Origin of the sequence: Leptospira saintgironsiae (genome assembly GCF_002811765.1) — a bacterium.
Classification (GTDB): domain Bacteria; phylum Spirochaetota; class Leptospiria; order Leptospirales; family Leptospiraceae; genus Leptospira_B; species Leptospira_B saintgironsiae.
On the sequence record NZ_NPDR01000008.1, the window covers coordinates 57672 to 114469 of the forward strand.

The window sequence follows — 56798 nt, forward strand, 5'->3', positions numbered from 1 at the left end:
TTTTGATCTGTATGTTCGTAAACTTACTGACCTTCTATTCGAAGTATATAAAGTAGATCGTTCTAAGTTCAAACTAGTGTTGGATATCCAAACTCCAAAGATCCCAAGCGAGATGGGAATGAACTGTGCATTGATCATTAACGAACTTTTAACCAACTCATTCAAACATGGATTCAAAGGTAGAGAAAGTGGTTCTATATTGATCCGTTTTAGTTTGAATGACGAACGATATTTCTTAGAAGTCAAAGATGATGGAGTCGGTCTGTCTGAGGATATATTGGCCCAAACACGCAATTCAGGCTCTTTAGGACTTTCTTTGGTAGATTCTTTCGTAAAACTTCTAAGGGGAAAGCTAAGTTTAGAGAACGAAAACGGCTGTAAGGTCACCTTAAGCTTCCCGGTAAAACACGAGACCTAAAAAACGTTTTACTCGTCGGCTGAATCGGATAACTCTGATCCCGATGAAGACAAACTTTGAATTCTTTGAAATCGTCGAGAGAGAAGACGGAGTAGCTATCGTCTTCTTAAACCGTCCCGACAAAAGAAACGCGATGAACTGGAGTTTCTGGAGAGACCTTCCCGATGTCGTACACGAAATTAACTCCAATCAAAAAATCAGATCCTTCGTAGTTGCAGCAAGAGGCAAATCATTCTCAACAGGTTTGGACCTGGACTCATTCTTCCAAGAATTTGGATCTGTAGTACAAGGTACATATGGAGATGATCGTAAAAAATTCTACGAGCTGATCCTAAGAATGCAGAAAGGGATCAACGCAGTTTATGATTCTCCTAAACCTTCTGTTGCCGCAGTCCAAAAACATTGTATTGGTGGTGGACTTGATCTCATCTCTGCCTGTGATATTCGTTATGCAACTTATGATGCAAGCATCTCTTTAAGAGAAGCAAAAGTAGCCATCGTAGCCGACATGGGCTCTATCAACAGGCTCCCTTCTATCATTGGCCAAGGAAACACAAGAGAACTCGCCTACACTGGAAAGGACATTGACGGAGAAGAAGCTCTCAGAATGGGACTTGTCTCTAAATTGTTCAAAGACCAGGATCAACTTTTGGAAGGTGCAATAGCAACCGCTTCCGAGATCGCAGCAAATCCAAGAATAGTGGTAGAAGGTACTAAGGAAGTAATGAACTACTCCGAAGGAAAACCTTTAGCTGTTGGTTTGAACTATGTCGCGGTTTGGAATTCCAGCTTTATGGATTCCAGAGATTTTAGAGAAGCGATGAAAGCCTTTAAAGACAGAAAAAGGCCTGAATATAATAAAAACTAATCTAGTGACTGTGGATGTGGGAACTCCTACAAACGAAATGAATACACTTGTGGAATTCCTACATCCTAATTAAACGTAAAGATCCAAAAGTCTGGATTTACCCTCAGAAGCCTGGGCTTGCACTTGAGCCTCTACGTTCAGCTTCAAAAGTTTAGAATTCATATCTGATTGAGCCTGGAATATTTCCCTAGGCAGATTGGCGATTCTTTCGATCATGAGAGATTGGCTGGTTTGGCTACCGATTTCCATTTTCTTTACCTCGTTTGAACTGGGGATTTTTTCTTTCCTTTGCCCCCGTTTCAATCATCGGTTGATCTGTGGAAAACTTGATTATTTTAGGAATTTTTTTAGCCTGTCCCAGTCGTGGGTTTTAGGGAACTGATCATAAGCGCCATCCATCGGGAAAGGCAGAGAGAATTTACTAAGGCGTTTAACCTATACAAGGAATCCCTGAATTTTACCCAAAATCCCAAAACTGTAGTGAAGGTGAAAAACCGTCAGGCCTGGTGCCAATATTATATTGGAAATACCAGAGAAACTCTGAATCTTTTTCAGGAATTACAGGATCGCTTTTCCACTCATCCGGAAAGCAGACTATATTATGCGAATTATCTCATTAAGGTTCACAATTTTAAATCTGCTAAAAAGATTCTCACCACAGCAATTGAGATATTTCCAGACCAGTTAGAATTATACCTAACTCTTGCGAGTTTATTAAAAGATACAGATAGATCCAACGAGGCAATCCAAGTATTAAAGCAGGCCTTATCCCAGGAAAAACTTTCCAGAGGAAGAGGTATCAAACGAAAAGATATTTGGTCGGAGCTTGGATATTTGTATTATCAGAGAGGAGATTATAACTCGGCCTTAGCTTCCTTAAAAACTGCCATGCGAATGGACGAAGAAGAAACATTCCTGCATTATGATATGATCGCTCAGTGTTATCTGAAAGTTTCGGATCATAAAAACGCACTTAAGTTTATAGATTTATACATCAAATATTTTGGAGAATCGGACGCGGACATACTCGTTGTAAAAGCGAGGGCCCACGCCCAGTTGCAAGAAAGCCACTTGGCCTGTGCATCTTTGCTACAGGCCTACTCCATGGAAAATGGTCTTAAACTTTCCGCAGAAGATATGGTAGATTTCGGTCCACTTCTGCAGACCGGATTTTTTGATACATTAGAGAATGTTGAAATAGACGAGGCCTAATCACTTCGCCTCTAATTTTTTCTTTGCAAGATCTTGGATCTTCAAGAAATCCTCTAACTTCATATTATTTTTTTCTCCGAGCGGAGAATTATCCATTTCACTATGATTATGAACATAAGGTATTCCAATTTTCAATAGGTCATCCTTGTCGATCACAATTGTTTTTGTTCCTTTTGTAACAGTGAGATAATCGGATGTAGGGATCATCTTAGAATGGTCTGAAGAATTTTCTAACTCTACTTTACCTTGGCAATGGCAGATAAGAGTCACATCCTCTACTACAGTTGTATAAAACTTGGTCCCTCTTACACCCGCAGTGGTTGTTGGAGTTCCTAAACTTAATCCCTCACCTTTTGCGAGTTTATTGGAGAGAAGCCAGGATCTTCCCTTCTCTTGGAAAAACTTTTTGTCTGATTTGATATCATCGAAGCGGAATCTGGAACCGGATTGGACCTCCAACAAGGAAGTATTCTCTCCAAATGCGATGGTTGCAGTGGCACCTTCGTCAGTAACCAATACATCACCATTTTGGATCTCTTTACCAATATCTGCCTTGGATTTTTCGGAACCTCTTTCCAAGGTAACATTCCCAACAACAAATGTGATTACTGCTTTATTTATATCTGCTTCCTTTTTGCCGCAAGAAAACAAAACACTTATTAAACTTAGAAGAAATAGAACTGATAATATTTTCATAGCGGTCGATCTTGGAGCTTCTTTTAAAGGAAGTAAATCGATTTTTAGTATAGAAGATAAAGTTTTAATTATTCTAAACGAAGAAGAGGACGAATAAAAGTCTTACGAGCGCCTATTTTTTCTTAGAAGTTTTCTTAGGAGCTGGGACTTTCCGTTTTATACTTTCTTTGGTTTGAATAAAGATCCAATCATTCAGGAACATTCGCAAGCTGGTTCACGTCCTCTCCAGGAACCAAAACGAACTCTCCATTGGAACCTTTTAGCCTACTTTCTAAATACGGTTTGTATTCTTCCGAATGAAAGAAAGTCTGCATTGCTTCTCTTGAAGGCCATTCAATGATCAAGAATAGTTGAGGAAGTTTTCTCTCCCCTTCTATTTTCTCCATATTTGTGGTTCTAGAAAGATATCTTCCTCCGAATTTTTCCACCATCTTGGTTACGTTACGAACATATGCTGGGATCCAACGAGCGCTGGTAATATTCAATTCTGCTACAGAATAATACTTCATGAACTTCTCCGCCTTCTTAGATTTTTCTATTCGGTTTTCTTCCGACAAATAGGAAAGGAAGCAAGCATTTTCGGGATTACTTTGAGATGTAAACTAGTGAAAATCCGTATATTCTTATGATCTTGAACGAATTTTTGAGGGCGATATTATAAGATCAGTCGAATCTTACTCGGTTTTAGTGCAAAATCCTCCTCAGACAAGAGGGATGTAATCGGTTCTTTTAATGGGATCGATAGAATATATCCACCGAGGAAAAAATGCAAAAAGAACATTTCGACGTGATCACTGTAGGCGCAGGTTTATCAGGGATCAGTGCAGGTTATCATCTTCAAAAACTTTGCCCGGGCAAAAAATACACAATCTTAGAAAGCAGAGCAGATATCGGCGGGACCTGGAGTTTGTTTCGTTATCCGGGAATTCGTTCAGATTCAGATATGTTCACCTTAGGCTATTCTTTTAGGCCATGGAAAGAAGCGAAGGCAATCGCCGACGGACCTTCTATCCTAAATTATGTGAGAGAGACAGCATCCGAATTTGGAATAGATCGTAATATCAGATTCGAGCATAGAGTAACATCAACTTCTTGGTCCAGTAAGGAAAACTTTTGGACATTGAATGTAGAAGTTGGACCCAAAAAAGAAAAGCGCACATACACTGCGGACTTTCTGTATATCTGCAGTGGTTATTATAATTATGATAAAGGATTTACTCCAAATTTTCCTGGAGCAAAGAACTTTAAGGGCCAGATCATTCATCCACAACATTGGCCAGAGAACTTAAACTACAAAGGTAAAAAAGTCGTGGTGATAGGAAGTGGTGCCACTGCGGTTACATTAGTTCCATCTATGGCGAACGATGCTTCTCACGTTACAATGTTACAAAGATCACCGACCTATATTACGAGTCTTCCGTCCAAAGATATAGTTGCAGATTTTCTGAGATTCATTCTGCCTGCGAAGCTGGCTCATCATATCACTCGGATCAAAAACATTCTGATCCAAATCTGGTTTTACCAAGTTTGTAAAAGATCTCCTAACTTTGCGAAATGGTTAATCAGATTGAGATTAAAAGTATCTCTTCCTAAAGGTTACGATATAGATACTCATTTCAAACCGAATTACCAACCTTGGGACCAAAGAGTTTGTTTAGTTCCTGACTCTGATCTTTTCAAATCAATCTCTAAAGGAAAAGCTTCGATAGTCACAGACCATATTGAAACTTTCACCTCCAACGGAATTAAATTAAAATCCGGAAAAGAATTAGAAGCAGATATCATAGTCACTGCAACAGGATTGGAATTACTCGCGATCGGCGGGATCCAATTGAAAGTAGACGGTGAAATAATAGACATTTCTAAACAATTTACTTTCAAAGGGCTAATGTTGAGTGGAGTTCCTAATTTTGCATTCTGCGTAGGTTATACAAATGCATCTTGGACATTAAGAGCTGACTTAACTTCCACATATGTTGCAAGACTTCTTAATCATATGGAAGCAAAAGGTTACAAACAATGTGTGCCCGTTTGTGATCCTTCAAAAATGGAGAAGGAGCCGATACTCGATCTAAATTCAGGATATATCCAGAGAGCGATAGAACAATTCCCTCAAAGAGGAGCAAATCGTCCCTGGAGGTTCCATCAGAATTACCTAATGGATCTATTCGATATAAATTTCGCCAACGTGAACGACTCTAATTTGTCGTTCGGATAAATAATTAAAATAGGAAGAAGAAAAACCAAATGAAAAGTTTTAAAAATAAAGTCGCTGCTATCACCGGAGCAGGCTCCGGAATGGGGAGAGAACTTGCTATCCAGCTTGCAGAACAAGAATGCAATCTTGCATTATCAGACGTAAATGAGGCTGGCCTTGCTGAAACAGTCCAATTAGTAAAGAAGAAGAATCCTAACGTATCGATTACCAGCCAAAAACTAGATGTATCAGATCGGTCTGCAGTTTTTGATTGGGCCTCTAAAGTAGCCAAAGATCATAATAAGGTAAATTTAATATTCAATAATGCAGGTATAGCTTACGGCTCCACGATAGAAGGTTTTGAATCCAAAGATTTTCAAAGAGTGATGGATATCAATTTTGGTGGAGTGGTAAACGGAACCCAAGCATTTCTACCCTATCTAAAAGAAAGCGGAGAAGGCCATATCATCAATACTTCCAGTGTATTCGGGATCATCGCAGTTCCGGGAACTTCTGCATATAACGCATCCAAATTTGCAGTTAGAGGATTTACAGAGACCTTAAGACAAGAATTGGATTTTACCAAGGCAAAAGTTTCTGCCACGAGCGTCCATCCAGGCGGGATCAAAACAGCAATTGCAAAAAGTTCCAAAACAAATGATAGCGTGAAAGCGCTCGGCTTAGATCCAAACACTGCTGGAGAAAAAATGTCTGCTCAGTTTATAACCACTGCAGAACGTGCAGCAAAAGTGATCTTAAAAGGTGTAAAGAAAAATTCTCGCAGAGTACTCATCGGACCAGATGCGGTTTTCTTAGATTTGATGCAGAGAATTTTCCCAAGTTCTTATCCTAAGATCATTACTAAGGCACTTATGGGAAGAATGGCCAAGTAGAACTTAAGAGCTGGGAAACCGGCTCTAAATCCCAACTTCATTTTGTTTATAAATAAAGTGGATTTGTATACTTTATAAAACCTAAATTCATTCGCTGTTTTTCTAATTTTTAGGTCATACTTAAAGTATGAACAATATTAGGAAAACCAAACTAGGAAACCAAGGACTTATCGTTCCAATCGAAGGACTTGGCTGTATGGGTATGACCCAAATCGCTGGTGCAAATATTTACGGCCCGAGTGATGAGTCAGAATCAATAGCGACAATTCATCGCGCGTTAGAATTAGGTGTCAATTTTTTAGATACCGCAGATCTCTACGGGCCTTTGAAAAATGAAAGGCTAGTAGCGAAAGCGATCCGAGGAAACCGAAATAAGTACATTATTGCTACCAAGTTCGGATTTGAAATTGATGATCAGGAACAACTCACTTGGAAGATCAACGGTCGCCCTGAATACGTCAGAAAGGCGATCGAACGTTCCTTAAAAAATTTAGGAACGGATTATATCGATCTTTATTACCTTCACCGTTTAGATCCAAATACACCGATCGAAGAAACAGTGGGAGCGATGTCCGATCTCGTGAAAGAAGGAAAAGTGAAATATATCGGGCTTTCGGAAGTAGGTTCGGAAACGATCCGAAAAGCAAATAAAATTCACCCACTTTCTGCAGTTCAATCCGAGTATTCCCTTTTCGAAAGAGATATAGAAAGATTAGGAATTTTGAATACTTTAGAAGAACTTGGAATCGGGTTAGTGGCATATTCTCCTTTAGGAAGAGGATTTTTGACCGGACAGATCAAGACTCCTGAAGATTTTGAAGAAAACGATTTTAGAAAGAACATACCTCGATTCCAGGGAGATCAGTTTTACAAAAACATAGAACTTGTGAAAGAGATCGAAAAACTTGCGACTCAAAAAGGAATTTCTTCTTCTCAATTGGCTTTAGCTTGGGTTGCATCTAAAAATATAATCTCTATCCCCGGGACCAAAAGGATTAAATATTTAGAAGAGAATATCAAAGCCGCAAATATCTCTCTTAGTAAGGAAGAATTGGAAAAATTAGAATCTATCGTTCCAATAGAATTATCTACCGGGAACCGATATGACGACAACGGAATGTCCATAGTAAATCAATAAGATTTTAATTGTACATTAGCTCCCGATTTTTTTAAGCAAAAGTTTAAGAATAATCGGGAGAACTCAATTTTCCAAACGGTCAAAATAAAGATGAGTTCTAAAAATTTAGTCACAATCAACTCTGTGTCGGAATTTCACGAGATATTCGGATATCCTAAACCCGCACATCCCCTAATTAGTATCACTCAACTAAAGGGCACCAATTCCAAAATGAAATCCTTTATGACAGAAAATAGATTCATGTATGATTTTTACACCATCTCTATAAAAAGAAACATAAAAGGGTCTATTAAATATGGAAGACAAAGTTTAGATTTCAGGGAAGGAATCATGGGATTTAGTTCACCCAAACAAATTTTTTCCTTCGAAGATGATATAGATATTTCAGAACTTTCGGGCTGGTATCTGATATTCCATACCGACTTAATCAGAAATTACGATATCGCAAGAAGGATCAAAAGTTACGGTTTCTTCTCTTATGAAGTGAATGAGGCATTACACCTTTCCGAAAAGGAAGAGTCCATAATCGATTCCATTATGAATAACATCCAGGACGAATATCTCACTTCGATAGACTCGTATAGCCAAGATCTCATAGTTTCGCAGATAGAGTTATTGATCCAATACGCAAATCGATTCTACAATAGACAGTTTATCACCCGCAAAAATATGAACCAAGATCTCTTATTCAGTTTGGAAAAAATATTAGAAGAATATTATATATCTTCTAAATTTTCAGAATTAGGGATCCCGACCGTAAAATACATATCATTCCAGTTGAGCGTCTCTCCGAATTACCTGAGCGATATGTTACGCAATCTTACTGGCTATAACACTCAACAACATATCCACAATTGGATTATAGAAAAAGCGAAAGAAAAACTATCTACAACTTCCCTATCTGTAAACGAAATTTCGCTACAACTCGGATTCGAATATCCTCAGTATTTCAGTAGATTATTTAAAACGAAGACGAAACTTTCTCCAATGGAGTTTCGGAATTCATTCGAATAGCAATACTACATTACTCCTCTTCAACCGAAGCACTTGGTGCATTTTTCTTAACGGACTCAATCCCATCTTTACATGCTTGTTTAGAAGTATAACCTTCTCCAGTCGCAATAATCTCTCCATTTGCAGCTTTTAATCTAAATCTGTATTCTCCTTTAGCATCCTGATAAATTACGAATTTTGCAGACATTTGAACCTCCGATTGGTGGAAGAAATATAGTGCAACGTAAAAGAGACAGTCAATTTATTTTTGGAATTTTGCCCATTAAAACGGTTGAGGCAAGTTTGATTCTTTACTTTACCAGAATCAACAATAGGGTCTAAATGCCCAGAAGACAAAATGAAACGTTTTATTCCCTGTGCTATTACGACACTTCTACTTGGAACCAATTGTTTTGCAGTTCCTACGAACGAAAGGACTGCATGCCATTATAAACTCAAAAATAATATCGGTTCATTAGGCAATGATAGTTGCATGATCTCTGTAGGTCAAATTTTGACTTACAACGATCCATCCTCAACTCCAGAACAAAGAGAGGAAGCTTTAGGTTTCTTCAATCTTTTCTTTCCAGACTGCGTAGAGTATCGAAATGAATACGAAAAATGTAATAAAGAAATTAATAACTACATTCCGACACTACATCCTCAATAAAGATTCGTTTTACTTTTTAGGCGATTCGGGATATTTCATTTGATAATCAACATCTTCATAAAAATGATCGAACCGCTTTGTAATAAAGATATTTGCATCCGAAATATTATCACTGAAATCGCCAATTTTAAGATTTGCATAACTTCCATCGGAAGTCTGACGCATAGAGCATCCGATCAAATTGGTTGAAAAACTTACCGTTTTACCTGTCCAAGCAAAATAGAGATTCTCTATATCAATAGTATGACTAACGTTTAAATGAAAATTTCTTCGTTAGTAACAACGAATTATTTCAAGGTCTTATTCAGAGACTTCGACTCTTTGACCCAACTTCGATAATTGTAACTTTGCATTTACTATAAAAATACCAAATATCACAAGGAATGCTCCGCCAAGATCATAGATATTGGGAGCTTCCCCCAAAACCCAAGAAGTTAACATTGCAATTACAGGGATCAAGTTTCCAAATATAACTGCCTTATCAGGGCCCACTGCTTGGATTCCGTAATTCCAACAAAGATATCCTAAGAATGTACTTAAACCGGCCATATACAGGATCGCGAACCAAGCTGAATTAGGTATGGTCGTAAATTCAGTATTCCAGTCTCCATTGATCAAAGTTAAAACAAACAATGTAAGAGTACCGAATAACGCGGTATATGCAGTTGTTTGAATAGTAGAAACTCCCGGAATATACTTTTTCATTCCTACAGAGTAAAAGCTCCAACAAGTAGCCGCCATCAGAATAAATAATATCCCTTCTCCATGAAACGCGTTTAGAAGAGCATCCATACTTCCATCAGAAATGACAAGTATAACACCCAGAAAAGAGATCAAAGTTCCTAGATAATGTTGAAACTTGATCTTAGTTTTTAACATAAAGTAAGAGAGAAAGATAGCAATCGCAGGACTAGCAGCAATTACGATTGCTGCGTTCATAGGAGAAGCCTTCTTCATTCCAATAAAGAAGAAAAAATTAAATCCAAAAACTCCGATGATTCCAAGCGAAACAAATACTAGTAAGGTTCTTCTATCTACCTTTAATAATTTTCTATTCGTAATGAATACGAACAAAAATAAGAAGAAGGTTGCGAATACGAAACGAAGCGCTCCAGCCAGGCTTGGTGAGAAGTAAGTGAGTGCTTCTTTTGCCACATGAAATGTAGTTCCTGTAATGAGAGCAAAGAATATTAAAGAAAGATACGGTTTGATAGATTGCATTTTGAATTCCTATTCTGTTTTTAAAAGATTTTCATATTCTTTTAATTTTGTCTTGGTAAGTCGGATCATTGATTCTAGATCCTTTTTCTTTTGTTCCAGTTTTTGAAGATGAGTCTCTAATATTCGTATCCTTTTATTTAAAGGAGGTTTGAAATTTTCTCCGCTTTCTACTTTATCTAGGATACATCCTTCTATGAAGAATTCCTTGATATCTTCCAAAGACATATTCATCTCTTTTAAAGTTCTGATTCCCTTAAGATGGCGGATCTCCTTTTCAGAATATTTCCGATCTTTTCCGTACATTCTTTCAGGTTTGCGTAAAATTCCAATCTTCTCGTAATAACGGAGTGTATAAGGACTGAAATTCGTGATCTCTGAAATTTCTGAAATACTTAGAGACTTACTCATTCTGATTCTCCGGATTCCTTGGAACCCTATAGATAAGACTCACCTAGAGTTAGCTCTAAGTCTAAATTTATCCTTAATTTTGGGAAATTTTTAGTTTTGAGAGAAAAGGATCTCGACTCGTCTACCATCCCAACGGCAGAGCTCCGCTACGCCTACCGGCCATCTAGCAAATATAATATGAATAAAAAACACATTTATCTGAATAAACAACATCGCTTCCTGCGAATAATCGCCTAAGGTAGGATTAGGCAATGATATGGCAGTATCAAATCTTTACCTTCTCTTCTAATTCCTGTACAATCCTATATATAAATTGCCTATTGCAGGAGGATTGAAATGGAACGGTTTTTTAAAAAGGATAATTATGAAATCGGCATCACAAGGACAGAATCGAAAAACATATTTGTTCTTTCGTATATATTCTTTCTTCTCTTTATCTTATCCGGATGTTGCGTGCCTACTAAATACCCAAACTCGGATCATTACAACGGGAAACATTTCTACAATCCAACCCAACTTGAAGAAAATGGAATATGGAGAACTTTAAAACTTCTTACCACAATTGATTTTGAAGATTGGCCAAAGAAGGCTCAAAATGAAAAAACAAATCTGATTAAAAATCCATTATATAAAGATCAAATCGCGATCACTTTCATTAATCATGCCACTGTATTGATCCAATCACGTGAGATAAACATCCTTACCGATCCGGTTTGGTCTGAGAGGATCAGCCCGGTGAGCTGGGCAGGAACAAAAAGAGTCAGAGAACCAGGTATTCAGATAGAGGACCTTCCTCCGATAGATCTGGTGATTATCAGTCATAACCATTATGATCATCTAGACTTGGAAACTTTAAAAACGCTCAATAGAAAATTCTCTCCTAAATTCCTTGTTCCGTTAGGAGATAAGGAACTACTACAATCTGAAGGAATTCCGAATACAGATGAGATGGACTGGTGGCAAACAATCAAAATAGAAAAGAAAGCAGAAGTAACTTTTGCTCCTACCCAACATCTTTCTGCAAGAGGCATATTCGACTGGAATCGCAGTTTATGGGGCAGCTACATGATCACAATCGGGAATAAACGAGTATATTTTGGCGGAGATGCTGCATATTCTTCTCACTACAAAGAAATTAAAAGACGTTTAGGCGAACCAGATATTTCTCTTTTGCCGATCGGAGCTTATGAGCCTAGATGGTTTATGAGGTTAGTCCACATGAATCCTTTGGATGCCATTCAAGCTCATTTGGATTTAGGTTCTAAACTTTCAATAGGGATACATTTTGGAACATTTCAACAAACAGAAGAGGCATTAAACGCACCAGTCGAAGAATTAAAGAAGGAATTACTTAAAGCCGGATTGAATCTAAGTAATTTCATAGTACAGAAAGAAGGAATAGCACGGATTTATTAAATCAATTTAAAAAGACCTCGGTGATCGCCTTCCATTCTTCATCTTATTAGCCTTGACTCTTAATTAACAAGATGAAGAATTAAATCCATTCTGGAGTGGTCGTTCCGTGATTCGTATCGATCCAAAAGCCTGACAAAAGGAAAATAAAATGGGACTAACAAATTTAGGTATATTTCACACTACGATTGGAGTTATTGCTATCATAGCAGCAATCATTTCATTCATAAAATACGGTATAATTAATCTATCACAACTAACGGGAAAAATATATTTTTATGCCACATCCATTGCTGCGTTAACGGCATTAGGAATTTCTAAACATGGAGGCTTTAACCCGGGGCACGTTCTTTCCATAATCATTATTTTTTTAATATTAAGCGCATTCTTTCTTTCAGTAAAAAAGAAAGGAAACAACAAAAGTCGCTATTTTGAGAATTTCTTTTTATCTTTCAGCTTTTTTCTGTCGTTAGTTCCTACCACAAATGAAACGCTCACTCGACTCCCCGTAGAGCACCCATTGGCAAAAGATATAACTGATCCCTTAATTGGTAAAACCTTACTTGTGTTTCTTGTATTTTTCATTCTTGGATCGATCTATCAATTTATAAAACAGCGGAGAATCAATAAGGCAGCCTGATAAACTTATTAGTCTGAATTTGAACGTTTTCTATCAGTCTTCGGTTAAGAATGAAGCGCTGGAGATTGATAGGAAAAGATCTCTACTCAAAAAGTATCCGCATTTTCTTACTGAAAATATAATGCTGCAAGAAAACCATATCATCCGGATTAGAATCAAAAAAGTTCACACCTAATTGGAATTTCCCGTTCCCGATTTCCAAAAATCGAACCACTTCTCCTCTTAAGACTAAATTCCTTTCAGAGATAGGAATGAACATCTTGATGATATTATGTTGTTTTAGATAATTAAAAGTTCTTTCATCTTCTATTTCGAATAGAAGTCCATTCATACTAATGTCAAGTATACGAGTCACTGCTTCTTCGTTTCTAAAGTTTTCCTGACGTATATAAACCTTAGTCAAAGCATAGGTAAGAATATCTCCTAATTCTTCTATATATAATGCCTGTTGTTGTACGATAGAAAATTTATCCATCGCTGTAGAGAATACTTTCACATAACCGATTGGATCGTTGAATAAACGGATTGGAGTGACTATATAAGAGATTAAGAAGTTACGGACTTCTTCCTTTTGAAGTTCTCTGAAGAATTCATCTGCTTTTGCCTGCCCTCTGGTCTGAATCAAGCTTAGATACTCATCACGGAAATTGTCTAGATATGGATCCTTCTCCTCTCCTATATAACTTTTGATTAAAGAACAATCAGGAACATAGACGGAGCGATTATACTTTTTTATAAAGTCTCCAAAAAATCCTCCATCTTTTCCAGGACCGAAAAATACGACCTCATAATCTTTTGAAATTCCCAGAATATATTCAGTAACCATTAAGTTGATTAACTTAAGGCTTGGATTATCCTTTTTAATTTCTTTCATTAGATGAAAAAATCTTTGTTCAACACTTAGATTTTTTCCAAGTTCTCTTTCGCCCCCGCTTAAGGAACGATAGAGGATCACATAATTCATAAAAAGATCGTCTACTGCCACCCTCAGGTTTTTACGGAATGCGGCTGCTTGTAATTCAGAAGGGATCTTAACTCTTACATGGTCTTCCCAAAAGTCCAGAAGTACCACTTCGAATTGATAAAGTATATTCAAGATCTCGAAACTGATTTTTGCTCTTAATATCCCTTTTGGTTGGAGATAGGGAACATAGAGAACGAGAGTATCTTCGCTAACTTCCTCAACGACGGAGTTAAGCTTCTCCCCTTCATAATCGAATGGGAATTCTCTTTGATCCGCTTTCAAACTATAGAATAAGTGTTTAACTAGATTAATATCTGAACCGATGATTGTTTCCCCAAACATCGTTTCTAAAATTGTAATCAGTTCCTGGAGTGTATCCGATCGTCCTACAGCCATAGCAGTCCGGGTAAAATTCTCCCGTATCTTTATTTTCGACTTCGGGACTTTAGGAATCCAGTGCTACCTTTCATAAATCGGAGCATTCTTCTTTTTTTCGCAAATGAGACATATACGAGTATTTTCCGGAAGGAAATTGTTCAGGGGATTTTTATGCTTCTGCCGAAAAATAAAGCATGGCAGAGAACAAGTCCGAACTGAATCCAGAACTTTTCGATATGATGCGTCGTGGACAACTTTCCGCGAATAAGATCCTTAACTTGATTTCACTTAGAGAACTTGTGGATAAATTCGCTTCCAAACCATTTTTGGAAGAAGAAAAACTCCAAGAGATCAAGGAACGCACTGGAGTGGAGCCGGACATCCTTACTTGGGGTGATTATTTCCAAACTGAGATCGCTTCCCGTTATTTTGATAAAACTGATTCTGAATTTTCAAAGATCGTGGACACTATTCGTTTCGATCTGATCTCTGCTCACCTGATCTTCTCCGCTAAACCTGATTATTTCGTGGACTCTGTTAGAGGCCAAGCTCTTGTTTCTAAGTCTATCGATAGCTCATTCTGGACTTTAGAAGATGAGGAGAATGTTCATTTAGAAATTCTTCTGGATTATTACGACCAAATGGGTATCGGTGAAAAACCTCTTTCTGTTTCGGATCGAGTTTGGTACGAAAGTTTTGAATTAAAACAGGAAGCTGTTTAATGGCATTAGTCGATTCAGAAACAGTAGAACTTTCTTCCGAATCTAGAATAGAAATTCTTTATCTGAATAACCCGGAAACTAAAAACTCCATGACCGTTGCCATGGGTCATGAGTTCCAAGCTCAAATAGAAAAACTCAAAAAAAATCCACCTAGAGCGGTTGTCATTACTGGTAAGAACGATATTTTCTCCGCTGGTGGTAATTTCGAATTATTAAAATCTTTCGCCGAGAAGTCTTTCGAACAAAACAAAAAAGAAATGTTCGAATTTTATAATCTATTCTTAAGCGTTAGAGATCTAAATGTTCCTGTGATCTGTGCGGCAAATGGTCATGCAATCGGTGCAGGACTTTCCATTACTCTTGCTTGCGACCTTAGAGTTTTTGCAGATGAAGGAAAATACCAATTTAATTTCGTAAAATTGGGAATTCATCCAGGAATGGGTTCCAGCTATCTTGCAAAAGAATTGTTCGGGATGGAAACTGCAAACCGACTTTTATTTTTAGCAGAAACTGTAAGTGGTAAAGAAGCTCATTCCCTAGGAATTTGTTATGATTCCGTTCCCAAAGGAGAAGTTTTACAAAGAGCAACTGAGATCGCCATTTCTCTAAGTGAAAGTGCTCCTATGGCGCTTAGTGAATTAAAGAAAAATATTTACGATCGTGAAAAACTAAACGCAGCTTTGCGCAAAGAAGCAGAATCTCAAGCTCTTAACTTCTTATCTCAGGATTTCAGAGAAACGATCAAATCAATAGAAGAAAAAAGAAAACCGGTTTTTAGAGGGCGTTAATCAAAACGTCCTATTCAAGGGCGAGTTGTATTAACGATTAAAGATTCTTTAATAAAGGTTTTAATTCGAGAAGTATCTGTTCTTCAGGAATTGCCAAATCTAGTTTATCTACTTTTTTAGGAATTCTTCCAGAAGAGACATCATCTCCCAATGCTTTGATCTTAGCTAAGATAGCCTGATCTGTACAGTTAGAGATCGAAATAATATTAGGGACTTCTTTTCCCCAAGAAAATTTCAGTCCTGGAGAATCTACAAAGAAGGATTCAGTGATACCATCACCTTCTTTATCTATCATAGTATAAACTGTGGAATCTCCTGTGACTACAGTGACTTTCTTCCCTTTTAAAAAACGATCTACTTTGATCCGGGTGTTTGTCATGTCCCGGTTCCAAATATAATAGTATAATTTATCTATCTGAGAATCAATCAGTCGATCCACTGCAGTTTTAAAAAGTTGTCCGTATTTTTTCCCAACTTCTTCTTCTCCTCTCATGAGGCCATCTACTTCTCTTGGAGTTGTAGAATGAAGATAAAAATCAGGAAGCCCGTTAGAATGATTCGTATAGAATATTTGCTCTTTTCTATCGCCAGGATAAGGATTCGAATCTACAGAAGTATTATGCAAAAAACCTAATAGGAATTTTTTCCTTTCTTGGGTTTTGGATTTCAATTCTTCAAATCTTCCTCTAAGAGAACTTGTTTTTGGAGAATCTTTTCCGTAGATACGCTCTGTTCTCGAGTATTCAGCATACACGGCCTTCTCCGCTGCATACGATTTCAGAAGTTCATCATCATATTTCAATAGAAGATCAAATTCTTTATTCTTCTCTTCCGGTTCTGCAGAAGCTCCCGGAGTAGTATTCGCTTTAGTAGTTTCCGCCTGGTTTGGTTCTGTTTTAGAAGAAGGTTTGGTTCTTTCCGATTCAGGTAATTTATAATATTCTTGTTCCAGATCTTTTAGTCTGGTGAATTTATAAATTTTATTTAAATAGTCCTTTTCCTTGTCCTTTACCTGGGCTGGATCATCGAATCCATCCTTTAAAAGAGTAAGTTGTCCTCTATCAATGATGAGTAACGTGGATTCTGAAGTATCTCGATTCAGATTTCTCTCAGGAAGAGCCTTACCTTCTTTATCCACCAATTGTATATAATGAAATGCTACACGATCCGTGCGGAAATCGTTGATGTTTGTTACATCTGGAGAATTTTGCAGATCCGGAGCTGCAGATAATATGACCCCGGAGATCAAAAGAATAAAAACGACTAAGGTTGTACGTTTGGACCCGGACATATCCTTAATACTATCGGCTTTGAAAAGGGCCAAAACAACCCTTTCATCCAGTTAATTTAAGGAGAAAACTCCGGAATACCGGATAAATCTTAAGGCTGTCTTGTATGGGTATAAGAGAGCAAATAGCTTAAACCTGGCAGATCTCCCACTTCTCCGCCTAACTTATATTCGATACTATTTAGATCAGGATAGTTTTCGAATAAGGTTTTTTCAGTCGCTAAGAATGCAGAAGATAATAGTCCCAATTTTTTACGCTCTATCTCTGCAGACTTTTGCTCTTCTGTCATCTGACTTGCATAAGTGTAATCGATACGGAACTTCATATCTGAAAGTAAGTTTTCCAATGTGGACTTTCTCAAATCCAAGATCAAAACATCTCCTCTTTTCCAGATAGAGATCACTGAATCTTGCAAGTTCGGAAGTTTTTTCAGATTTCTATATTGAGCAGAAGCATTTGGAACAGTAGGATCGAAATAACTGGATTCTCCAGCTTCTCCCACCAATGTCAAAACATCATGTCTGAAATCCTCACCAGTTAAGAGGACTTTTCTTTTTACTGGGAATACCTGACCTTCTCCATCTGAACCGTATATTACGATTTCTTTTCTAGGATCGAAGTTTGGCAGATCATATAATGTGAATGGAACGAGTAGTTTTAATGGATTTTTTCCTGCGAGGATAAACCCGGTTAGGAATAATAATACGATTATCCAAGAATAAGTTAAGAATAATATCCTTTTGGATTCTTTAGAATCGGCGGCTCTGGTTGCCAATTCGAAAACCCATGTATAGAAGGTATCCAAATGAGTGAGGAAGCGATTCCAAATTTCCTTAATCTTTTGCAAGTTCATACGCTCTCACACCTTCTAATATACTTTTGGCCAATTTCACTTGATGAGTTTTATCAGCCAATACCTCTGATTCTTTATTATGGGTGAGGTAACCCATTTCGACCAGAATGGCAGGCATCAAACTTCCCCTTAGCACAGAAAAGTCCGCCTTCTTCACTCCTCTAGACAATATCTTTGGACCAAGGTTTTTTTTCATCTCAGATTCAACACTTCTGGCGAGAAGACGGCTTCTTCTTTGGATCATAGAGGACATCATTCCGGCCTGGATCTTCCCGTAGGAGGTCCCACCTTTTTTGCCTGAAATCCCATTTTCGAATAATGAGACTTCTCTTGCGGTTTCTGTGCTGGGGGTCTGGGATAAATAATACACTTCAAAACCATTTACATCCGAAGAAATGGAAGCATTACAATGTAAACTTACAAATAAAACGGATCCGCCCTTTTGGATTTCTTTATTTGCGATCTCTGACCTTCTTTCTAATTCTATAAATGAATCATTGGATCTGGTTAGGATCACTCTAACTTCAGGATATACCTTATTCAGGAATTTTTTTACGAAGCGGGCCACCTGGAGAGAGACTAATTTTTCCTGGGTTCCTTTATCAGAAGAAGTCCCTGGATCTTTTCCTCCATGTCCCGCATCCACAATGATCGCAGAAAGTTTTAACCTTTCCGCTTTAGGTAATAGATCGAATATAAGTTCGTCTTCTTTAAATTCGTAACTTACATCTCCTGGTAATAAACGTACAAAGATGGCTTCTACCAAATCAGGAGGAAGTAAGAAATCCTTATCTTTATAGACTACTGGTAAATTCGTTTTTTCTAAACTACCATTGATTGCATAAAAGGAAGCTCCGATCCTAAATCGGATCTCACCGGAGGCATGAGAGATAGAGCCTACTAATGTAGCAGACTCGAATTTGGATTGTAGACCTGGGATTTTTTTATGGATTTCTTCGAAGGAAACGTAACCGTTCTTGCCGATGGTTTGTATCCTGGACTCGGCAAAAACAGGTGCGCTAAAGAGTAGAAAGAATCCTAACCCCCAAAGAAGGATTTGATCCTTGTCCAAATTGATCCCTTCTTCTTGTCTGAAGATCTTTTAGAATCGTTTATATCGAATAAGTTACGCTTGCTCTTATCGTAATTCGATTTCTGTTTTTTATTCTCGTGGTTTTGATGATTTGGAGAATGTTGTTTTTGGAAATCGGAACGTTGTTTTCCTTTCTTTTGGCTTTGGTTTTTCTGGCCTCTATCTTTACGAGCACCATTGGAACCGAAAACACTGTCCGCTTTTTGTAAAAACTCTTGGGCTTCTTGGATAGCAGCTTCTGGTCTTTTTTTATGACCGCCGTGTTGCTGCTTGCCGCCTGGTTTTGAATCTCTGTTGAAATCTTTTTTGCGATCTCCAGATTCTTTGTTCCAGGTTTTTTCTCCTCTTTGATTCCCACCGCTACCATTACGTTGGAAATCGCCTCTTTGTTTTTTAGGACCTCTGTCGCCTCTTCCTTGGTTTCTGTTTCCATTTCTTTCGACAGGAGCATTATCAAATGCATCTCCACCTACAAAAGCTTGGAATTCTCCTGCAGGGAATGTAAGTGCTTCTTCATGAACTGGTAGAACATCTATCTTTTGTTTCAGATATTTTTCGATCTTCTCCAATTCAACATAATCTGATTCGGAGCAGAAGCTGATGGACCTACCCATTCTGCCTGCTCTTGCAGTTCTTCCGATCCTATGCACATAATTCTCTGTGTCTTGAGGAAGATCGAAATTGAAAACTACTTCGATATTTTCTACGTCTATACCACGACTTGCAACATCAGTCGCGACCATAAACTTAAACTTTCCGGATTTAAAATCCCTCATAAGTCTAAGTCTTTTTTTCTGATCTAAGTCCGAAGAGATCCCAGTGATAGGAATTCCGAACTTTCTGAGAGAATAAACTATTTTAGGAATATTCGCTTTAAAATTTGTGAATATAATTCCTTGTCCTTCCAGCTCTTCGGCAAGAATGGAGTTCACCATATAAGGTAACTTCTCCTCTCTTCCCAAATGGACAAGTTTCTGATCGATCCTTTCAGTGATCAGTTTATCAGGATTGATCTGTATCTCAACAGGCTCGTTCATAAAACGATATGCAAGTCGCATAACTTCTACAGAGAGAGTTGCAGAGAAAAGTAAAGTCTGCTTTCTATTCTTACATTTATGAAGAAGCCAACGTATATCGTAGATGAAACCCATGTCCAACATACGATCCGCTTCATCCAAAATGAAAAACTCAACCTTTTCCAGATCAGCGCTTCCGCTTCTTGCTAGGTCTATCAATCTTCCCGGAGTTGCAACAATCAGACCGTTTAGTCCGTTTAGATCTCTGTTCTGGACTTTATAATCAGTTCCGCCAATGATTGGGACAACTCTATAGTCTGTATGTTTCAGTAACTTTTCGGCTTCTTCCGAAATTTGGATCACTAACTCTCTAGTAGGAGCAAGGATCAGAGTACTGACTCCCTGTATTCCTCTTGTCAAGATGGAGTGAATGGTTGGCACCAAGAATGCCACAGTTTTACCGGTTCCTGTTTGTGCTAAACCGGTAACATCCCTACCTTCTATTCCGGGAGGGATTGCTTTTTCTTGTATAGGAGTGAGCTCTGTAAATCCTGCGTCTTGGATTGCTTTTTGCAGGTTAGGCTCTAGATTTAATTCTTCGAATTTCATATTTTTTTAATCGCGATTGAGTGGAATGTGTCGGCGTAGCAGGAGAGGTTTGCGTAGCGAACAAAGAGCCGATGTGTCAGGTATTTGCCTTTCCATCCCTTATCTCTAATAGGGTGGTATGACATTGGTTTCCTATATACCGTGACGAGACCGTACATTTTCAACATTTTTTTAAGAGAATCAGGTGAGTAATCCCAAAAATGGTCCGACGGATGAGTGCGAAACCATTCTTCAGGGTTAGTTTGAAAAGAAGGTCCATTCAATGAAGGAAGACCTAAGAATAATAGCCCACCAGGCTTTAACAATTTATTAATCCTCTCGAAAACAAGCTCCGCGTTCGGAAAATGTTCTATTACAAAAAACGCACAGACCGCATCGAAAGTTTCTTTGGGAAAAATGGAATCGTCCAAGAACGAACCGGAGACAACATCCAAACCTAATTTGTTTTTGGAGTATTCCGCTTCTGTCGCAGAAAGTTCCATACCTTTAACTTTGTATCCCTTCTTCTCCGCTTCGGATAAGAAGAAGCCAGCAGCGGATCCTATCTCGAAAAGAGTTTTACCTTTCGGATCTTGGAATGCGCTCATCATCTCTAAACGTGCCTTGGCTAAATTTCTAAGCTGAGGTTCGTCCTCGTAGTAGGTCTTTTTGTACTGATTCTTATATTCTTCCTGAAAATAGGAATCTTCGTAATCCCTTTCCTTTGCCAATTTATAGAAATGGACCCCCGTGCGACGGCATACCATATAGGCTTCCGGATATTCTGGATGAGGTTCCAATTCGAGTATTGAGGACATGCTTGCCTACAAGAAGCTTGTCATAAAGTCTTCCCTACGTAAAGGAAAATCCCCGGGCCTGGAACGAAATACGTGCTTGAAAAAACGAGAAACCCTCCAGGAATAGAAGAGAAACGGGAAAAGGAAGCCCTCATAGAATGAGCATACTCGAAAAAATCAAATCCCTTGGGTTGGAACTCCCACCTGCTCCTAAGGCGATTGCAGCTTATATACCTGCCATACAAACAGGAAATTTGGTATTCACTTCCGGCCAATTACCTTTAAAAGATGGCAAGCTCATGCTTACAGGAACTTTGGGCGCTGGGCTTTCTATAGATGATGTGAAGGCTGCTACAGAACAAGCTGCGTTGAACGGGCTTGCAGCAATCGCAGGAGTGATTGGAGATTTGGATAAAATAAAGAGCATCGTAAAGATCGGAGTATTCGTTTCTTCCAGTCCTGATTTTATTGAACAACATCTTGTCGCAAATCATGCATCCAATCTTCTCTTAAGCATTTTTGGAGAAGCAGGACGTCATGCGCGCTTCGCGGTGGGAAATTCCGCTCTTCCATTAGGAGCTCCAGTAGAAGTAGAAATGACGGTTTCTTTAGGATGATCAAAAACCTTCTTAGAGATCTAAGTCTTGCATTACCTGCAACATCTGTAGTTTTAAATGGATGGAAAAGATTTCTTTCCCAACTTTTAGGAAGATTTATAGAATTCTATTCTGAAAAAAGTGGAAAGGAAAAGTTAATCTTTGTTTTAGCATTATTGCAGTTGTTTTTCAGCTTAGGAAGTTGGATCAATTATACTATCAATTTAGGCGTAGAATCCCAACAGGACCTAATCTCCAAACTAGGTAGCTTTATCGGAATAGAACCTAGTCGTAGCGGTTTAGAAGAAGTGAATGTAAGAACCGCGGCTAATATATTTTTCATCATTCCTTGCTTTTTGACATTCTTTTTCGGTGGTTTCTGGCGAAGTGAGTGGATTGGAAAAACAATCGTCATCCTCCAAGGATTTTTAGGGATATTATTACTTCTCGGGGTCTTATTGCCGGATGTATTCTTTGTAAGTTTTATAAGAGACCAAGACTATTATTATAATTTCAACTTTTATGCATTCTGTTCCGTGTGGATATTTACAACAATTTCTTCCATAACATTATGGAACTCTAAAATTTAAGTTAGTCTGATGGATACTTTCGACTGGGACTCCATCAGACATCCTTTATTTCTCACACTTAAGGTAACATTTTTCTCAACATTCTTCGCTGCATTGCTCGGAATATTTTTCGCGTATTGGATGTCCAAGCTTAGATTTTTTGGAAGAGCATTTGCAGATGCAATACTGACCTTACCGATGGTTCTTCCTCCCACAGTGCTTGGGTATTATCTATTGGTAGTATTCGGCAAAAAAGGAGTGCTTGGACATTTCCTTGTGGAGCAATTCCAATATTCTATATTATTTAATTTGCATGGAGCTATTTTAGCCTCCACAATTGTTTCTTTTCCATTAGTTTATAGATCTGTAAAAGCTGCCTTCGAAGATCTGGATCCAGAATATGAAGAGATTGCACTCACTCTGGGAAAATCTAAATGGGAAACTTTTTTAACTGTAATACTCCCACTTTCCTGGAGAGGAATTTTAGCAGGATCTATGATGGCTTACGCAAGAGGAATGGGAGAATTCGGCGCCACTCTGATGATCGCAGGAAATATTCCTGAAAAAACACAAACGATCGCACTTGCAATTTATGATTCCGTCCAATCCGGAAAAGACGAATTTTCTGTGGTCCTTGTATTCGTAGCATCCATTACTTGTGTATTGGTATTGACAATCTCCGGGATCTTACTTAAAAAATCTCATTGGTAAGGAATTATTAAGCGAATGATCAAAAGATTATATATACTACTCCCAGTTTTACTTCTGCTACTACAACCTCCTTCTTATGCACAAGAGAAGGAAAAAGAGATCACAATCTCAGCTGCATCTAGCTTAACCGATGTATTAAAAGAACTTGGAACAACATTCAAACAAAAAACAGGCATCAAAGCAGTATTCAATTTCGGATCTTCCGGAAGTTTATACCAACAAATAGAAAAAGGTGCCCCAGTAGATGTTTTCATCTCGGCAGATCAGGATATCGTAGATAAGGGAATCAAAGCAGAAGTTTTAGGATCTTCTACAAAAGTAATCTTACTCAAAAATACTTTAGTGCTCATCCAGCCTAAAACTAGCGAACTCAAGATCAAAAAATTAGAAGATCTACAATTACCCGAAATCAAAAAGATTGCGATCGGAAATCCAAGTTCTGTTCCTGCAGGAAAATACGCAGAAGAAGTTCTTACCAAGAACAACTTAAACATTTCCTTAAAAGAAAAGTTTATCCCTGCAGAAAACGTAAGACAAGTTTTGGATTACGTAGGAAGAGAAGAAGTAGAAGCTGGATTTGTTTACGTTACAGACGCAGCAATTGCAGAATCCAAAGTTAAGATCGCGCTTACATTAAGCGGACACAAGCCAATCTTATATCCAGGAATTTTAGTGACTGGAACTAAAAATTCAGAAGCAGCAAAATCCTTCTTGGAATTTTTAAAAAAATCTCCTGAAGCAAAAGATACATTTCTAAAATATAAGTTTATACTTCCTTAATGTCTTTAACCGTAGATATCCGAAAAAAACTCTCAGATGGAAATCGAAAATTCGAGCTGGATATTCAGTTCGAATTTTCGGGAGAATTTCAGGTATTATACGGTCCTTCTGGCGCTGGAAAAAGTCTCACCTTACGAGCATTAGCCGGTCTTTTAAAACCCGATTTTGGGAAAATATCTTTTGCAAATACCGTTTACTTTGACTCTTCTTCCAAAAAATATATTCCACCCCAAAAAAGAAATTTAGGTTATGTTCCTCAAAGTTATGGCTTATTTCCTCATCTCACGGTCAGAAAAAATATAGAATTCGGATTAAACAAATTTTTTCAATTCTCTACTAGCCCAAAAGACAAAGAAACAGTTTCTTATTTAATGAATTTATTCGAGATACAAGAAACTTCTGAAAGTTATCCAAAACATCTTTCTGGTGGGCAAAAACAAAGAGTGGCGATCGCAAGAGCACTTGCGAGAGATCCTAAAATTTTACTTTTAGATGAACCATTTGCAGCACTTCATACGGATCTAAGAGATAAGATGAGAGAAGAGCTAAAAAGTTTAAGGAAGAAGATCAGCATGCCAATTCTTTTGATCTCACATGATCCAAAAGATCTAGAATATTTCGGGTCTAATGCTCTTTATATGGAAGATGGTAAAATAATTAGCAATCGATCTTAGTAATCAAAAATCCCAAGATCCATTTTTGCTTCTTCAGAAGCCATAGCGCGAGGATCCCATTTAGGTGTCCAAACGACTTCCACATCTACAGAGTTAATACCCTCAACCCTAAGAGCGTTGTCTTGGATGTCTTTTTTCATTTGAGGACCTGCAGGACAAGCCATAGAAGTATAAGTCATTTCAATTCTCGCCTTATCACCTTCTACCTGGATCTTATAGATCAGACCTAACTCTGCCACGGATATACCTATCTCTGGATCTTCTACCCTATGGATCTCAGCATAGACCCTTTTTTCGATCTCTTGAGTTGGTTGTTCTAATAATTGCATCTAACAATTAGTCTATCCAAAGAGCGACTTCGTGTAAAGAATTTTAAGGCCTCTTTTATTTTCCTTCAGAATGGTTTTAAGAACGGAGCGCTTATACCAATGATCAGGATCAACCAGTTCGGTACTTTTAAGAAAGTCATCAAAACAAATAATATACAAAATACGAAAAGATCATACGCAGAATATACAGCAGAGGTGAATACAGGAGTGCAGAATGCTGCTAATAAAATTCCCAAAGCAGAAAACTGGATCGCATCAATCACAGTTCTCATCTTAGGATAATTTCGTATCTTCTCCCAAAGAGGAAAAAATCCAAATACCAAAAGAAAAGATGGAAGAAATATAAAAATAGTAGATAGGATCGCTCCGTTCCAACCTGAGATCATATAACCTAAATAAGAAGCAAATGTAAACAATGGGCCAGGCATCGCTTGAGCAGCCCCATATCCTGCTAAAAATTCTTCCTTTCCGACCCAACCTTGTCTTATCACTTCATTTTCTAATAAAGGAAGAACCACATGTCCTCCACCAAAAACTAATGCACCTGATCTATAAAATGAATCCGAGATCGCAAAAGACGATAACCCAGAGAATGATCCTAATAAAGGTAATAAAAAGAGAAGAAGGAAGAAAAATCCTAAGGACCAGAATGCGATCTTTTTAGGAATAGAGAAGGAAACAGAAACATAAGGAAGTTCAGATTCTTCTTTAAATAGAAAAAATCCAATGCCAGCTCCAATCAAAATTATGATCAGCTGAGTAAATGCACCCGAAAACACTAAGGCAAAAATTGCAGAGCCAATGACCATATATATCTTATAAGGATGATTTTTGGAATTCTTCCACATGGTCAAAATTGCATGAGCTACAACTGCAGCTGCGACCAATTTTAAACCGTGAACCCATTTCAAATCCGGAACTATATTCGATTTTAATAAAATTCCAAAACCAACCATCAATACGATAGAAGGAAGAGTAAATCCAATCCAAGCTATACATCCGGATTTCCAACCGGATCTAAGAGTTCCGATACAGATCCCCAATTGGCTACTTGCAGGACCTGGGAGAAATTGGCAAACCGCCAATAATTCTTTATAAACTTCTTCAGTGATCCATTTTTTGCGAATTACAAATTCTTGATAGAAATACGCTAAGTGAGCAGTGGGCCCGCCGAAAGAGATCAGACCAAGTTTTAAAAAAGTGAAGAAGACTTCTTTCATCCGAAAACACTATTTAGGCCCTGCGTGTCGACTCCGCAAGACCTTTCGGAAAATTTAATCCTCTACTGGTATCCAAATTTCTAATCCACCCATTCCTGTGACTGGATTGAATTCTTTACCGTATCTTTCTAAGTTTGCACCTTCGAAAGGTTTTACTCCAGAATCAGGAAACCATTTACCTGCTGCAGCAAATGTTGCTCTGATCCCAGCGATATGACCCTTATGAGTAAACACCGCATACTTTTGAGTAGGGATCTTTAATACCTGGAACTCTTTAGGTAAACCGGAAGAATTAGAAACTTCTACACCACACATATAATCGAAGTTACCTTCTGCATCGAAATTATAACAAACTCCGTAAGCAGCATCTCCGACTTGAGAAGGAATATTTCCGAGGTATGGTCCAAAACTTTGCCATTGGTTTGGAATTCCTGCAGGCATTTGACAATCGTAATGTTGTACAGTGCCTGCAAAAAGTCTAGGCGGAATAGTTTCGAATCTGGGTGGATCGATTTTAGGAATTGGTTCTGCGTTCAAGGTGATAGCCTCCACTAAGTTCACATTACCAAGATGGCCCTGGGACTTAAGTTGTTCAGGAGTGATCGAAAACTGATCTCTAAAAGCTCGAGTAAATGCTTCGTGAGATCCGTAACCAATATCCAAAGCGAGATCTAAAATATTGGATCCTTTTTCTACCAATATCTTTGCAGCCTCACTTAAACGTCGTCCTCTCAGATATCTCATCAAAGAAACTCCCATGGTTAAAGAGAAGGTTCGAGTTAAATGAAAGGGAGAAACCCCTGCATTCTTTGCTACATCTTCTAGAGAAATATCTTCTTTAGAATGACCTTCTATAAACCAGAGAGCCTTTTGAACAAAATCCATTATAGTCCTTGGTATTGTTTCCAATATCCTAAACTTTATATTTTACTCTTGCTTGATAGTTCTTGCGATCTGAGAAAAATTTCTATTTCCCGATCGCCTTTTCTAAAGTATTCCAGGCGAGTGTTGCACATTTAATACGAGCAGGGATTTTTTTCACTGCTTCCAAAGATTCCAGATCTTCATATTCTTCCGAAAAATTCGGGACCTTATCTTCTAAAAGCATTCCTTTAAATTGATGCAGAAGTGATTTTGCTTCCGAGATTGTTTTTCCGTAAAGACTGTCGGTAAGCATAGAAGCGGAGGCTTGGGAAATTGAACAACCCTTCCCCACAAAACTGATCTCAGAGATAATATCTCCATTCAGTTTAAGGTATAGTTCTACTTCGTCACCACAGAGAGGATTCACTCCCTCTTGATGAAGATGGAATTGTTCCATCTTTCCATGATGTCTTGGATTTTGGTAATGATCGAGTAGTACTTCTTGGTAAAGACTATCGCTTAAGGACACGGCCGAAAATCTCCTTCACCTTCTTTAGACCTACCAAAAGAGAATCTACGTCTTCTTTGGTATTATAAAGATAGAAAGAAGCGCGGCAGGTACCTGCGATCCCTTTGAAGTCCATAAACGGTTGGGCGCAATGATGTCCTACACGGATTGCGATCCCTTCTTCGTCCAGAATAGAACCTACATCGTGAGGGTGGACTCCGGGGAAATTGAAGGAAATCACTCCTCCTCTTTTGCTTAGATCGTTTGTTCCGTACAGTTCCAAACCGCCGAAATCTTCTAATCGATCCAAAGCATATTGTAGGAGTTCCAACTCGTGGTTTCTGATCTCTTGCATTCCTACTGATTCCAAATATTCTAGAGCAGCTCCGAATCCGATCACTCCGGAAATATTAGGAGTTCCAGCTTCTAATCTTGCAGGAAGATCCGCATAAGTGGATTTGTCCTTCCAAACTTTGGAGATCATATCCCCCCCTCCCATCCAAGGAGGCATTGTGTCTAAGATCTCTTCCTTAGCATAAAGAATTCCTACACCAGTCGGTCCGAGCATCTTATGAGCGGAGAATGCATAAAAATCAAAATCTTCTTTTTGAACGTTTGTCGGAAGATGGCAAATCCCTTGGGCACCATCTATCAACACTTTTGCTCCAACTTCTCTTGCTCTACGAATAATTGCAGAAAGATCGTGAATAGTTCCAGTCACATTGGACATCTGAGCAAGAGCGACTAACTTTACTCTTTCAGTGATGATCTCATCCAGATTAGTTAGATCCAAAGTAGAATCTTGGTTGAGAGGAATAAATTTTAAGACTGCTTGTTTTTCCTGGGCCAACATCTGCCAAGGAACTAAATTAGAATGGTGCTCTAATTCGGTGAGAACGATCTCATCACCTTCGTGGATATTGGTGCGTCCCCAAGACTGAGCAACTAGGTTGATGGATTCAGTAGTATTACGAGTAAATATAACTACCTTTGCGCAGGCAGCTCCTATAAATCTAGAAGTTTTGATACGGGCCATCTCATATTTTTCAGTAGCCTTTTGGGAAAGATAATACACTCCACGGTGAATGTTTGCATTCTCCGCTTCATAATATTTACGGATCGTATCTATAACAGACTTAGGCTTTTGAGAACTGGCAGCACTGTCCAGAAACACCAAGGGCTTGCCGTTCATCTGCGTAGATAGAATCGGAAAATCTCTGCGTATCTTTTCGAGATCAAAACTCAAAATTTCTGCTCTCCTCGGTTCCCCATGTCAATCCTCTAACTCCACTTCGACTTCGTCACCCACGATTCTAGTCTTATAGACTGGCAAATCTTCTACTGCAGGCATACAAAGTACCTTTCCGGTGCGAATATTAAACTTTGCAGAATGTCTTGGACAAACGATTACGTCCCCTTCCAATTCTCCTGAAGAAATATCCTCACCATCATGGGTGCAGAGATCTGCAAATGCACAGACTTCGTTCCCCAGTCTAGTCAACCCTACCCTATGGTAACGGGTTTCTGCTACGAAGATTTCCCCTTCTTTTAAATCGGAAAGTTTAGCTAGTTTCTGAAACTCACCCATTACTCGCCCAACATCCTAGATTCTATCATAGAGGATAATTCTTCGCGAACAGTTTCGGAAGGAAATTCTCGAACTACTTCGTTCAAAAATCCTTCTACGATCATTTTGCGGGCTTCTTCTTCCGAGATACCTCTGGAAGCTAAATAGAATAATTGCTCTTCGTCTATTTCTCCGACTGTGGCGCCGTGTTCACATTTAACACTGTCAGCGAATACTTCTAACTTGGGAATGGATTCAGCTCTTGCAGTTCTGTCTAGCAGAAGGTTATTATTGATCTGGATCGCACCCACATCTTTACAATTAGAAGGTATATGAAGGTTTCCTGTAAAAACATGATGAGCCTTCTCCCTTACAACCGTACGATATAAAATAGAACTTTGTGCATGACTTTCAGAATGAAGAATTCGAACTTCAGTGTCCTGGAATTCTCTCCCTTTTAAAGGAGAAAGTGCCACATAACGTGTCCAACATCCTTTTCCGGCAACATTCGTATCATAGAAAGATTTGCCTTTATATCCGCCCCAAGAAGCAAGACTCGCATGAAATTTGGAATCTTTTTCTTGGATCCCGTATGTAGATCTAAAATGAAAAGTAGAGTCTCCCAAATTTTCCAAACTAGAATATTGGAAATCTCCATTAGGAGGAGTAAGAAGAATAGTAACTCCACTCATGAGCACCAGATCTTTCTGAGAAGGTGATTCCCATCTCTCTAGAAAATTAGACTTTGCTCCCGGAAAAACATCCACGATCAGAAGTGGAAGAATGATATTTCCATCCTTACATTCAACCTTGATCTCAGGAAAAGAAGAAGGATCCGAACTAAGTTGCACATAATACGCGTGAGTGAACCTGGAAAATACAAAAAGTGGAAACCAGTCTTTAGAATAAAATGAAACTGCAGGTCCTAGTTTTTTCAGAACTTCTGAAAGTTTTTCAGGAGGAAGATCCTGTAATTTAGTAACCTTTGCATTTCCGGAAACAGTTACAGAAGAATCAGGACAAACTTTTGTATATTCTGAAATTTTAAAATTAGAAAGACTGATCTTTCTCCAAGACTCTAAAGAAGAATCCGGAAAAGAAGCTAAACCCAAAAGTTTTTCGGCGTTCGTACGGAATTCAGTAAGAATGGATGGTTCCTTCTTCTCCTTGATATATTCCGAAATAGATTCCGCCAAAAGCATTCCTTTAGTTCGCTCCGTTTAGGATCCAATCGTATCCTTTTTCTTCTAATTCAAGAGCGAGTTCACTTCCGCCGGTTTTCAAGATCTTACCTTGTGCAAAAACGTGAACAAAATCAGGAGTCACATAATTTAACATTCTTTGGTAATGTGTAATCAGAAGAATGGATCTTTCTGTGGATTTGTTTTTAGTAATCCCTTCGCTGATAATTCTAAGTGCATCAATATCCAAACCAGAATCAGTCTCGTCCAGAACGGAAAGTTTAGGTTTGAGAAGGGTCATTTGAAGGATCTCATTCCTTTTTTTCTCTCCGCCGGAAAATCCATCGTTCACATATCTTCCGATCCAAGTATCAGGAACTTCTAATAAAGCAGTGGCCTCTTTGAGTTCTTTACGGAATTCTTTTACAGGTAAGTCCTTGCCTCGAACTGATTTTAAAATAGTGCGTAAAAAATTTCCGATAGTTACGCCAGGGATACTTGTTGGGTATTGGAAACAAAGAAAGATACCTGCTCTGGCTCTTTCGTCTGTTGGTTTTTCAAGAAGGGATTCCCCTCTGAAAAATATATCCCCGGAGATCACCTTATATTTTGGGTGACCCATGATGACATTTGATAATGTACTTTTTCCGGATCCGTTTGGACCCATGATGGCATGGACTTCTCCCTCGCTAATAGTGAGGTCGACTCCCTTTAGGATTTCCTGAACTTCACCGGATTCGGTTTCCACTCCGGCGCGAAGATTTGAAATTTTGAGTAGTTCCGCCACGTATAGGACCCCTGCCTAGGACTATGTTTTTATGCCTGAGGCGGAGATCAATAGGAAAGATGTTTGGAAGGCGAGACTTCAGTAGGATTCCCAGTCCAGGCGGAGAATAAGAACGTGATTCTCGCCCAGATTCAGGGTGAATAAGACATATTGACGTTTGGTTTCTATATCATGGAAAGGTTCCGTAAATCCAGAAACTCGGCTAGAATGATAGGTTTCTGCCTTATGACGGATGAAGAAAGGTTTCCAAGCGTAGTTATTCCCGACCTCGGTGAGCAATCTTGTCCAAGGAAGATCGTAAGCTTCTCTTTTGAAAGTAGGAGTTACTTGATAACCATGCATATCACACACAAGAACAGAGGTGGTTTCCAAAGGAAGTCTGTCCAAAATACCATTCAATGCATCTGCCATCTTTTCTTCTGAAGAAGTTTCGAGATCTTTGAATAAGTCCACGAACTGATCCAAGAAAGATTGTTCTTTTCTAAGATTCTCCAGAATTTCTAAGAACCTAAGTCCGGAAAATTTTTCGAGAGAAGTTTTAAGAGTTTTATTAAAACGTTTTTTGTCCTGGAAGTCGAGAGCAGGACGAGAGAAGTAAAAACCTTGGAGAAGATTTGCTCCCATGGACAGGGCCAGATATAATTCTTCTTCGTTTTCAACACCTTCGAATAGAAGTTGAGACCCTAATCTTTGGGACATTTCAGAAATTGCAGACAAAACATTTTTGAAAGAGCGTCTGTTCAAACTCTCTCTCATAATTTTTATGTCCACTTTCATGATATCTGGATGAATATAACCGATCCTTTCCAAATTGGAAAAACCGACCCCAAGATCATCTACTGCGATCTTGATCCCTCTTTCTCTGAAAAGGCTTACTATGTATAAAAGTTTTTCAATATTCCCTTCGAATTTATCTTCTGTGATCTCTAAAACTAGATCATTCGGGTTAATATCATACTTATCTATAAGATGAAGAATATGCAGACGTTTGATATCCAACACTTCTCCCGTGTAAACCATGGAGAGAAAATTGGGCATCATGTTCAGGAAAATTTTAGTCTTAAGACCAGTTTCTTTCACATGTTTGATCGCTTTTTCACGAATGATACGATCAATATGAACTAAACGTACAGCATCCGTATCCGGATTATGAAAATGATAACCAAGAGAATGATATTGATTTGATTCAGGAGAAAATACTCTGCCCAAAACCTCGTAACCTATAATATTACGATTACCGACGTCTAAGATCGGCTGGTAGTGAGGGGTATAATAACCTTCTCCCAGAGATAGAATTTGTTGTGACTCGTATTCGGCGAGCATGCAGAATCCCTCACTACTAGAATCCGGTTGAAGTATACACACAAGCATATTTCCCTGAAACTGTGTTAGGAATGAAGACGAAAGCTTGGAAAATTCCCCTTTTTTTCTTATTCTTTTCCTACATTATGGCAAATTATTTGTTTTCTTTTGTTACAAAGCCCCGTCTCAGCAGAGTTTTTATTCAAGAAAAAAGAGCGACTAATCGCAATTAGATGAACTACCTATGAAAGAACATTTAGGCTCCATTCTTCACCCTTCCACATTAGAACCATTGTTTGGAAAATATTTCGGTCCAGTGCAGATTGATAATTCCAAAGAATATAATGCAGGACTCTTTTCAAAATTTAGATCCATAGACTCAGTTCTCGTAGATATACTAAGTGAAAAAATCTTTTTAGAACTTAGGATCTACGCAACCAAGTTCAAATCAGGCGCAAATCTCCTACTCTGGAATAGAGAGACTGGAAATCTACAGGAAATATCTCTTTTAGAAAGTGGGACTTCTTCTTTTATACACCAAGGAAGTTTTAAGAACGGTTATTGGAGTTTTACTAAATCAGACAAAAGATTCAATTTCAGATTAGATGAAAATATCCGCCAAGGTTATACACATTCAGCCATCTGGGAAAAAAATCTTAACTTTCAATTAGATGCACTTGCTTATACTGGAGATAAAAATAAGGGAAGCTGGTTCACTCAAATCTCCCCTTCCGGAAAAGATTGGGTCTTTAAAAATCATTCTCCTGATTTAAGGGTAGAAGGTCAACTCTCCTGGAATGATCTATCTGTTTCTCTAGAAAATGGACTTTTATCTTATACGGTTTTTAAAGGATATAGCTCCGAAGCTTTCCCTTTAGAAAATAGGATCTATCTAAATGTTTCTGCAAAGAAAAAGATCCATCTCTATTTGGAAGATGAAATACTCGTTTGGACAAATGGAGAAGTTTCTAATCTGGGAAATGCTGTTTGGTCTGGAAACGGGAAACGTAAAATTGTCCAAGATCAAAATTCTAAACTCGAACTTACGTTAGAACCTGAAATAGAAGCGAGCTTTTCCCGTCCCAAAAACTTTGGAACTGAAAAGTTTATAAAAACATTATATACAGTTTCAGGATGGATCAAGACCAAATCCAAAAAGGAAAAGGTCTCTGATGGAATTGCAATTTTAGAGAAAGTTCAAAAAACTTAGCTCAAGCAAAGTCGCGAAGTAAAAAGTTTTATCAGGAAGCGATCAGAAGATCTAAAACGGTTTTACCGTCCATTTCTCCAGTGATCGGATTCATCGCTCTTTCAGGGTGAGGCATCATACCTGCCACTTTGAAATCAGGAGAACAGATCCCAGCGATATCGTCCAAACTTCCATTCGGATTATCTCCTGCGTAAAGGAACAGAATGCGACCTTCGTCTTTCAATTGTTTGCGGATATCTGCAGAAGCAAAATAACATCCGTCTCCATGAGCTACAGGAACTCTTAAGATCTTATCATCAGCTAAACCACCGCTGATCTTATTTGAGTTAGAAGCTTTTTTAAGACCTATAGTCCTACAAACATACTTTAGATTTCTGTTACGTATTAATGCACCTGGAAGATAACCAGCTTCCGCCAAAATTTGGAATCCATTGCAGATCCCGAATAATTTTCCACCACGATCAGTATGTTCTTTTACTGATTTCATTACCGGAGAAAAAGGAGCCATTGCTCCTGATCTAAGATAATCTCCGTAGGAAAATCCTCCCGGAAGAATCACCAGATCATATTTTTCGGAGAATTGGTCTTTATGCCAAACCTTGTCTACTTTCGCAGAATAGAATTCTGAGAGAACTCTTACGATATCATTATCACAATTTGAACCTGGAAAAGTGACTACCGCTGCTTTCATTCCGTTACGATCTCCGAACGATAAGTTTCAATCACATGATTTACTAAAAGTTTTTCGCAAAGATTTGCAACTGTCTTCTTTGCGGTTTCGAGATCTGGAGAATCCAATTTAACCTCGATATATTTTCCAACTCGAACGTCTTGGACAGATTTTTCGCCAAGTTCTTGTAGAGTGGATTTTACAGTGTTCCCTTGAGGATCGAGAACTGATTCTTTTAGAGTTACGTTAATTCTTGCGATAAACATTTTAATAGTCGGTCCTGTATTTCCTTATATGCCGCTTGCAATTCCACAATCAGACTTTCCGGCAAATCCGGAGCTGGAGGAACTTTATTCCATCCGGATTTCTCCAGATAGTTCCTTAAGATCTGTTTGTCCATGCTGGGCGGAGTGGTCCCGATAACATAAGATTCTTTCGCCCAGTACCGAGAAGAATCCGGAGTCAAAATCTCGTCGATCAAGATGACCTTATCTTCCGAAATCCCGAATTCGAATTTGGTGTCGCAGAGCAAAATCCCGGCCCCAGCTACCAGTTCAGCGGCCCTGGTATAGAGGGAAATCGATTTTTCCTTCAAAATAGAGAAGAGTTCGGATCCGATCTCGTTTTTCATTCTCTCTTCAGAGATGTTCTCATCGTGGCCTGTATCGTTTTTGATCGCAGGAGTAAAACTTGGTTCAGGCAGCTTTTCGGATTCTTTCAAACCTGGAGGAAGTTTTTTAAAAGCAAGAGTGCCATCTTGATTGTATTCTTTCCAACCAGAACCGGAAAGATAACCGCGGACCACACATTCAAAGTCGATCCGCTTACATTTTTTAACAAGAACAGACCGATCCTTTAGATCTGGATGATCTTTATATGGAGAAGGGAATTTAGAAACATCAGTCTCTATGATATGATTCGGAATATCCTTAAAGTAGGAAAACCATTCTGCGGAGATCTTATTTAAAACTTTTCCTTTGCCAGGAACGATCTGACTAAAGACAACATCGAATGCAGAAACTCGATCTGTAGAAGATAATATTAGGGAATTTCCTAAATCGTATACGTCTCTGACTTTGCCAATATAAGAAGGTTTTGGGAGTTCACTCATCCTTGGATAACCATGAGAGCGATATCATCGTCGTGGGTCATGTTCCCCGAATGAGCCAATATTCTTTCCAAAGAGAAATTTAAGATATCTTCCTTGGATTCAACAGCTTCTTTCAGGATCTTCTTCAGACTTTCTTCGCCCAAAATATTATAGTTCTCATCCGTTATTTCAGTGGCCCCGTCTGTGTAAAGTAATAGAGAAGCGCCTTTTTCCAAGACTACAGATCTAAACTCATCTTCTGTCCCGAGCTCTATTGGAATAATTAAAGGCCCCATACCAGGCAATTCTTCTACATTACCTTTATAGTACAATAGCGGAGGCGGATGACCTCCGTTCGCATATTCGAATGTACCTTTTTTATCAAGAATACCGTAGAAGAATGTGATGGAAAAATCTTCTGGTAGGATCTTCTCCAATTGTTGGCGAAGAGTTTTTACTTTTTCAACAAGAGTATTACTTCTTCCTAAATTGGAAACCTGCATCTTCACCATCGCAGAAAGAAGTGCTGCAGAAGGACCATGGCCGGAACAATCTGCGATAAACACATGGAGTTTATCTTCTTCTATCCAAGCATCTATAAAGTCTCCACCGATTTGCATCAAAGGATGGAAGACTGAATTCACACTGAAGCCGTTCCACTCTAATTGTTTTTCAGGCACGAGCTCCTGTTGCACCCTTCTCGCCATCACCAATTCTTTTTCGTATTTTTTCTTTTGGTGTAGAAGTTCGTCCTGAAGATTTTTGATACGTATAAATGCTCTTATCTTTGCGACTAATTCTTTAGGTTGGAAAGGTTTATGAAGAAAGTCGTCTCCGCCGTGTGTGATTGCCTCGTCAAATCCGAGCTCTCTATTATAAGCGGTGATAAATAAAATAGGAAGAAGATTGAATCTATCTATCTCTCTAAGTTCCTTACAGAAAGAAAATCCGTCCTGCCCCGGCATACTCACATCTAAAAGAAGTACATCTACCTGATTGGTCGCAAGAAGTGTGCGTGCCTCTTCCGTATTCATAGCAGTTAAAACCTGGAAGCCCAGAGGTTTTAAAGTATGAACTAAAAGTTTAAGGTTGATATCCGAATCATCGACCGCAAGGATAGAATAGTCGGAATAATTCAACTGGCTCTCTTGCTTCTCTCTATCCACGATCCTTCCTTATCATTACAAAATCCGTATTTTATAAAATTGAGTGAATTTTTCAATCCAACAATTCTTCTCTCACCGCTTTGATCTTATCCAAACGATAAACAATTCTGTATAAGATCAAAAAAAGTATATGATATGCCAAAATCCCCAACCAAAAAGAGATCCTCATATCAGGATCCATTCCCTTTTTTCCTAATACAGAAGAAGGGTGATTTCCAGGATTGTCCATCCAACGAATTGCTCCCCAGGTTAAGATAGCATTCACGCTGCAGAACAAACTTAAAAAAGCGGAGAAGATATACTTTTTAGTTTGGTCCAGAACTAAAAAACGTAATAGGAAATACGCCACAAGACTAAGTACTAAAACAAAAAAAGAATTTAAACGAGCGTCAGTACTGTCCCAAGGAGTTCCCCAAGCAAGATAAGCCCAGATCGGCCCCGAAAATAAAACTCCAATCGCAAACAGAAGAGAGATCTTATTTGCAGAAAGTGAAAGTGTGTCCCAGGTCCGCTTCTTTGTTACCAAATAGGCAACCGCGCAGATAGAAGAAATTCCAGGACCATACAAAGCCACCCACGCAACTGGCACGTGAAAATAAAAAATCCGGTGAGAGATTCCCTGCTCTAAGATCACATTCGGATAATATAGACCCAGAAGCACTGCAAACGGAAAAATCGATAAAAACAAAAGAGAGAGTATCCAGTCCCAGGCGGGATGCAGGAGGCGAATATTCATACGCTTGGAAGTGTGCAGGTATCCGCAAATTGTATCAACAAGAATCCTATTCGTCGGAAGTCATTTCTACCAGAAGTGCGCCCATAGAACCATAAAAAACTGCGAATGCCAGAAGTAGAGCAAAGGAACCGACCAAGGCAGAAAAAGGTTGGGAGATAAATTTTCTCTCCGCTTCCATTCCGTATAAAAATACTGGAATAGAAAGAGGCACAAGAAGTAACGGAAGAAGTATCTCTTTCAGACGGGAAGATAAACTAATATGAGAAAGACAAACTCCCAAAAAGGAAAGGCATAATAGACCAGGAAAAAAGAATACGATCTGTCTTCCGAATTCATTTATATCCGCAGGAAATGCGGAGAACATGAGAGCAAAAAGTCCCATCAAATAAATTGCAGTCGCAGACAATGCAATAAACACTAAAATCGATTTAGAAAAATATAAAACCCAAGGAGAAATAAAAAGTCTACTCGCGGTTCCTCCACCTGCTTCTCTTTCTTCCCATGTAAATTGGCCGACTAATACGAATGATGCAACAAATAGAATGGCCCATTTTAATCCTATCAGCGCAACTAAATCAATTTTACCGTTTCTCTCCAAAGCATAATGGAATAAAAACACCATCGCAGAAACTAAAACGAGTAAGGATAAAATTCCATTACTTGCTTTTCCTAAAAGCCGGAATTCTTTTCGGATAAGAGATAAAATTGCTCTCATTTGGGATTTTCTCCCAATTCCAAAAGTCTGGACTTTGCATTTAAACTAAAATTTGGATCGTGAGTTACCATGATAATAGAAGAAGAATCCAGGACATTCTCCAAGACTGATCTTGCCTTGGATTCTCCTTCACTGTCCAAAGCAGTCAAAGGTTCGTCTAAAAGATAAAGATCCACGTTAGGCAAAAGAGCTCGAACTAATGCTGCCTTCTGCTTCATTCCTCTTGAAAAAGAAGAAACTGGGTCTTTTCTTCTTTGCCAAAGACGAAAATCTTTCAACCAAGAAATAATCTGATCTTCTGGGCGACAATCTCCAGCAATACCTCTGAAATATTCTAGATTTTCTTCTAGACTAAGAGTAGTATATAAGCCCAGATCATGACCTAGATAAGAAAGTTTTATGGATTTGGAAGAATGGAATTTGATCTGGTCCTTGAATTTATCGTGTTGTAGGATAGACTTGAGCAAAGTAGTCTTTCCTGAGCCGTTCATTCCCCTCACAAATAAAACTTCGTTCGGAAAAACGGAGAAGGAAACGTTCTTTAAAACCGATTTTCGTCCGATACTGTACGATAGGTTAGAACATTCCAATACTGGAATCGATGTTTGTAATGGGACCAATGAGGACAATTTCCCTTTTAAAAGAGTATTTACAAGGCTTAAATTTTGCCAAGTTACTCTGCATATTCCTATTATTGATCTTTCCCAATATAACATTTGCACAATTCAAAATTGGAGATTCTGAATACGCAGGTATACTCTGGGGAGAGAATGATTTTTTAGATCCTGAGTTTTACCAAGACGGAAGTCTTGCCAGATCGGAGCAGGACTTTATAGTAGCAGCGGGCCGACATTGGAAGGGCGCCCCTCCTCCATCCAAAGCAAGTTTTGAATACGAAGGGAAACAGATCACCAATAGCGGGATCTTCAATAATGAAGCAGTAGGCTTACTACAGTCTGCAGATCCCAAAAAAAGGGAGAAGGCAATCTCGATGTTAGAAGCTGGAATGAGATTCGATCCTTCCTTCTTCGCATTTAGATATAATTTAGGAAGAGCCTATCATATAGAAAAAAAATACCAAAAAGCGATCTTTCAATATGAATACGCAATCGCAGAAGTTCCTAAATATTATAGAACTTATATGCATTTGGGAGTTTTGTATGAGCTTCTAAACGAACAAATACAAGCAGTCATATATTATAAAAAAGCGGTCGAGCTGAATCAGTTCCAAACAGAGGCGCTTGTCCTTCTTGCAGAACATTATATAAGAACAGATCTTAAGAATAGAGCCCAGATTTATATTAAAAAAGCGTTAACCATAGACCAGAATAGCCCTGATGCTAAGCTTGGACTCGCACGTCTGGAGATTATGGGCGGTAGAGATTACTACGCCTATAAGATATTCCGGAACACCGATCTATACGATGAACAAGGAAAGAAGAGGCCTTATAATAAAAAATTTCATTTTTATTTTGCCGAGACAGCAAGTAAGATCGGCGATTATGTCACGGCTGCAAAAGAATATGAAGAGTTGCTAAAATTCCCCAACGACCCTTTCTTTACTGAATTCTCACTTAAAATTATAGAAAGAAGAAGGGACCTGGCAAAAAGATTCGCAGAGATCAAGGCCGCAGACGAGGAAGCCGAGAAAGAAGGGCAATAATCCAAACCCGAAAAAGACTTGGCAAATCGAAATAATCCGTCCAATCTTACGGACGGAGGATCCAATGAAAAACCAAACCAGGCTTTTCGCTTTGGCGACCCTCTTCTTCTTCGTTCCGTTATTGGCCCAACAAAAACAGAAGGTCAATGAGGCGGACGTATTTCAGGACGAAACAAGCGAGTACACTAAGTCCCTTAAAAAAATCATCGTAGGTCTGGAAACAACGATCAACGAAAGATTAAAAGACTTAGAGCGCAAACACGATATACTCGTGGTCTTGATGCCGAAGTATGAGAAACGCCAAACCATTGTCACGGAAGACATTCCTTTCCAAGTTCAGGACGGTTACGAAAGCAATTTGTTTAAGTACATCACCTTCCAGTTCAACAGCGGAAAGGTATCCGATATCACCTTAGCATCCGAAAGTAAAAGGATCTATTACGAGGTGATGTTCGAGAATAAAAAAATTGTCTTTAAACCGGCAGATTTAAAATCGAGCGAGGTTACTCACGAAGTTTTTGAAAAAACAGAGATAACCAGACTCAACGAGATGTCTCTCGAAAACCAGATCAAAGCTCTCAGATTGTTAGAAGCAAGTCTTCGTTCTTCCATTTACAGGATAGACATTCTATTAGCTTTGTATAAGGACAAAAAAGACCGCAAAAACTTGTATCATATAGAGTTCTAAAAGATTCTTTAGATCTAAGTTTTGTTTAAACCCTGGGGTGTTCACTCTGGGGTTTTTTATTTGTGAAGGTCTGCTAAAACAAAATCAATTCGCTGGCGCGCCAGATTTAGAATTCAACTTTTCCATCTCTACAATACGAGAGCAGAACTTATTTGCAGACTTAATATTATGAGTTACCCAAAGAATAGTAACTCCTTCTTTCTTATTCAAATCAGAGAGCGCCTGCAAAACCTGATGATTCAAAATAGGATCTAAAGCAGAAGTAGCTTCATCTAAACATAAAATTTTGGGACTACAAAGAAGAGCGCGGAGAAGAGAGAATCTTTGCAATTCTCCTCCAGAAAAAAAAGAAGGAAGACGATTCCTATCCTTACCTTCTAAACCCAAGATCGGGATCCATTTTTCTAATAAAGATTCGTATAAGTTTTCTTCTTTGAATAATCGTAAAGGTTCTCTTAAACTTTTTTCCAAGGTCCAAATTGGATTAAAACCTAAAACAGGATCTTGGAAAACAGGTTGGATCCATCTGTAAGGAATTTCCTTTTTGGATTTTCCAAAAATACGAATGTTTCCTGTTTTTTTCCAAGAAGAAGGAATCGGAAGGTCTAATAATAGTCGCAAGAGTGTGGACTTTCCAGAACCGGAACGGCCCAAAATTCCGAGAAATTCTCCTGCTTCTACTCGTAGGTTTACCCCGGACATATAAGTTCTTTCGGAAGAAGATAGGGAAACTTCTTCCAAAACGATGATATGTTCTTTTTTCTCGGACACGAATACCGGTTTAGTGCTTGCTTAGAATTCTGACAACCAATCCCTTAATGACATGAGTTTGAAAATTACGGAAGTAGGACCAAGAGATGGACTCCAAAATGAAAAGTCGGAGGTCCCAACACAGGATAAACTATCTTATATCCAAAAGCTGGTCGCGGCAGGACTAAAACATATAGAAGCCACTTCTTTCGTAAGAAAAGAAAACATTCCTCAACTTGGAGATGCAAAAGAACTCTCCGCTTCCTTGGACTTAAAAGGAGATGTTCATTTCAGCGCACTCACTCCTAATTTAAAAGGATACCAAGCTGCGATCTCTTCCGGATTTAAAGAAGTAGCGGTATTCACAGCTGCTTCTGAATCATTCACTAGAAAAAATATCAATCGAACCATACAAGAATCCATAGATGGATTTAAGGAAATTTTTGCAGAAGCAAAGAAGGATGGAGTACTGGTAAGAGGTTATGTTTCTACAGTAATCGATTGTCCTTATGAAGGGAAAATTGATCCAAAAAAGGTTTTAGAAGTTTCTAAAATACTTTTGGACCAAGGTGCTTACGAGATTTCCCTAGGGGAAACAATTGGCACTGCTGTTCCGGCAGAAGTAGATAAATTACTCAATACACTTCTGAAAGAAATACCTGCAGATAAATTGGCAGGACATTTTCACGATACATACGGAATGGCGATCTCCAATGTACAAAAATCATATGAATTAGGAATTCGATCCTTCGATTCTTCTTCAGGAGGACTCGGAGGTTGTCCTTATGCAAAAGGTGCATCCGGAAACTTGGCCACAGAAGATTTGGTTTACTTCTTCCATAAGTCAGGGATCCAAACCGGTATAGATCTTTCTAAATTATTAGAAGCTTCTGCATTTATGGAAGGGATCTTACAAAGAAAGTTAGCTTCTCGTTCCTATATTGCATTAAAAGCAAAAGCGGCTTCTTAAGAAGATATCGCTAAGAGCGAAATATGCCTCCTTCTACTTCTTCCAAAGAGAAAAACCTGAAAAAAAGTTTTGATCTTTTATACAGAAACTATACCAAACCTGAATTTTTAGATTCTGATCCATTATTTTTATGTTATCTATATGATTCTCCGGAAGACAGAGAATTTGTAGGACTTCTATCCGCGTTATTCGCCTATGGGAATGTAACTGCGATCAGAGGTTTTCTCGCAAGACTTTTGGAACCGATGGGTAAAAATCCAAAACAATATTTGCTCAATCATGGAACCAAGATCTGGAAAAACAAATTAGGACCTTATCGTTTCCAAAAAGAAAAAGACATTCTATTGTTCTTACAAGCAATCCGATTGGCTTATCTAGAAATTGAAAAATCAGGAGAGAAGTTTTTAGAATCTTGGTTTAGTCCAATCAACCCAAAAGAAACAGGCTTAGAAAAAAGGATCTCTGGTTTTCAATCCAGACTTTCTGAAATTTTAAACGACTTGGATCCTGGTTGGAAATCCTACGGGTTAGGCTTTTTGATCGGACTAGGAAATCCTAAATCTGCACATAAACGTTATTGTATGTTCTTAAGATGGATGGTTCGTAAGGAAGGACCTGATCTTGGATTATATAAACAAATCAAAACCTCTGAGTTATTATTTCCTTTAGATACTCATATCAATCGTCTTTCTAATATTTTAGGAATTACGGAAAGAAGGACTTCTGATTTCAAAAAATCAAGAGAGGTCACAGATTATTTCCAAAAGTTTTATCCGGAAGATCCATTGAGAATGGACTTTGCACTTTGTAGGCTCGGAATTTTGCGTAAATGCAAAACTGCCTACGTAGCTGAGCTATGCGAATCTTGCGATCTGAAAGAGGTTTGTAAGATTTATGGGAAAAAGAAGAAGTGAGTGGTACCGCCACGGAGAATTGAACTCCGGTTACCAGGATGAAAACCTGGTGTCCTAACCACTAGACGATGGCGGCGTTTTAATTAGTTCAGCTTGAGTCGTTTGGGATTCGAACCCAAGACCCTCTCATTAAAAGTGAGATGCTCTACCAGCTGAGCTAACGACTCGAACGTAAGAACACGATATTTTTCGGCCCTCTCTGGTCAAACGAATTTCATATAGTTTTTTACCAGTTTATAGAAGTTTCCGAACGCAAAAAATTCAGTAAAAACTTTGTCCGATCTTAAAATCCGGAAGCGATAGTATCCTTTCTGTCCGGTCCCGTAGAGATCAAATCTATACGAACACCTATTAGTTTTTCCAAAGCGCGGATATAATCCTTACAAGTAGAAGGAAGTTTGTCGAATTCTCCGATGCCTGTGATGTCTGTCTTCCAACCAGGGAATTCTTCGTAGATTACCTTTACTTGGTCTAGCCCTTGAGAAGGGAAACAATCCAGTTTTTTGCCATTCCTTTCGTAAGCAACTGCCACTGGAATTTTATCATAAGCAGAAAGAACATCTATCTTAGTAAGTGCAATGGATGTAAGTCCATTGATACGAACTGCATGCCTCAAAACTTCTGTATCAAACCAACCGCAACGTCTTGGTCTGCCGGTGGTTGCGCCATATTCTGCACCTAAAGTCCTGAGTCTTTCCCCCTCTTCCCCGTGAAGTTCTGTAGGGAACGGACCTTCTCCCACTCTTGTGGTATAAGCTTTTGTGATTCCGATCACACTTTTTAAATGATGGAATGCAATTCCAGAACCAATGAATGCTCCACCAGTAGTAGGATTGGAGCTAGTTACATAAGGATAAGTACCAAAATCAACGTCCAGCCCTGTTCCTTGCGCACCTTCTAACAGTATTTTTTTGCCCGCTTTTAATTGGGATTCCAAGTAATAAGGAGTGTTGATGATATTCTTTTGGATCTTAGAATAGAATTTTTTTACATTCTCTAAAATCTCTTTGGCGGAGAGTTCTTCTCCATCATAAAGTTTTACGAGTTCTCTATTCTTCTCATCTACTAGATTTTGTAGTCTGGTTTCGAAATCACTTTCTCTAAGATCTCCGACTCTAAGTCCGATCCTCATCATTTTATCTGCATAACAGATACCGATCCCTTTTTTAGTGGTTCCGATCTTACGATCTGGAGTGCAGGAACTTTCTCTAGCAGAATCGATCAATCCATGGAATGGGAAAAGAAGATGGCAAGCGTCGCTGATCAGAAGTTTATCATATACTGGAAATCCTTCTGCTTGGAGCTTATCACATTCTTCGATAAAGAATGTTGGGTCTAAAACGACTCCGTTACCGATCACACAAACTGTTTGGTCGTAAATGATCCCGGATGGCACCAAATGAAAAACGTATTTTTTGCCATGAACCACTACTGTATGTCCAGCGTTGGCTCCACCTTGGTAACGTACTATAATATCCGTATCTTTGGAAAGGTAATCGATTACTTTTGCTTTCCCTTCGTCACCCCATTGGGTTCCGACCACTAATGTTGCGGGCATGGATTATTCCTTATTTCCTGTTTCTTTTGTATCTGACCGATTGATTTATATAATTTCATATTACCCCAATACCGCTTCCAGCGCATCTACATTGATTGCAAATCCGCAGGCGTCCTTTTGGGTCCCGGAGAATAACTCATAAAGATGATCATAAGCTCCTCCGGTTAGAACTGGTTCTGAACTTCCGGATACGTAACCTTGGAAAACGAATCCAGTATAATATTCCAAATCTGGAATAAGAGTATAATCAGAACAAAATTCCACACCAGGAGTTTTGCCGAGTGAGCCTATAATTTCTCCCGTTTCGGAGATGATCTTTTGGAAAGAATCAGAAAGTCCTAAAGAAGCAAACTTCTTACCTAGATCTTCCTTATGAGAAACAAATCCCAAACATAAAGATTCTAAAACCGGAAAAATCCTAGAAGCGTTTCTATTTTCCAGAAAACGACGGATCTCCGGAAGGTTCTTCCTATATAATAAAAACGACAATTGCCTTTTTTCGGATCTGGAAAGTTCTAATGATTCCAGAACAGAATGAAATACTCCCACGTTCCCAAGCACGACAGTCAATGGCGAACGCAGTTTAATTCCGGAGAATAATCCAGAAATCTCTTTCAAAATTCCTAAAATAGCTGGGGCGCCTGAACCACCAATATGTTCTGCACCTACTTGCAGGATTTCTTTTCTAGATCCGCTCTTTCTACCATAGTCTCTGAAAATTTTTCCCTGATAAAAGATACGTTGGTTTTCTTTGCGGTGCGCAAAACCAGCCATACCTTTTACAGCCTGAACAGTCAAATCTGCGCTAGGAGAGATCTCATTTCCGTCTGAATCCCTGAATCTATATAATGCAGAGGAGTCTTCTGCTGACATGGTAAGCAAAAAAGAAGAAGAATAATCAAAAGAAGGTAAAAATACCTCAGAGTATTTGAATTCTTTGAGCTTGGAACTGAGGGAATTTAGAAGTTCCCTTCTCTCCGAACTCTCGTTCGGTCCAAAAAAATGAAATCCGTCCGGGATCCATTTTTTCTCGCTAAACTCTGGAGGATTATGTGTCATCTGTTCTGTACGAAAGCCCCAAAGAACAGTTCCTTTTGGCTAGGGTAGAATTCAAATCGTTTTTCCCAAAAAATAGAATGACAATAAGCCTTCCAAGGATAGAAAGTATTCTCCGGAAATCGCGTATCCAACCTTAAAGTTCGAGCTCTAAGCACCGAAACCAGATTAACCGCAAGACCTTAAACAGAGACGTAGCATGGCAGAAAAAGAACAATCCGTCGGAAGATGGCAGAAGGAATTCTTCGAGAACATTCACCTATTTAAAAGATCAGGAATGAGTGAAGAAGAAGCTAAAAAGATACTTCAGAAATTTCTTTATCTTTGTTCAGTAACTCCAATGCCTCCGGTCATGGATGTTTTTAAGGATCCATCTTCTCTGGAAAGAATAGGTGTATACACCCCTCCCGAAAAGAAGGCCAGGGAATTCATGATCGAATTCCTTTCTCCTATCATGAAATTTTTTACGGTAGAAGGTATCGAAAATCTAGCAGCAGTTAAACCTCTGATCGGAAAATACCCGGTTACCTTGATTTCCAATCACCTCAGCCATTTGGATGCCCCTGCGATCTTCCAACTTTTATATCATGCTTCTCCAGAAGGTAGAGAAGTAGCTGAACAACTCGTATTCATCGCTGGGCGTTTGGCTTACGAGCCAGACTTTACCAGACTTGGATTGTATATGTTCGGAACTCTTTTGGTCTGCTCTAAGAGAGATATGGCGGACAACCCAAGTCTTTCAGACGTAATGACCAAAATTAATATGAGGGCATTCCGACATTCTCAAAAACTGCAACAAGAAGGAAAGATTGCTGCAATCTTCCCAGAAGGAACTAGATCCAGAGATGGAAGACTAATGCCTTTTGTGGACACAGTCTACCACTATGTTGCAAATAAGGTAATTCTTCCAATTTCATTGGAGAAGACTGACAAAATTCTTCCTACAACAAGCTTGCTCTTCAACCAAGTAGCTGGAAAACTAACGATCGGTAAACCTGTGTTAGTTGGAGAATTATCCAAAAAGGAAATGGCTCATTTCCCTAAGGATATTGAACATCTTCCATTCCCGGAACATGGGGACAAAAAACAATTCCTGATCGATAATTTGGCTCTGCTTGTAGGACAAAACCTGAATAAACACCAACACGGTATTTACAGGAACTTGTATAGCGCCGATGCTAGAGACCAAAACAAACTCATCAAGGTACCGAAAGAACCAAAAGAAAAGGTTGTAGTAATCGGAAATAGCAGTATGGGAATTGCGATCGCAACCGTACTTGCTAATAAAGATGTTAATGTCTTGGTTTACCACCCTGACAAAGAATACACTTCTCAGTCGAATGCAGAAAGAAGAGATCTGAGAACTTATTCTCTCTACAAACTTCCTCCGAACTTAATATTCACTTCTGATCCGGAAGATTTAAAAACTGCAACTTTGTTTATCCAAGGAACCAATCCTTGGGAGTTGCATACGATCTACCCTGATCTACAACCTTATCTTTCTAAGAATAAGGCTCCGTTTTTCAATATTATCAAAGGATTTACCAGTGCTGGTTTGATCCTAGACGATCTACAACAGGGGTTAGGAATAGAAGACGATAGGATCGGAGTGATCTCTGGTGCTTGTTATCCGGACCAGATCATGGAGAGAAAAATTTCCGGATTCGAGATCGCGGCCGTAAACGAAACCCTGATCCCTCGTATTCAAAAATTATTAACTACAGGTTATATTTTCCCAAGATCTGCGATCATTCCTTCAGATGTAAAAGGTGTTCAGTTAGGCGGAGCACTTAAAACAATTTATGCTCTTGTAATGGGAATCGTCGAAGGTTACTTCCAACAAACTTTAGGTGGGAATGTGGATAATTCTCTATTCCATCTTTCCAATCGTTTCTTCAATGAGATGGTAAACGTGGGAGTTCGTATGGGAGGAAAACCGGAAACATTCCAAGGTTTATCGGGACTCACTGACTTTATGTTATCTTGTTTCGGAACAGATGCAAAAGACAGAAAGACAGGCTATGATATAGCGAATGGTCATCCTTCTGAAAAAATGTCTAACGGGTTCTATGGATTGAAAGTAATGCCAAACCTTATGAAAATAGATCCGAATGAAGTTCCTATCATGTATGCTGCTTACGAAGTAGTCATCAATAAGAAAGACGTTCGTAAGGTTGCAGAAGGAATGGAAGAGAGACTTTCGAGAGTTTAAAGCTCTCGTTAGTCTCCTGCTATAAACCGGATTTTAGCGTCCGTTTACGAAAATTTCCAGTAGCCCTTCTGACAGTGCTTCTATCTCAGAAGCTCTTTCTTTCAGGAGTCTGAAAGTTTTTTGTAATGCAATTTCCATTTCTTCTTTTGGAACTCCGAATGTAGTTAGTCCCAATTGGATGACCGTAGTCATCATTCTGAGCCTGTCTATTTTTCCGGAATATACCATTTCTTCCAAAAGGCTTTGGAAGACCCCTCTGAAGGCCAAAGTACGGATTAAATATTCTTGTTCGTCAAATTCAGGATTATATTTTTCGAATAGGATCTTGCTTCTATGAGAGCCGCGATTTCCTATCATATCGGTTACACCGTGGGTTTTGTAAGCCGCTAAGTATGTTTCCGCTATGGTAAGTTTTTTCTGGCAAAGATAGAATTGTAATCCGATTTCCATGGCAAAAACCAGTGGAGGATCCATTTCACCTACCAGGCGTTCGGCGGTCTCACCCGCTTCGTTGAATACTTCGCTAGCTATTGCGAGAAGTATCTCTTCCTTGTTCTTGAAAAAATGATAAAGACTTCCTGTAGTGATCTCTGCTTCCTCGATGATCCTACGTATGGTTGCCTTTTCATATCCTTCACTTACGAAAAGTTTTCGGGAAACTTCTAAAATTTTACCCCGAACTCGGTTGGACTGTTCTATTCTCTTCATCTGTTGACACCCTGCCAGAACAGAGCCTATACATTTTGCATAAGGAGTCCCTTATGGGATAAGCTCGTTCCTTTTTATTTATATGTATTTAAGATTGCGTAATGCGCCTTGTTAGCCTCATATAATTTTTTGAATACGGAAAAATTCCGATCATATACTAATTTATTCGCCGGATTCGGATTCCATCTTTCTTTACTTGGAATTAAACTTTTGATCTCTTCGAAAGAATGAATTTTACCTAATCCTAATGCAGCTATCGCTGCCGCACCAGTAGCTCCCGCATTTTGGGGATGATCTATTGTTTCGATAGTTCTCCCTGTAATATCCGCCAAGATCTGGCAAATAATAGGAGAACGTGCCACTCCGCCCACAAATCTAATGGTAGAAGATGCTGGAATTTTTGTATGAGATAATTCTAAGATCCAACGTTTATGAAAGGAAATACCTTCGATCACAGATCGGATCAGTTTTCTTTTTCCTGTATCCAAACCAATATTGAAGAACATTCCTCTTGCTGCAGGATCTTCGAAAGGACAACGGTTTCCATGCAACCAAGGAGTAAAGATCACTCCATCACTTCCTGCGGGAGTATCTTTAATGGATTCGAATAAGTATGCGAAAAGACTTTCGTGAACTGCGTCTTCTCCTTCCGTTACATTCTTTTTTTCTAAATAAACATCTATCTCGTCTAGGGCAAGATGGTCTTTGACCCATTGTAGACATTTACCAGACGTTTCCTGTTCTCCGAAATAATTATAAAAACCTGCTCGGGCTCCTACGATGGATGCAATTCTAGCGTTGATATCTACAGTTCTTTTTTTGGTTACTGTAGATACCCAACCAGAAGTCCCTGCATAAATATGAGTGTCACCTTCTTCTACAGCGCCTGCTCCGATACCTATCAGAGTAGCGTCTCCGCCTCCACCAAAAACTGCAGTTCCTTCTTTTAATCCTAGTTCTTTTGCGGATATTTCAGTCAGACCACCAATCAGATCTGTAGATTGTATTAGATCAGGAAGATGTTCGAAACGGACTCCGAACATTTTGCAAAGTCCTTTATGCCAGCGGCTTTTGCCAGGGCGAGAATCATATAAGAAAGTAGCAAATGCAGAATCCAAGGTCATGGTAGCTCTGCCAGTACATCTGGTAGTCAGATAATCTTTCACATCCAACCATTTGTGGACTCTCGCAAATTTTTCTGCTTCTTTTGCCTCGACCCATTTATATTTCCATAATGGATCTTTTACACTTCCAGCAACTGCTCCCGTGATCTGTAAGGAACGAAGAAGTTTATAAGCATTCAGACCTTCTATCTTGATCCCATGCTCGATTCCTTTTTTCATTTGCTCACGGGCTCTTTGGTCCATATAACTCATCGCTGGACGTACCGGTTTCAGATCTTTATCAACTAAGACAAGACCTTGCATTTGAGAACAGAAGGAGATCCCACGAATTTCTGCAGAATCTAATTTGCTTTCTTTTAAGACCTGGGCGGTGGTATCTCTCATAGAATTCCACCAATCTTGGGGATCCTGCTCTACTCCTCCGCCTTCTAAAAGTGTGAGTCCGTATTCTTGGGTTGCAGAATTAATTAGAGTAAGCCTATCACCTATTTCAAATAGGCAAGTTTTGGTCCCGGTAGTTCCTATATCGTAAGCCAAAACGTAGACTTTTGATTTCATGCAGCAGATCCTCCGGAACCCAGTCATCGAAAAGCTCGATGAGTGAGCACTCACTCATCAGGAGATTGAAAAGCCCCTCAAAAAGGGCAATCCTTTTTTCTAAAATGAGAAGGCGGTTATATGCGATTGTCTTTTCGTGTCAATAGAATCGCGACAGCGATGCGCGGGCTAAAAATTATCTGCCTATAATCCCTTCCGCTTCTGGTTTGAATCTATAGATATAGTAAGGCCCCTTGCTTAGGATTACGCTATCCAGTTGTAGGAAAACTTCGTTTAACGCACTGCAGGTTAAATACATATATCCATCAGGAGCATAACTAAAGCCGTCGGGCCAACGGAAGCTTGGATCCTTGAATAATGTGGTGATCTTTTTATCTGCATCGATCAGATTCACTGCAGAATGCTCCGCGTCGGTCACATATATGTTTCCGTTCTTATCAATACTGATCCCATCACTCATCGATTTTAAAGAATATTGTTCGACTTGTGCTGCGAGTTGAGCAGCAGTTAACGTAGAATCCCTTAAAACACTGGTTTTAGCACGATATAATTCGCCTGAAGTGAAAGGAGCAAAATATAACCATTCCCTATTTTGATCTAACGCGATAGAGTCTGCATTAAATATAATAGAAACTCCTGCTACTTGGAAAGGAGATCCGTTCACTACGATCTCGTTTCTTTCCCCAACGACGGAGACATGATCTTTCAAAAGGCGTCTTGCTTTTTTGTTTGTGATATCATATACCACGAGTCCTGGATCTGGGATCAAAGGACTTGTATCTGTGATAAATATTGTCTCTGTAACTGTATCAATTTGCATATCGTTGAACAAAGAATCCTTGGGAGCGATAGAAACTGGGAATTCAAACTCATGAATGGTCGTTCCAGTTTCAATATCGAAAGCATAAACCTTTGGTCTTGTTATTGCCAGATTGCCATAATCCAGGGTCCAAAGCCGATTTTTATCATCTACTCTGACTGAAAGAACTGTATTAAAATTTTTCTGAAAGTTTTGGTTCGGAAATGGAAGGACCTGGCCATTCTTTAACTCAGCAACTTTGATGGGTGGAGAACCTTGGGGAAAGAAGGAGAAGAAGAGCCTTCCGGATGCAGATGCGCTGATATTGCCAGGAGGACGATCTAACTGGATTACTTTTTCTAAAGAAGAATTCGGATACTTTGGTAACGTTGTCCTATCTTCTAAATTTCCTGTTTCGCATTTTACGATTGTAAAAACCAACGCAAAGACTATGGCCCATTTTTTTAACATAAAATTTTCTCCACTGCCTCATATCATAAGGCAAAAAAGAAAATGGTCGTCCGCATTGTTTAAGTCGAACGTCCGAATTTAAGAAGTCGGTCTTATACTTAAAATCGTAACTTACAACTTTCTTATTTCTTAAAGTACTAGTATACGATGTAAACTTGTGTTCACATGAAAAAGAACGGGATTATAGGATCGAATTACCTTGTACTTATATGCGTCTTACATTTCGCAAAACCACTTATTCGCATAATATTGAGATCGTTATAATTAGAAACTAAAATGATATGTACTTCCCATTCCAAAATTATAATTTGCTTGGAACTAGAACATATACCTCCTATACTGTCATAGTTACTTCCGAGCATATTGTGATGACTTCCTCGGACCTAAGTGATGCGAATTATTATCTTTTCACTATTTAAATAAAAACGGGGCTTTCTATGCGTGAAAACCAAGTAAAGGTATACGGCTACAGATGGGTGATTCTTGGTCTATACGCACTCATTACGGCGATTATCCAAATCCAATGGCTGACTTTTGCGCCTATAGCCAGAGAAGCTAAAGTATTTTACGATGTTTCAAGCCTTCAAATAGATCTTCTCTCCCTCATTTTTATGGGAGTATTCGTGTTAATGGCGATCCCTGCTTCTTATATCATCGATACTTACGGAATTAAGATCGGAGTAGGAGTAGGCGCTGTTCTTACTGGAATTTTCTCCTTAAGCAAAGGAGTTTACGCAGATAATTTTAACATAGTGATCGCATCTCAAATCGGTTTAGCGATCGCACAACCTTTCATATTAAACGCAGTCACAAAAGTCAGCGTTCAATGGTTCCCAATTACTGAAAGAGCGACCGCAGTAGCAATCGGAACCTTAGCGCAATTTGTAGGTATCATTTTAGTAATGGCGATCACTCCTAGAATGTTAGGAGAAGTGAATCCAAATCCTCAAGAGATCCCCGGAATTCTTTTAAATTATGGATTAGTAGCTATGGTTGGAGCTGTAGTTTTCTTGGCGTTCTTTAAAGAGAAACCTCCAACTGCTCCTGATAATTCAAATCTGCGAGATTCTAAATTTAAAGTATTCGAAGGTTTAAAACATATCTTAAGCCAAAAAGATATGAGAAAATCTCTGCTTCTATTCCTGATTGGTTTAGGAGTATTTAATGCAGTCAGCACTTGTATAGACCAGATCTGCGAAACAAAACATCTGAACATGACCCAGTCCGGAGAAATTGCAGGAATGATGTTAATGTCAGGAATTATCGCAGGCATTTTCGTTCCATTAATCTCAGATAAGATTGGTAAAAGGCAACCTTTCTTAGTGATCTCTATGGCAGGATTTTTGCCTGGAATGTTATTATTCTCCTTAGCGAATGATTATACATTAGTATTAACTGGAGCATTCTTGATTGGATTCTTCTTACTCGGGATCGGTGCTCCAATCGGATTCCAATATTGCGCAGAGATCACTTCTCCGGCACCCGAATCATCTTCTCAAGGACTTTTACTTTGGATTGGGCAGATATCTGGGATCTTCTTTATCTTAGGTCTGAACTTTTTAGGAATTGATCTATTCTTAAAAATATTTATAGGTCTTGGAGTATTAAACTTAGCTTTGTCTTTCTTACTGAAAGAATCTCCTTTGATGTTAGGAGCAAAAGTACAAGAGAATTCTCTCTCCAGAAAATAAATAAAAAAAGGTCCGTCGGAATTACTCCGACGGACGGTTTAAGGTTTGCTATTCAATGGATCAAGTCGTTTCAGTATGTGATCCGATTTGAAGAAATTCGTTCCAAAAATTTTCGGTAATTTTTAGCGTTACGTCTTCCTCTGATCTGATCTTGTATCATATTCCAAATCAAAGAACCTGGTAGCCTAGGTTCTTTTCCTTCTCCCATTCTTCTAAACTGAAGACGGATCGCGGACATCTTAGAAAGTGAATTTAATGCAGGATTAGAAAGTTTTGGTATTTCTATAGAGACCTTTTCTATTTTTCCAGAAAGTAATCCATTTACGAATGTAGGATGAAATGCAAAAGGTGCAGCGATCCCAACTAAGTCTGCTTCTTTGGAAATAATAGCTTCTTCCATTACAGATTTGCTTCTGAATCCTCCGGTTACTAGTAGAGGAATTTTAGTGATCTCTTTTGCCTTTTTAGCAAAATCTAAAAAGTAAGCTTCTCTTTTGTTTGTGCCTGTTCCTTGCATCGCAGGAGATTCATAATTCCCCCCTGAAATTTCCAGAAGATCCAAACCGATCGGTTCGAGCATTTTGATTACTTGGATAGAATCTTCTTCTTGGAAACCTCCACCTTGGAAGTCCGCAGAATTTAATTTAACTCCAATTCCAAAATCGGATCGAACAGATGCTTTAATACCTTTTAGAACTTCCAAAAGGAACCTGGTCCGATTTTCCAAAGAACCACCCCATTCATCTTTTCTAATATTAGTAATTGGAGAAAGGAACTGATTTAATAAATATCCATGAGCAGAATGAACTTCTACTCCGTTAAACCCTGCCTTTTCGGCTATGACAGCAGCATCTATGAATTTTTGGATGAGGACTTTGATCTCTTCTCCCCTTAATTCTCTTGGTTCTCCAAAAACTTTGGCGAACATTCTGCCAGGTATATGAACTTTTATTGGAGAAGGTGCAACAGGTGTTTCAGTAATAAAACCAAATGTTTGCCTTCCTGGATGATTGATCTGCATCCAAATTTTGGATTCGCCGGATTGGCCAATCTCTGCCCATTTTTTTAGGGGAGAAAGATCCATGTCTTTTCTTAAGATCACATTGCCCGGACCTGTTAGTCCATTTACGTCCACCATTACGTTTCCGGTAAGAAGAAGTCCCGCGCCTGATTGGGACCATCTTTCATAAAGTTTGAATAATCTTTGGCTAGGAAGAAATTCCTTATCCGAAAGACCTTCTTCCATAGATGCTTTAACAATTCTGTTTTTGAGTATTTGGCCGTTTGGAAGTTTATATTCGGATGAAATTCCTTCCTTTGATAATGCCTGGATCATAAAATTCTCACTCACAATTTCCTACCATTCGGTATTTATTTGACTGTGCTGGTCAATAAAAATTCCTACCGGTTGGTATTTATTTTTAGGAAATTTGGAGAATTAGTTTGACGGGCCAAAGAAAAATGTAGAATCAGAAGCAGGAATGAAACTGAACAAATCTAAGCCTGGCTGGAAAAAAATGCCGGAGGAGGTTCGAAAGGAATCTATCCTTCAGGCAGCCATGCAATGTTTCTTTAGCAAGGGTTTCGAAAGGACCTCTGTTCAGGACATAGCGGATGCGGCCGGACTCACAAAAGGTGGGATCTATTTCCATTTCGAAAGCAAAGAAGAGATCAGAGACACTCTCATCCAAAACTTTTTATCTTGGGAAAGGTTCGGATTCGAAGAACCCGAAGTAAAAGCGCTTCCTCCTCATCTGCGCTTGGTAGAATATTTAGAAAGACTCGCAAACCGTCTGGCAGTGGAAGGAAATTGCAGCCCTCGCCTATTTGCAGAAGCGACTGCTTGCGGCGCAATGGAAAAAGAAATATTAAGTTTTTATGATTCTTTAGAAAAACTTTTCGCTAAGACGATTAAAGAATCTCAGGAAAATGGTAAGATCAGAGAAGATCTTTCACCAGAACTTTCTGCCAGGACATTACTCGCACTTTTTGACGGATTGCAGATACAGTCAGATATTTCTAATAAGAGAGCTTTACAGACTGTCGGAAGAGAAGTCCTAAAAGTGTTTATGAAATCTATGTTATTCCTTCCTCAGGATAACTGCGAAATTTGAGGAATGTTCTTTGGTCGGAGTTTTTCAAACTTTGATCGGAAGATAAATACTCACTAACAAGAAAGCTAATGAGATCAAGATCGCCATCAGTGGTCTGATAATCCGATAAAATTTCCAAAGTTTCAATTCGAATCGTTTGTTCTTCATCTCTATATATTAGAGAACAAACGAATGATCTAGGACTTACATTTTCAAAAAAAAATTTATAATCCCTTGAGTGAGGGATAAAAGATCTATATCAGATTATTTTAATTCTTTATGTCTTTTTCTGATCCAGAGTCCGTACACAATTCCGACAGAAAATCCGGATACGATTACTATAATTAGAATTGGGTCCATCTTCTTCCCAGATTTACAATTGATCTAGGTTTTGCAAATCTTACTTGTTTCTGCTTGTTACAGAAGTCATCTCAAGATTGACGCCAGCAACTTGTAAGTATGTCCAATCGGTACTTTGAGTCGGGGCTATTCCTACAGTTCCGATAGAACCTGAATCCCCAACGGCTACGATTCGGTTTAGTTTTGAACTATAAGCCGCAGACATCCAATCATTATATCCGCTGCTGCCTCCGCAAGTATCCAGAGTACTGAAAGAGGTCCAAGACGTTCCTTGGTTAGAAGAATATGCCCATTTGCAATTTGGGCCAAATGTGTAAATATTTCCTGATGAATCGCTCGCAAAACCGTTCGGTCTAGCATTTGTTCCAAAACCTGTAGCTACAGAAATAGGCCAAGTTCCGTTGGCGTTCATTTTGGAACTCACGGATACAGAATCACCACCTCTAGTTCCAACCAAATAGAAATCATTCGAGCGAGATTTGAAAAATTGGAATGTAGTCATCTCATAAGGAGAAGCAGTCGGAGGATTCCAAACTATGGAACCTATGGAGCTTCCAGAAGGAGGAAATGATTCCAGAGCATTAATGGTAGCTGCAGGATTATATCTTAAGATAGCTGTATAGGATCCAACTTCCATGGAACAATACACTGTATTATTATAAATTGAAATTAAACAAGAAGCATCGTATGATCCGTAATCTACGTCTGCTATATCTTCTATTACAGTCCAGGTAACTCCGTTCGAACTTTGGATCATATATAATGTTTCGCCGGAAGAGTAGGCAAACTTGGAACCTGTTGCGATAAACTTATTCACCCCTCCGACTGAACCGTAAGAGATGGTACGTAATGGTAGATTCCCTTGAGTTGGATATGTAGCAGAATTCGGACAGGCAACTCGAGTCCAGGTCACTGCATCGGGACTTGTCCAAAGCCCACAGTTATTTGTTCTGCTTGTAAAATCACCAGTAGTCGTTCCTACTGCGACGAATAAACCATTTCCATAAGTGACTGAATACAAGCTCCCTCCGGAACAATCCGGAAAAGTGGAAGACCCAACACTCGCAGTCCATGCAATCCCATCTTTACTAGTCCATAAAGAGCAAGCTACACCTACAGCTACAAACTCATTGGCATTATCAGTCGGTCCGAGTTGGTTGGATAATGTCAGATCCAAGCCAAGGCCCACTAAAGATTGGGAAGCATCTATATTCACTTCCTTAGCTTGGTTGCAATATAAGATCTGAAAGATA

61 protein-coding genes and 2 tRNA genes (2 of these 63 cut by a window edge) are annotated in these 56798 nt (G+C 38.9%); 25 read left to right on the forward strand and 38 right to left on the reverse strand.

Annotation, left to right across the window (positions count from 1 at the left end; all coding sequences use genetic code 11):
* Positions 1-418, forward strand: the end of a protein-coding gene (locus CH362_RS16015; RefSeq protein WP_100711332.1) for a histidine kinase dimerization/phosphoacceptor domain -containing protein. Its footprint begins 959 nt before the window's first position; the window shows 418 of its 1377 coding nt (coding positions 960-1377); the start codon falls outside the window, past its left edge; its stop codon occupies positions 416-418.
* A gap of 43 nt (positions 419-461) precedes the next feature.
* The gene (locus CH362_RS16020; RefSeq protein ID WP_100711333.1) at positions 462-1286 is read left to right on the forward strand and encodes a crotonase/enoyl-CoA hydratase family protein; all 825 of its coding nucleotides are present in this window, start codon (positions 462-464) and stop codon (positions 1284-1286) included.
* Positions 1287-1355: 69 nt separating this feature from the next.
* Here CH362_RS16020 and CH362_RS16025 read toward each other — a convergent pair whose 3' ends face one another.
* Entirely contained in the window at positions 1356-1535 is a 180-nt protein-coding gene (locus CH362_RS16025; protein ID WP_100711334.1) for a hypothetical protein, read from the reverse strand.
* Positions 1536-1649: 114 nt separating this feature from the next.
* On the opposite strand from CH362_RS16025, the gene CH362_RS16030 reads away from it, so the two are divergent.
* Positions 1650-2498: a tetratricopeptide repeat protein gene (locus CH362_RS16030; RefSeq protein WP_100711335.1), complete on the forward strand. Its 849-nt coding sequence runs from the start codon at positions 1650-1652 to the stop codon at positions 2496-2498.
* Here the strand turns inward: CH362_RS16030 and CH362_RS16035 are convergent, their stop codons facing one another.
* A complete protein-coding gene (locus CH362_RS16035; RefSeq protein WP_100711336.1) occupies positions 2499-3194 on the reverse strand; it encodes a FecR family protein in 696 nt (231 codons plus the stop codon).
* Between the two features lie 188 nt (positions 3195-3382).
* The gene (locus CH362_RS16040) at positions 3383-3703 is read right to left on the reverse strand and encodes a DUF1330 domain-containing protein (RefSeq protein WP_100711403.1); all 321 of its coding nucleotides are present in this window, start codon (positions 3701-3703) and stop codon (positions 3383-3385) included.
* 257 nt (positions 3704-3960) lie between these two features.
* Here CH362_RS16040 and CH362_RS16045 point away from each other — a divergent pair, with 257 nt between their 5' ends.
* The 4 genes from CH362_RS16045 to CH362_RS16060 all read left to right on the forward strand — a co-directional run bounded on the left by CH362_RS16045 (position 3961) and on the right by CH362_RS16060 (position 8436).
* Positions 3961-5412 (forward strand): flavin-containing monooxygenase, encoded by a 1452-nt coding sequence (locus tag CH362_RS16045; protein ID WP_100711337.1) that lies wholly within the window; start codon positions 3961-3963, stop codon positions 5410-5412.
* A gap of 29 nt (positions 5413-5441) precedes the next feature.
* Positions 5442-6284 carry an SDR family NAD(P)-dependent oxidoreductase gene (locus CH362_RS16050; RefSeq protein WP_100711338.1) on the forward strand — a complete coding sequence of 281 codons (843 nt, stop codon included), beginning with the start codon at positions 5442-5444 and terminating at the stop codon, positions 6282-6284.
* Between the two features lie 127 nt (positions 6285-6411).
* Positions 6412-7422 (forward strand): aldo/keto reductase, encoded by a 1011-nt coding sequence (locus tag CH362_RS16055; protein WP_100711339.1) that lies wholly within the window; start codon positions 6412-6414, stop codon positions 7420-7422.
* 90 nt (positions 7423-7512) lie between these two features.
* Positions 7513-8436, forward strand: coding sequence for a helix-turn-helix domain-containing protein (locus tag CH362_RS16060; RefSeq protein WP_100711340.1), 924 nt, complete (start codon positions 7513-7515; stop codon positions 8434-8436).
* 10 nt (positions 8437-8446) lie between these two features.
* On the opposite strand, the gene CH362_RS16065 is transcribed toward CH362_RS16060, so the two are convergent.
* Complete coding sequence (locus tag CH362_RS16065) at positions 8447-8623, reverse strand: YegP family protein (protein WP_100711341.1); 177 nt, start codon at positions 8621-8623, stop codon at positions 8447-8449.
* Between the two features lie 150 nt (positions 8624-8773).
* On the opposite strand from CH362_RS16065, the gene CH362_RS16070 reads away from it, so the two are divergent.
* Positions 8774-9085 (forward strand): hypothetical protein, encoded by a 312-nt coding sequence (locus CH362_RS16070; RefSeq protein WP_100711342.1) that lies wholly within the window; start codon positions 8774-8776, stop codon positions 9083-9085.
* Between the two features lie 300 nt (positions 9086-9385).
* On the opposite strand, the gene CH362_RS16075 is transcribed toward CH362_RS16070, so the two are convergent.
* Both CH362_RS16075 and CH362_RS16080 read right to left on the reverse strand, forming a co-directional pair.
* Positions 9386-10306: a DMT family transporter gene (locus CH362_RS16075; RefSeq protein ID WP_100711343.1), complete on the reverse strand. Its 921-nt coding sequence runs from the start codon at positions 10304-10306 to the stop codon at positions 9386-9388.
* A 9-nt stretch (positions 10307-10315) separates the two neighbouring features.
* Positions 10316-10714, reverse strand: a complete 399-nt coding sequence (locus tag CH362_RS16080; RefSeq protein ID WP_100711344.1) for a MerR family transcriptional regulator — start codon at positions 10712-10714, stop codon at positions 10316-10318.
* A 453-nt stretch (positions 10715-11167) separates the two neighbouring features.
* Here CH362_RS16080 and CH362_RS16085 point away from each other — a divergent pair, with 453 nt between their 5' ends.
* Together CH362_RS16085 and CH362_RS16090 are read left to right on the forward strand one after the other, a co-directional pair.
* Positions 11168-12130 carry an MBL fold metallo-hydrolase gene (locus CH362_RS16085; RefSeq protein WP_244280621.1) on the forward strand — a complete coding sequence of 321 codons (963 nt, stop codon included), beginning with the start codon at positions 11168-11170 and terminating at the stop codon, positions 12128-12130.
* Between the two features lie 148 nt (positions 12131-12278).
* Positions 12279-12767, forward strand: a complete 489-nt coding sequence (locus CH362_RS16090) for a hypothetical protein (protein WP_100711346.1) — start codon at positions 12279-12281, stop codon at positions 12765-12767.
* A gap of 82 nt (positions 12768-12849) precedes the next feature.
* Here CH362_RS16090 and CH362_RS16095 read toward each other — a convergent pair whose 3' ends face one another.
* Positions 12850-14127, reverse strand: coding sequence for a PilZ domain-containing protein (locus tag CH362_RS16095; RefSeq protein ID WP_100711347.1), 1278 nt, complete (start codon positions 14125-14127; stop codon positions 12850-12852).
* A gap of 176 nt (positions 14128-14303) precedes the next feature.
* On the opposite strand from CH362_RS16095, the gene CH362_RS16100 reads away from it, so the two are divergent.
* Positions 14304-14831, forward strand: a complete 528-nt coding sequence (locus CH362_RS16100) for a hypothetical protein (RefSeq protein ID WP_100711348.1) — start codon at positions 14304-14306, stop codon at positions 14829-14831.
* A complete protein-coding gene (locus tag CH362_RS16105) occupies positions 14831-15619 on the forward strand; it encodes an enoyl-CoA hydratase/isomerase family protein (RefSeq protein WP_100711349.1) in 789 nt (262 codons plus the stop codon). Before CH362_RS16100 ends, CH362_RS16105 begins: the two co-directional genes overlap by 1 nt.
* Positions 15620-15656: 37 nt before the next feature.
* Here CH362_RS16105 and CH362_RS16110 read toward each other — a convergent pair whose 3' ends face one another.
* The 5 genes from CH362_RS16110 to CH362_RS16130 form a co-directional block, all read right to left on the reverse strand.
* Positions 15657-16910: a hypothetical protein gene (locus CH362_RS16110; protein WP_100711350.1), complete on the reverse strand. Its 1254-nt coding sequence runs from the start codon at positions 16908-16910 to the stop codon at positions 15657-15659.
* 89 nt (positions 16911-16999) lie between these two features.
* Entirely contained in the window at positions 17000-17761 is a 762-nt protein-coding gene (locus CH362_RS16115; RefSeq protein ID WP_100711351.1) for an LIC_10740 family protein, read from the reverse strand.
* Entirely contained in the window at positions 17742-18833 is a 1092-nt protein-coding gene (locus CH362_RS16120) for an N-acetylmuramoyl-L-alanine amidase family protein (RefSeq protein ID WP_100711352.1), read from the reverse strand. Before CH362_RS16120 ends, CH362_RS16115 begins: the two co-directional genes overlap by 20 nt.
* Positions 18800-20479 (reverse strand): DEAD/DEAH box helicase, encoded by a 1680-nt coding sequence (locus tag CH362_RS16125; RefSeq protein ID WP_100711353.1) that lies wholly within the window; start codon positions 20477-20479, stop codon positions 18800-18802. The genes CH362_RS16120 and CH362_RS16125 overlap by 34 nt, the downstream gene beginning before the upstream one ends.
* Positions 20476-21276: a class I SAM-dependent methyltransferase gene (locus tag CH362_RS16130; RefSeq protein ID WP_100711354.1), complete on the reverse strand. Its 801-nt coding sequence runs from the start codon at positions 21274-21276 to the stop codon at positions 20476-20478. Before CH362_RS16130 ends, CH362_RS16125 begins: the two co-directional genes overlap by 4 nt.
* Positions 21277-21413: 137 nt before the next feature.
* Here CH362_RS16130 and CH362_RS16135 point away from each other — a divergent pair, with 137 nt between their 5' ends.
* From CH362_RS16135 to CH362_RS16155, 5 genes are read left to right on the forward strand one after another with little or no spacing between them, the layout of a single operon-like run.
* Positions 21414-21872 (forward strand): RidA family protein, encoded by a 459-nt coding sequence (locus tag CH362_RS16135; protein ID WP_100711355.1) that lies wholly within the window; start codon positions 21414-21416, stop codon positions 21870-21872.
* Complete coding sequence (locus CH362_RS16140) at positions 21869-22441, forward strand: hypothetical protein (RefSeq protein ID WP_100711356.1); 573 nt, start codon at positions 21869-21871, stop codon at positions 22439-22441. Before CH362_RS16135 ends, CH362_RS16140 begins: the two co-directional genes overlap by 4 nt.
* Positions 22442-22450: 9 nt before the next feature.
* Entirely contained in the window at positions 22451-23131 is a 681-nt protein-coding gene (modB, locus tag CH362_RS16145) for a molybdate ABC transporter permease subunit (RefSeq protein ID WP_100711357.1), read from the forward strand.
* 15 nt (positions 23132-23146) lie between these two features.
* Complete coding sequence (gene modA / locus CH362_RS16150) at positions 23147-23911, forward strand: molybdate ABC transporter substrate-binding protein (protein ID WP_100711358.1); 765 nt, start codon at positions 23147-23149, stop codon at positions 23909-23911.
* The gene (locus CH362_RS16155; protein WP_100711359.1) at positions 23911-24585 is read left to right on the forward strand and encodes an ATP-binding cassette domain-containing protein; all 675 of its coding nucleotides are present in this window, start codon (positions 23911-23913) and stop codon (positions 24583-24585) included. Before modA ends, CH362_RS16155 begins: the two co-directional genes overlap by 1 nt.
* On the opposite strand, the gene CH362_RS16160 is transcribed toward CH362_RS16155, so the two are convergent.
* From CH362_RS16160 to CH362_RS16200, 9 genes are all read right to left on the reverse strand, one after another.
* A complete protein-coding gene (locus CH362_RS16160; protein WP_100706353.1) occupies positions 24582-24914 on the reverse strand; it encodes a metal-sulfur cluster assembly factor in 333 nt (110 codons plus the stop codon). The two genes, CH362_RS16155 and CH362_RS16160, sit on opposite strands and share 4 nt — an antisense overlap.
* A 65-nt stretch (positions 24915-24979) precedes the next feature.
* A complete protein-coding gene (gene chrA, locus CH362_RS16165; protein ID WP_100711360.1) occupies positions 24980-26134 on the reverse strand; it encodes a chromate efflux transporter in 1155 nt (384 codons plus the stop codon).
* Between the two features lie 54 nt (positions 26135-26188).
* A complete protein-coding gene (locus CH362_RS16170) occupies positions 26189-27019 on the reverse strand; it encodes an AraC family transcriptional regulator (RefSeq protein ID WP_100711361.1) in 831 nt (276 codons plus the stop codon).
* Between the two features lie 82 nt (positions 27020-27101).
* The gene (gene sufU, locus CH362_RS16175) at positions 27102-27527 is read right to left on the reverse strand and encodes a Fe-S cluster assembly sulfur transfer protein SufU (RefSeq protein ID WP_100711362.1); all 426 of its coding nucleotides are present in this window, start codon (positions 27525-27527) and stop codon (positions 27102-27104) included.
* The gene (locus CH362_RS16180) at positions 27511-28752 is read right to left on the reverse strand and encodes a cysteine desulfurase (protein WP_100711363.1); all 1242 of its coding nucleotides are present in this window, start codon (positions 28750-28752) and stop codon (positions 27511-27513) included. The genes sufU and CH362_RS16180 overlap by 17 nt, the downstream gene beginning before the upstream one ends.
* Positions 28753-28779: 27 nt before the next feature.
* Positions 28780-29094: a non-heme iron oxygenase ferredoxin subunit gene (locus CH362_RS16185; protein WP_100711364.1), complete on the reverse strand. Its 315-nt coding sequence runs from the start codon at positions 29092-29094 to the stop codon at positions 28780-28782.
* Positions 29094-30275, reverse strand: coding sequence for a SufB/SufD family protein (locus tag CH362_RS16190; RefSeq protein WP_100711365.1), 1182 nt, complete (start codon positions 30273-30275; stop codon positions 29094-29096). Before CH362_RS16190 ends, CH362_RS16185 begins: the two co-directional genes overlap by 1 nt.
* A 4-nt stretch (positions 30276-30279) precedes the next feature.
* Entirely contained in the window at positions 30280-31041 is a 762-nt protein-coding gene (sufC, locus tag CH362_RS16195) for a Fe-S cluster assembly ATPase SufC (protein ID WP_100711366.1), read from the reverse strand.
* A 78-nt stretch (positions 31042-31119) separates the two neighbouring features.
* Positions 31120-32364: an EAL domain-containing protein gene (locus tag CH362_RS16200; RefSeq protein WP_100711367.1), complete on the reverse strand. Its 1245-nt coding sequence runs from the start codon at positions 32362-32364 to the stop codon at positions 31120-31122.
* 223 nt (positions 32365-32587) lie between these two features.
* On the opposite strand from CH362_RS16200, the gene CH362_RS16205 reads away from it, so the two are divergent.
* The gene (locus CH362_RS16205) at positions 32588-33553 is read left to right on the forward strand and encodes a DUF2804 domain-containing protein (RefSeq protein WP_100711368.1); all 966 of its coding nucleotides are present in this window, start codon (positions 32588-32590) and stop codon (positions 33551-33553) included.
* A 31-nt stretch (positions 33554-33584) separates the two neighbouring features.
* Here the strand turns inward: CH362_RS16205 and purQ are convergent, their stop codons facing one another.
* Genes purQ through CH362_RS16240 form a run of 7 tightly spaced genes read right to left on the reverse strand, consistent with a single transcriptional unit; the run spans position 33585 to position 38646 of the window.
* Positions 33585-34244 (reverse strand): phosphoribosylformylglycinamidine synthase subunit PurQ, encoded by a 660-nt coding sequence (gene purQ / locus CH362_RS16210; protein WP_100711369.1) that lies wholly within the window; start codon positions 34242-34244, stop codon positions 33585-33587.
* Complete coding sequence (gene purS, locus CH362_RS16215) at positions 34241-34489, reverse strand: phosphoribosylformylglycinamidine synthase subunit PurS (RefSeq protein WP_008593368.1); 249 nt, start codon at positions 34487-34489, stop codon at positions 34241-34243. The genes purQ and purS overlap by 4 nt, the downstream gene beginning before the upstream one ends.
* Positions 34465-35334, reverse strand: a complete 870-nt coding sequence (locus CH362_RS16220; RefSeq protein WP_100711370.1) for a phosphoribosylaminoimidazolesuccinocarboxamide synthase — start codon at positions 35332-35334, stop codon at positions 34465-34467. The genes purS and CH362_RS16220 overlap by 25 nt, the downstream gene beginning before the upstream one ends.
* Positions 35331-36479, reverse strand: a complete 1149-nt coding sequence (locus CH362_RS16225) for a PP2C family protein-serine/threonine phosphatase (protein ID WP_100711371.1) — start codon at positions 36477-36479, stop codon at positions 35331-35333. The genes CH362_RS16220 and CH362_RS16225 overlap by 4 nt, the downstream gene beginning before the upstream one ends.
* Positions 36480-36531: 52 nt before the next feature.
* Positions 36532-37215, reverse strand: a complete 684-nt coding sequence (gene ccsA / locus CH362_RS16230) for a cytochrome c biogenesis protein CcsA (RefSeq protein ID WP_100711372.1) — start codon at positions 37213-37215, stop codon at positions 36532-36534.
* Positions 37216-37261: 46 nt separating this feature from the next.
* The gene (locus CH362_RS16235; RefSeq protein ID WP_100711373.1) at positions 37262-37930 is read right to left on the reverse strand and encodes a heme exporter protein CcmB; all 669 of its coding nucleotides are present in this window, start codon (positions 37928-37930) and stop codon (positions 37262-37264) included.
* A complete protein-coding gene (locus CH362_RS16240) occupies positions 37927-38646 on the reverse strand; it encodes an ABC transporter ATP-binding protein (protein ID WP_425269075.1) in 720 nt (239 codons plus the stop codon). The genes CH362_RS16235 and CH362_RS16240 overlap by 4 nt, the downstream gene beginning before the upstream one ends.
* Here CH362_RS16240 and CH362_RS16245 point away from each other — a divergent pair.
* Both CH362_RS16245 and CH362_RS16250 read left to right on the forward strand, forming a co-directional pair.
* Positions 38550-39593: a tetratricopeptide repeat protein gene (locus tag CH362_RS16245; protein WP_100711375.1), complete on the forward strand. Its 1044-nt coding sequence runs from the start codon at positions 38550-38552 to the stop codon at positions 39591-39593. The two genes, CH362_RS16240 and CH362_RS16245, sit on opposite strands and share 97 nt — an antisense overlap.
* 64 nt (positions 39594-39657) lie before the next feature.
* The gene (locus CH362_RS16250; protein ID WP_100711376.1) at positions 39658-40281 is read left to right on the forward strand and encodes a hypothetical protein; all 624 of its coding nucleotides are present in this window, start codon (positions 39658-39660) and stop codon (positions 40279-40281) included.
* Between the two features lie 84 nt (positions 40282-40365).
* Here the strand turns inward: CH362_RS16250 and CH362_RS16255 are convergent, their stop codons facing one another.
* Positions 40366-41052: an ATP-binding cassette domain-containing protein gene (locus tag CH362_RS16255; protein WP_100711377.1), complete on the reverse strand. Its 687-nt coding sequence runs from the start codon at positions 41050-41052 to the stop codon at positions 40366-40368.
* A gap of 52 nt (positions 41053-41104) precedes the next feature.
* Here CH362_RS16255 and CH362_RS16260 point away from each other — a divergent pair, with 52 nt between their 5' ends.
* Positions 41105-42001: a hydroxymethylglutaryl-CoA lyase gene (locus CH362_RS16260; RefSeq protein ID WP_208859602.1), complete on the forward strand. Its 897-nt coding sequence runs from the start codon at positions 41105-41107 to the stop codon at positions 41999-42001.
* Positions 42002-42024: 23 nt separating this feature from the next.
* The gene (locus tag CH362_RS16265; protein ID WP_100711378.1) at positions 42025-42915 is read left to right on the forward strand and encodes a TIGR02757 family protein; all 891 of its coding nucleotides are present in this window, start codon (positions 42025-42027) and stop codon (positions 42913-42915) included.
* Position 42916: 1 nt separating this feature from the next.
* On the opposite strand, the gene CH362_RS16270 is transcribed toward CH362_RS16265, so the two are convergent.
* The 4 genes from CH362_RS16270 to CH362_RS16285 form a co-directional block, all read right to left on the reverse strand.
* Positions 42917-42991, reverse strand: a tRNA-Glu gene (locus CH362_RS16270).
* 18 nt (positions 42992-43009) lie between these two features.
* Positions 43010-43082: transfer RNA gene (locus tag CH362_RS16275), tRNA-Lys, on the reverse strand.
* A 116-nt stretch (positions 43083-43198) separates the two neighbouring features.
* Positions 43199-44473, reverse strand: a complete 1275-nt coding sequence (locus CH362_RS16280) for an adenylosuccinate synthase (RefSeq protein ID WP_100711379.1) — start codon at positions 44471-44473, stop codon at positions 43199-43201.
* A gap of 60 nt (positions 44474-44533) precedes the next feature.
* Complete coding sequence (locus CH362_RS16285; protein WP_100711380.1) at positions 44534-45532, reverse strand: ATP phosphoribosyltransferase regulatory subunit; 999 nt, start codon at positions 45530-45532, stop codon at positions 44534-44536.
* Positions 45533-45728: 196 nt separating this feature from the next.
* Between CH362_RS16285 and CH362_RS16290 the strand changes: the two genes are divergently transcribed.
* Positions 45729-47741: a 1-acyl-sn-glycerol-3-phosphate acyltransferase gene (locus CH362_RS16290; protein WP_100711381.1), complete on the forward strand. Its 2013-nt coding sequence runs from the start codon at positions 45729-45731 to the stop codon at positions 47739-47741.
* A 33-nt stretch (positions 47742-47774) separates the two neighbouring features.
* On the opposite strand, the gene CH362_RS16295 is transcribed toward CH362_RS16290, so the two are convergent.
* From CH362_RS16295 to CH362_RS16305, 3 genes are all read right to left on the reverse strand, one after another.
* The gene (locus CH362_RS16295; RefSeq protein ID WP_100711382.1) at positions 47775-48449 is read right to left on the reverse strand and encodes a TetR/AcrR family transcriptional regulator; all 675 of its coding nucleotides are present in this window, start codon (positions 48447-48449) and stop codon (positions 47775-47777) included.
* A 74-nt stretch (positions 48450-48523) separates the two neighbouring features.
* Positions 48524-50131 carry a xylulokinase gene (locus tag CH362_RS16300; RefSeq protein WP_100711383.1) on the reverse strand — a complete coding sequence of 536 codons (1608 nt, stop codon included), beginning with the start codon at positions 50129-50131 and terminating at the stop codon, positions 48524-48526.
* Between the two features lie 175 nt (positions 50132-50306).
* On the reverse strand, positions 50307-51401 hold the full coding sequence (locus tag CH362_RS16305) for an L-dopachrome tautomerase-related protein (protein WP_100711384.1): 1095 nt from the start codon (positions 51399-51401) through the stop codon (positions 50307-50309).
* Positions 51402-51838: 437 nt separating this feature from the next.
* On the opposite strand from CH362_RS16305, the gene CH362_RS16310 reads away from it, so the two are divergent.
* Entirely contained in the window at positions 51839-53092 is a 1254-nt protein-coding gene (locus CH362_RS16310; RefSeq protein ID WP_100711385.1) for an MFS transporter, read from the forward strand.
* A 70-nt stretch (positions 53093-53162) separates the two neighbouring features.
* On the opposite strand, the gene CH362_RS16315 is transcribed toward CH362_RS16310, so the two are convergent.
* Positions 53163-54443 (reverse strand): NADH:flavin oxidoreductase/NADH oxidase family protein, encoded by a 1281-nt coding sequence (locus tag CH362_RS16315; RefSeq protein ID WP_100711386.1) that lies wholly within the window; start codon positions 54441-54443, stop codon positions 53163-53165.
* Positions 54444-54573: 130 nt separating this feature from the next.
* On the opposite strand from CH362_RS16315, the gene CH362_RS16320 reads away from it, so the two are divergent.
* Positions 54574-55206, forward strand: coding sequence for a TetR/AcrR family transcriptional regulator (locus CH362_RS16320; protein ID WP_100711387.1), 633 nt, complete (start codon positions 54574-54576; stop codon positions 55204-55206).
* A 379-nt stretch (positions 55207-55585) separates the two neighbouring features.
* Here CH362_RS16320 and CH362_RS16325 read toward each other — a convergent pair whose 3' ends face one another.
* Positions 55586-56798 carry the 3' portion of a hypothetical protein gene (locus tag CH362_RS16325; RefSeq protein ID WP_100711388.1) on the reverse strand. 26 nt of this gene lie beyond the right edge of the window, so the window shows 1213 of its 1239 coding nt (coding positions 27-1239); the start codon falls outside the window, past its right edge — the gene reads right to left on this strand; it ends in the stop codon at positions 55586-55588.

Excerpts from the sequence above, each read along its gene's own strand:
- modB (WP_100711357.1), top strand. The coding sequence starts at position 22,451 with ATGGATACTTTCGACTGGGACTCCATCAGACATCCTTTATTTCTCACA.
- CH362_RS16135 (WP_100711355.1), top strand. The coding sequence starts at position 21,414 with ATGAGCATACTCGAAAAAATCAAATCCCTTGGGTTGGAACTCCCACCT.
- CH362_RS16170 (WP_100711361.1), bottom strand. The coding sequence starts at position 27,019 with ATGGATTTTGTTCAAAAGGCTCTCTGGTTTATAGAAGGTCATTCTAAA.
- CH362_RS16090 (WP_100711346.1), top strand. The coding sequence starts at position 12,279 with ATGGGACTAACAAATTTAGGTATATTTCACACTACGATTGGAGTTATT.
- CH362_RS16185 (WP_100711364.1), bottom strand. The coding sequence starts at position 29,094 with ATGGGTGAGTTTCAGAAACTAGCTAAACTTTCCGATTTAAAAGAAGGG.
- CH362_RS16190 (WP_100711365.1), bottom strand. The coding sequence starts at position 30,275 with ATGCTTTTGGCGGAATCTATTTCGGAATATATCAAGGAGAAGAAGGAA.
- CH362_RS16115 (WP_100711351.1), bottom strand. The coding sequence starts at position 17,761 with ATGAACTTGCAAAAGATTAAGGAAATTTGGAATCGCTTCCTCACTCAT.
- CH362_RS16205 (WP_100711368.1), top strand. The coding sequence starts at position 32,588 with ATGAAAGAACATTTAGGCTCCATTCTTCACCCTTCCACATTAGAACCA.
- CH362_RS16035 (WP_100711336.1), bottom strand. The coding sequence starts at position 3,194 with ATGAAAATATTATCAGTTCTATTTCTTCTAAGTTTAATAAGTGTTTTG.
- CH362_RS16160 (WP_100706353.1), bottom strand. The coding sequence starts at position 24,914 with ATGCAATTATTAGAACAACCAACTCAAGAGATCGAAAAAAGGGTCTAT.
- chrA (WP_100711360.1), bottom strand. The coding sequence starts at position 26,134 with ATGAAAGAAGTCTTCTTCACTTTTTTAAAACTTGGTCTGATCTCTTTC.
- CH362_RS16305 (WP_100711384.1), bottom strand. The coding sequence starts at position 51,401 with ATGTTAAAAAAATGGGCCATAGTCTTTGCGTTGGTTTTTACAATCGTA.
- CH362_RS16125 (WP_100711353.1), bottom strand. The coding sequence starts at position 20,479 with ATGAAATTCGAAGAATTAAATCTAGAGCCTAACCTGCAAAAAGCAATC.
- CH362_RS16200 (WP_100711367.1), bottom strand. The coding sequence starts at position 32,364 with ATGCTCGCCGAATACGAGTCACAACAAATTCTATCTCTGGGAGAAGGT.
- purQ (WP_100711369.1), bottom strand. The coding sequence starts at position 34,244 with ATGAAAGCAGCGGTAGTCACTTTTCCAGGTTCAAATTGTGATAATGAT.
- CH362_RS16065 (WP_100711341.1), bottom strand. The coding sequence starts at position 8,623 with ATGTCTGCAAAATTCGTAATTTATCAGGATGCTAAAGGAGAATACAGA.
- CH362_RS16290 (WP_100711381.1), top strand. The coding sequence starts at position 45,729 with ATGGCAGAAAAAGAACAATCCGTCGGAAGATGGCAGAAGGAATTCTTC.
- CH362_RS16095 (WP_100711347.1), bottom strand. The coding sequence starts at position 14,127 with ATGGCTGTAGGACGATCGGATACACTCCAGGAACTGATTACAATTTTA.
- CH362_RS16130 (WP_100711354.1), bottom strand. The coding sequence starts at position 21,276 with ATGTCCTCAATACTCGAATTGGAACCTCATCCAGAATATCCGGAAGCC.
- CH362_RS16105 (WP_100711349.1), top strand. The coding sequence starts at position 14,831 with ATGGCATTAGTCGATTCAGAAACAGTAGAACTTTCTTCCGAATCTAGA.
- CH362_RS16045 (WP_100711337.1), top strand. The coding sequence starts at position 3,961 with ATGCAAAAAGAACATTTCGACGTGATCACTGTAGGCGCAGGTTTATCA.
- CH362_RS16245 (WP_100711375.1), top strand. The coding sequence starts at position 38,550 with ATGAGGACAATTTCCCTTTTAAAAGAGTATTTACAAGGCTTAAATTTT.
- purS (WP_008593368.1), bottom strand. The coding sequence starts at position 34,489 with ATGTTTATCGCAAGAATTAACGTAACTCTAAAAGAATCAGTTCTCGAT.
- CH362_RS16100 (WP_100711348.1), top strand. The coding sequence starts at position 14,304 with ATGGCAGAGAACAAGTCCGAACTGAATCCAGAACTTTTCGATATGATG.
- CH362_RS16220 (WP_100711370.1), bottom strand. The coding sequence starts at position 35,334 with ATGAGTGAACTCCCAAAACCTTCTTATATTGGCAAAGTCAGAGACGTA.
- CH362_RS16310 (WP_100711385.1), top strand. The coding sequence starts at position 51,839 with ATGCGTGAAAACCAAGTAAAGGTATACGGCTACAGATGGGTGATTCTT.
- CH362_RS16235 (WP_100711373.1), bottom strand. The coding sequence starts at position 37,930 with ATGAGAGCAATTTTATCTCTTATCCGAAAAGAATTCCGGCTTTTAGGA.
- CH362_RS16020 (WP_100711333.1), top strand. The coding sequence starts at position 462 with ATGAAGACAAACTTTGAATTCTTTGAAATCGTCGAGAGAGAAGACGGA.
- CH362_RS16320 (WP_100711387.1), top strand. The coding sequence starts at position 54,574 with ATGAAACTGAACAAATCTAAGCCTGGCTGGAAAAAAATGCCGGAGGAG.
- CH362_RS16060 (WP_100711340.1), top strand. The coding sequence starts at position 7,513 with ATGAGTTCTAAAAATTTAGTCACAATCAACTCTGTGTCGGAATTTCAC.
- CH362_RS16280 (WP_100711379.1), bottom strand. The coding sequence starts at position 44,473 with ATGCCCGCAACATTAGTGGTCGGAACCCAATGGGGTGACGAAGGGAAA.
- modA (WP_100711358.1), top strand. The coding sequence starts at position 23,147 with ATGATCAAAAGATTATATATACTACTCCCAGTTTTACTTCTGCTACTA.
- CH362_RS16080 (WP_100711344.1), bottom strand. The coding sequence starts at position 10,714 with ATGAGTAAGTCTCTAAGTATTTCAGAAATTTCAGAGATCACGAATTTC.
- CH362_RS16050 (WP_100711338.1), top strand. The coding sequence starts at position 5,442 with ATGAAAAGTTTTAAAAATAAAGTCGCTGCTATCACCGGAGCAGGCTCC.
- CH362_RS16110 (WP_100711350.1), bottom strand. The coding sequence starts at position 16,910 with ATGTCCGGGTCCAAACGTACAACCTTAGTCGTTTTTATTCTTTTGATC.
- CH362_RS16025 (WP_100711334.1), bottom strand. The coding sequence starts at position 1,535 with ATGGAAATCGGTAGCCAAACCAGCCAATCTCTCATGATCGAAAGAATC.
- CH362_RS16055 (WP_100711339.1), top strand. The coding sequence starts at position 6,412 with ATGAACAATATTAGGAAAACCAAACTAGGAAACCAAGGACTTATCGTT.
- CH362_RS16285 (WP_100711380.1), bottom strand. The coding sequence starts at position 45,532 with ATGACACATAATCCTCCAGAGTTTAGCGAGAAAAAATGGATCCCGGAC.
- CH362_RS16140 (WP_100711356.1), top strand. The coding sequence starts at position 21,869 with ATGATCAAAAACCTTCTTAGAGATCTAAGTCTTGCATTACCTGCAACA.
- CH362_RS16250 (WP_100711376.1), top strand. The coding sequence starts at position 39,658 with ATGAAAAACCAAACCAGGCTTTTCGCTTTGGCGACCCTCTTCTTCTTC.
- CH362_RS16295 (WP_100711382.1), bottom strand. The coding sequence starts at position 48,449 with ATGAAGAGAATAGAACAGTCCAACCGAGTTCGGGGTAAAATTTTAGAA.
- CH362_RS16240 (WP_425269075.1), bottom strand. The coding sequence starts at position 38,646 with ATGTTATATTGGGAAAGATCAATAATAGGAATATGCAGAGTAACTTGG.
- CH362_RS16265 (WP_100711378.1), top strand. The coding sequence starts at position 42,025 with ATGCCTCCTTCTACTTCTTCCAAAGAGAAAAACCTGAAAAAAAGTTTT.
- CH362_RS16040 (WP_100711403.1), bottom strand. The coding sequence starts at position 3,703 with ATGAAGTATTATTCTGTAGCAGAATTGAATATTACCAGCGCTCGTTGG.
- CH362_RS16075 (WP_100711343.1), bottom strand. The coding sequence starts at position 10,306 with ATGCAATCTATCAAACCGTATCTTTCTTTAATATTCTTTGCTCTCATT.
- CH362_RS16260 (WP_208859602.1), top strand. The coding sequence starts at position 41,105 with ATGAGTTTGAAAATTACGGAAGTAGGACCAAGAGATGGACTCCAAAAT.
- CH362_RS16070 (WP_100711342.1), top strand. The coding sequence starts at position 8,774 with ATGAAACGTTTTATTCCCTGTGCTATTACGACACTTCTACTTGGAACC.
- CH362_RS16155 (WP_100711359.1), top strand. The coding sequence starts at position 23,911 with ATGTCTTTAACCGTAGATATCCGAAAAAAACTCTCAGATGGAAATCGA.
- ccsA (WP_100711372.1), bottom strand. The coding sequence starts at position 37,215 with ATGAATATTCGCCTCCTGCATCCCGCCTGGGACTGGATACTCTCTCTT.
- CH362_RS16300 (WP_100711383.1), bottom strand. The coding sequence starts at position 50,131 with ATGAAATCAAAAGTCTACGTTTTGGCTTACGATATAGGAACTACCGGG.